The following is a 56746-nucleotide window of genomic DNA, read 5'->3' as shown; positions in this document are numbered from 1 at the left end:
CGCCGATGATCGCGCCGATGATCGCCAACGAGATCGCCACCTTCAGCCCGACGAAGATCTGCGGCAGCGCCCAGGAGAGTCGTACCTTGACGAAGGTCTGCCACCACGAGGCGGAGAGCGAGTGCACCAGTTCCCGCAGGTCGCTCGGGGTCGAGGTCAGCCCGGACATGGTGGCGACCACGATCGGGAAGAAGCAGACCAGGATCACCATGACGATCTTGGGTTCCGGTCCGAAGCCCATCCAGACCAGCAGCAGCGGCGCGAGCGCCACCTTCGGTACGGCGTTGACCGCCGCCATCAGCGGCATGGTCATCCGCTCGACCACCCGCGAGGCCGCCAGCAGCAACGCGACCAGCAGCCCGGCGCTGGCGGCGATGCCGAACCCGACCACCGTCTCCAGCAGGGTCACCCAGGTCTCCGCGAGGAGATAGCCGGGCAGCCGGAGGAACGCGTCGACCACGTCCGGCGGTGCCGGCAGGAAGAACGTCGAGATGTCGAAGAGTACGGTGGCCAGCCACCAGAGGCCGATCGCCAGCGCGCCACCCAGCGCGGGCAGCCCGGCGTCGGTCCAGAGTCGGGTCAGACGGGTCTTCGTCGGTGAACTGGTCATCACGGCCTCCGGGTGGGGTGACGCGGCGACGGCAGGGTGGCCGGCGGCGCCCGATCGGCGCGCGCGGCCCGGCGACGGTGCGGACGATACCGGGACGGCGGTCGATGCGACCGCCGTCCCGGTCCGGGTCCGCTACCCGGCCGACCTCTCGGATCTGCGGATCGTCAGGGCTTCGGTACGAACCCGAAGTCGACGACCTTCTCCGGGGTGAGCCCGGCGGGGATCAGACCGGCGCCCTGCATCACCGCGATGGTCCGCATCACCCGCTGCTCGTCCATGAAGCCGATCGGCGCACCACCGACCGGCGCCACGTACGGCGTCATCGCCTTGATCTCGCCGACCCCGGACGGCACCGCGTAGCTCGGCTCCGCCTTGTTGAGGATCTGCGCCGCCTCCTCGGGGTGGTCGATCGAGTACTGCAAGCCCTTCAGCAGCGCGCCCGTGAACCGGCGGACCAGCTCCGGGTTCTTCTCGATCAGGCCGGGGGTGGTGATGATGGCGTTGCCGAACAGGTCCCGCAGGTAGTCGCTGTACGGCAGCACCACCACGTCCTTCTTGGCGGCGTTGCCGAGCGCGGTGCGGCTGAGCAGGAAGGTACCGAGCGCGTCGACCTGCCGGGACGCCATCAGCCCGTTCAGCGCGGTGGCCTGCGCCGGCTGGATCTTCACCTTCCCCGAGTCGATGCCGGCCAGCCGGGCGTACGCCGGGAAGAGCAGTTCGGTGACCGAGCCCTTGCCGGTCGCCATGGTCTTGCCTTCCAGGTCCTTCGGGGTGCTGATGTTCGTGTCCTTCGTGGTCATCACCGCGACCAGCGTCTGCTGGTGTACGGCGGCGACGGCCCGCCAGTCGGTGAACTCGCCCTTCCCGGCCTGGATCACCGCACCGGTGAAGTCGAGCGCGGCGAACTGCACCTTGCCGGACTTCAGCGCCGTCAGGTTCGGGACGTTGCCCGCGCCCTTCTGGATGTCCACCTCGATGCCGGCCTCGGCGAAGTAGCCCTTCTCCTTGGCCACCCAGGCGAACGCGTCCCGGCCGACCGCTCCGAAGGCGGTGATGTACCCGACCTTGTCGGGGTCCTTCTTGGACGCTTCGGCCTCCGACCCGGAGTCGCCGCCGCACCCGCTCGTGACCGCCAGCGCCGCCGCCAGTAACGCCGCGGCGAGCAGGCGAGAACGTCTGATCATGTGTGCCTCCCGCTTGTGGAATGGACCCGAGGGCGGGCAATCGACGCCTCCCGCGCGAACAGCACGCCGCGACCCCTCGGCACGTGTCCGGCCTGCCGGCCCTCGTTCGGTCGAGAATCGTAAATGAGTCGTGTCCGAAATGTCATCGACAAGATCCGGTCAAGATTCAGGCAAGCTGCGGAGTAGACGTTTCCCGCACCTCGGATATCGGCAGGTCAGGATCATTGACATCCGGCATCGACAGCAGACAACCTGTCGGCAATATTGTTGATAATTCTGGAGACAACGTTGCGGTCAGCCGTACTGAGCTGGGAGTTGGCGGGGCGTCCGCGCCCGACCGACCGGCGCGACGCCGGCCGCGCCGAGCCGGCGTACCGCCCGGTGTGCGGGCGCACTCCGGCTAAGGTCCGACGCGTGCATATCCCCGTCGACACGGTGGACCCCGCGGACCCGACGTACCAGTCTCACCGGCCCGATCGATTCCGTCGCGACCGCCGCCGAAATCGCCCGAATGTTGACCGACGTTGGACGTCGGACAGATTTCCGCCCGGGTCGGCCCGACACGGATCGTTCCGGTGACCAGATCATGACCGAATCCGCGCAGCGACCACCGACCGCCGAACCAACGTCCTCGGCCGCCGAACCCACGTCCTCGGCCGCCGAACCCACGTCGTCGGCGGGCGGACCGCAGTCGTCGGCGGGCGGCCGGCGGGCTCCGGCCCGGTCCGCCGAGGAGGCGTACGACCAGCTCCGGCAGGAGATCTACCGGGGCGAGCTGATGCCCAACGAGCGACTGATCGAGATCGAACTGGCGACCCGGCTACAGGTCAGCCGGGCGGTGGTCCGGACCGTACTGGTCCGGCTCGGTCAGGACGGGCTGGTCGTGCTCACCCCGAACCGGGGCGCACACGTCCGGCTGGTCAGCGAGGAGGAGGCGGTGGAGATCCTCCAGGTGCGTGCCGTACTCGAGGCACTCACCGCCCGGCAGGCGGCGCAGCACGCCACCGCCCGGGAGATCGCCGCGATCCGCCGGCTGCTCGGCCGGATGGCCCGGAAACTGGACGCCGACGACCTGCTCGGCTACTCCGAGGGGAACGCCAAGCTGCACGCCGCGATCATCGCGGCGGCCCGGCACGAGACCGCGGCCCGGCTCATCACCGGGCTGCGGGCCCAACTCGTCCGCTTCCAGTACCGCACCATCCTGGTGCCCGGCCGGCCGGCCAAGTCCTTCGAGGAGCACACCGCGATCGTCGACGCGATCGCCGCCCGGGACCCGGACGCCGCCGAGGCGGCGATGCGCCGGCACCTCGGGTACGTCGAATCCACCCTGGCCTGGACCGCGACGGCGATCCGCCGCCGGGGCGGCCGACCCGACCCCACCCGTCCGGGCTGACCGGCGTACGGTCCGCCCCACCCCTGAGGAGCGTCATGTCCGAGCACCCCGTCCCGTCCGCCCGTGCCCGTGCCCTGGTCGCCGGGGCGTACGACACGCACGTGCACGTCGCCCCCGACGTGATGGAACGGCGGATCGACGACCTCGACCTGGCCGACCGGTTCGCCGAGGTCGGGCTCGCCGGCTTCGTACTCAAGTCGCACTACGTGGCGACCGCCGAGCGGGCGATGGTGGTCCGCAGGGTACGCCCCGAGGTCGACGTGCTCGGCGCGGTCACCCTGAACGGTGCGATGGGCGGGATGAACCCGGCGGCGGTCGAGATCGCCGGCCGGCAGCGGGCCCGGGTGGTCTGGATGCCCACCGTCGACTCCGGAAACCAGCGCCGGAGCAGCGCCACCGACCTGCCCGGGGCGAAGCCGGCGATGTGGGGGGCGCTCCAGGCGGACCTGCACGCCCAGGGCATCGTCCCGGACGTCGTCGAGGTGGTCGACGCCGACGGGCAGGTGCTGGAGCGGGTCCGCCAGGTGCTCCGGGTGATCGCCCGCTACGACATGGTGCTCGCCACCGGGCACCTCTCCGGCCCGGAGATCCTGGCCGTGGTCCGGGCGGCCGGCGCGGAGGGGGTACGCCGGATCGTCGTCACCCACCCCGAGTTCACCTCGCAGCGGCTGCCCGTCGCCCAGCAGCGGGAACTCGCCGAGGCGGGCGCGCTGCTGGAACGCTGCTTCACCACGCCGTACACCGGAAAGGTCTCCTGGCCGGACCTGTTCGGCAACATCCGGGCGGTCGGGGTCGCGCACTCGGTGCTCTCCAGCGACCTCGGGCAGCCGTTCAACCCGCCGGTCGAGGACGGGCTCGCGCTCTTCGCCGACCGGCTGCTGGAGGCCGGCTTCACCGAGCGGGAGATCCGGACGATGGCGGTGGAGAACTCCCGCCGGCTCGCCGTGACCTCCGGCGACCGGGTCCCGGCCTGACCCCGGCACCCCGGCTCAGGCGCCGGTCGCGACCTCGACGACGGGCTCGTGGCGTACCGGGAAGTTGACCGAACTGGCGATGAAGCAGAGCCGGTGCGCCTGCTCGTGCAGTTCGGTCGCCCGGTCCACCATCTCCGGCGCGGCCACGGTCACCCGGGGCCGGAGTACGACCTCGGTGAAGGCGCCGCCACCGTCCCCGCTCTCGACCATCGTCCCGACGGCGTCGTCGACGTACCCGGTGACCACCACCCGGCCCCGGGCGCAGAGGCTCAGGTACGAGAGCATGTGGCACTGGGCCAGCGCGGCGACCAGCAGTTGTTCCGGGTTCCACCGTGCCGGGTCGCCCCGGAAGGTCGGGTCGGCGGAGCCGAGCAGCGGTGCCGGGCCGTCGGCGGTGACCCGGTGGTCCCGGCCGTAGTCGCGGTAGTTGACCGTGCCGGCCTCGCCGGCGCCGGTCCAGGTGACGGTCAACTGGTAGTCGTGGGTCCTCGGCACTGGTCTCCTCCTCGGCTCGCTGCCGCGAGTATCGACCAGTCGAGCGGAGATCGGTTACCACCCGGCCCGGGAGTAACCGATTCCACAGTCGCGCCGCCACCCGGCGGCCACTCGGTGGCGGCGCGGCAGATGGCAGCGGCGGGGCGGGTTGACAGCGGCGGCTCGGCGGCGGGCCGGGTTCGGTGTCCGGCCCGCCGGAGGGAGGTCGAGCTAGAAGTCGTCGGGGGTGCGGATCCGGTCCCGGATCCAGAGCCCCGCCTCCTTGAGCCGGGCGGTGCCGCCGAAGGCGCCGGCCGCGCAGGTGCCTTCGGTGAAGACCGCGCCGGAGCGGAAGTCGTCGGAGAAGTTCCAGTTCACCCAACTGATCTTCCGGCTGGCGAAGAGGTCCAGGTAGCGCTGGGCCATCACGAAGTCGTTCGGGCCGTCGCCGGAGTAGTCCTGGGTGCCGAACTCGGTGACGAAGAGCGGCAGCAGCTCCGCCGCCCGGCTCACCGTGTCCAGGTAGTAGTCGTCGTGCGAGGCGGCGTAGAAGTGGAAGACGTACATGACGTTGCCGGCGCTGACCGGGTTGGCGGCGATGACGTCCGCGCCGCCGCCGCTGCCGGAGGCGCCCAGCGACGACCAGTCGGGGGTGCCGACCAACACCACCGCGTCGGCGTCCCGGGTACGGATCACCGGGATGATCTGGTCGGCGTAGCCCTTGATGGTGCTCCAGGTCACCCCGTCCCCGTTCGGCTCGTTCGCGATCTCGTAGATCACGTTGTTCTTCGCCCGGTGCCGGTCGGCGATCTCGGCGAAGAAGGTACGCGCCCGCTCAAGGTTGTGGTTCGGGTCGCCGGGGGTGAGCATGTGCCAGTCCACGATGGCGTACATGCCCCGGGCGGTGGCCAGCTCGATGTAGTCGTGCACCATGTCGGTGAAGCGACGCGGGTCGGTCTCGTAGCCACCCTCCTGGATGTACATCGAGATCCGCAGTACGTCGGCCTGCCACTCCCGGGCGAGTACGTCCAGCGAGGCCGGGGTGGCGCAGTCGGCGTACCACTGGATGCCGTGCGTGCTCATCCCGCGCAGCTGGATCGCCTTGCCGGCGGCGTTGCAGAGCTGCCGCCCGCAGACCCGGAGCTGCCCGTTCGCCGCCACCGGGGTGCGCCCGCCCGGCGGGACCGTCGGCGGGACGCCGGTCGGGGTCGCCGTCGGTGTCGGGGTGGGCCCGGTGCCGCCGCCGCAGGGCTGGCCGTTGAGCTGGCAGCCGTTGGGGGCGCCGGGGCCCGCGCCGATGAAGCCGAAGGTCACCGAGGCGCCGGGGGCGATCCGGCCGTTCCAGGAGAGGTTGCCGAAGGTGTGCCGCTGGCCGCTGCTGGTCAGCGTGGCGTTCCAGTGTGAGCCGACCGTCGTCCCGGCCGGCAGGTCGAACTGCACCCGCCACGAGGTGAGCGCCGTGCTGCCGCCGTTGGTGATGGTGTAGCGGCCCTCCCAGCCCGAACCCCAGTCGGAGACCTTGGCGAACGAGGCGGTCGGGGTGGCGGCGGCCGGGGCCACCGCCGCCTGGGCGACCACCGTCGCGGGTACGGCCGCGACCGCCGCGACGAGCCCGGCCAGCAGCAGCAGTCTGCGGGTACGCCTCACGATTCCTCCGGCATTCGACGGGGGCGGCCCGACCGGCACACGTCGAGCCATCAACTTCTGTCGAACTATAAGGAGAACTAACTATCCCCGCAACAGGACCCGGCAGCGACGCCCTGCCGGTCCAGGGCCGCCGGATCGCCCCGGTGCGGCCGACCCGGCCACCAGAACCGCTCCCCGAAGAGCGTCGCGATCGCCGGAACGAGCAGGGTACGCACCAGCAGCGTGTCCAGCAGTACGCCGACCCCGACGATGATGCCGATCTCGGTGAGGGTGACCAGGGGCAGCACGCCCAGCACCCCGAAGACCGCCGCGAGCAGGATCCCGGCGCTGGTGATCACCCCGCCGGTGGCCGCGAGCGCGGTCAGCACACCCCGGCGGGTCCCCTGGTCCACCGCCTCCTCCCGGGCCCGGGTGGAGAGGAAGATGTTGTAGTCCACCCCGAGCGCGACCAGGAAGAGGAAGGAGAGCAGCGGGACCTCGGTGTCCAGCGCCGCGTAGTCGAGCACGTGCACGAAGAGCAGGTTGCCGACGCCCAGCGCCGCGAAGTACGTCGCCACGACCGTGCCGACCAGCACGAGCGGCGCGACGAGGGCCCGCAGCAGCAGTACCAGGATCACCGAGACCACGCCGATGACGAGCGGTACGACCGTGCGCAGCCCGTCGATCGACGCCGTACGGGTGTCCAGGTTCGCCGCGACCGCCCCGCCGACCAGCGCGTCGGCGCCCGGTACGGCGTGCACCGCCGTACGCAGCGCCTCGATCGTGTCGTAGCTCGCCCGGCTGTCCGGCTCGGCGGCGAGTACGACGTCGATCGCGGCCAGTCCGTCCCCCTGTTCGGACGGGCGGGCCTGGGCCACCCCCGGGGTACCGGTGACGGCGGCGAGCACCTCCGCCTGCCGGTCGGCCCGGGCGACCACCACGGTCGGGTCGGCGGCACCGGCCGGGAAGTGCCGGCTCAGGGTCTCCAGCGCCTCGATCGACTCGGCCTGCACCCGGAACTGTTCGGACCGGCTGAGCCCGAGCCGCGCGTCCGCGATCCCGGCCGCCAGGACGGCGAGGAAGACCAGCGAGAGGGCGGTGATCGTCCGGGGCCGACGGGCGACCAGGGAGCCTGCGCGGGCCCAGATCCCCTGGTGCTTGACCGGTTGCCCGGGGCGCGGCACGAACGGCCAGAAGAGCCCGCGCCCGCAGACGACCAGGGCGGCGGGGAGCACGACCAGGCCGAAGAGGGCGGCGATGGAGATGCCGATCGCGCCGGCCACCCCGAGGCTGCGGTTGGTGGTCAGCGGCGCGGCGAGCAGGCAGAGCAGGCTCAGCACCACCGTCGTCGCGCTGGCGGCGATGGCCGGCCCGGCCGAGCGCAGACTCCGGCGCATCGCCTCGCGCCGGTCGTCGTGCCGGCGCAGCTCCTCCCGGTAGCGGGCGATGAGCAGCAGCGCGTAGTTGGTGCCGGCGCCGAAGACGAGGACGTCGACGATGCCGATCGTGGACGGGTCCAGCCGCAGTCCGGCTTCGCGGCTGAGCAGTGCGAGTACGGAGTTGGTCACCAGGTCGGCCAGCCCGACGACGCCGAGCGGGACGAGCCAGAGCCACGGGCTGCGGTACGTGACGAGCAGCAGCGCGGCCACCACCAGCACGGTGATCGCCAGCAGTGTGACGTTCGCCCCGGAGAAGGAGGAGGCGATGTCGGCCTGGAACCCGGCTCCGCCGGTGACCTGGGCGGTGAGCCCGGCGGGCAGCCCGTCGGCGGCGATGCTCCGTACCTCGGTGACCCGGTCGATGGTCTCCTCCACCGGCCGTTCGGCGGCCAGCGGTACGGCGACCAGCGCCGCCCGCCCGTCCGGGGCCGTCACCGGCGGTCCCACCCGGCCGCCCTCGGCGAGGGCCGCGAACCGGGTCGACTGGGTCGCGATCGCCTGCCGGTCCGCCTCGGTCAGCGCGGCGTCGTCGCGGGCGTAGACGACGAGGGCGGGGTTGAGCTGCCCGCTGGGCAGCCGCTCCCGCAGCGCCTCGACCCGTGCGGACTCGGCGTCGGCGGGCAACCCGCCGGCCGGATCGTCGTCGGTGCTGGCGCTGCCGCCGAGGCCGATCAGCACGGCCGAGGCGAGCACCGCCACGGGCAGCACCAGCCAGGCACCGAGCCGGCCGGTGATGGTCCTCAGGATCGTGCTGGTCAACCGCTCTGCGCCACCCACGAGGCCCCTCCCGACCGATAATCTCGCCAGGAAAGCATCTTGCCATAGAATTATCTCGGCTGCCGAGATACTCGGTGAGGGAGCTGATCGTCCGGCGGTATAGTGTCGACGGCCGGAGAGGGGGCAGGTGTTGGCGGACAGCGTCTTCCGGCGACCCGACGAGCCCCGTGCCCGGCTGATCAGCTCGATCGTGAGCCAACTGCGCCTCTACGTCGCGCACGCCCAGCACATCGGCGAATCCTTCGCCGCCCGCAACGCGCTGGGCCACGCCGACCTGCACGCCCTGCTGGTGGTCATGGAGGCCGAACTCGCCGGCCGGCCGCTCACCCCCAGCGACCTGCGCGCCGAACTCAACTTCTCCTCCGGCTCGGTGACCGGGGTCGTCGACCGCCTCGAAGCCGCCGGCCACGTCTACCGGGACCGCGACACCGCCGACCGCCGCAAGATCTTCCTCCGGTACGCCGAGCCGGGTGTCGCCGTCGCCCGGGAGTTCTTCGCCCCGCTCGCCCGGCGTACCGCCCAGGTGATGCGGGGCTTCGACGACGCGGAGCTGGAAATCGTGCAGCGCTTCCTGACCGCCATGGTGGAGAGCGCCCGGGAGCACCGGGACGAGTTGCGGGCCGAAGCGTCGACGGCACAGCGCAGCCGCGTACGTCGCCCGAAGGATGCCTCGGGGACCGGTTCGGGGCAAACGTGAACCCGTCGACACGGGGTATCCAGCTACCCGGCGATGTCCCCGAGGATGCTCGGCCCGGCTTGTCGGTGACCGAGCACACGGTGCGTCCGACGATCGGGAGGGGTGCAATCAGGTGTGTGAGCAAACGGTTCGGCGAGTGACGTCGTGATCTGCCTGCTGCCAACCCGTGCCCAGGATCTCGTCGCCGGCGACGCCGTGCCGTTGCCGGACACGTCGCCCGGGGTCCCGGCGGCGGCCTACCGGCAGCGGTGGGCGGTCCGGACGATGGGAGTGCTCCCGCACGACCGCCTGTTGGAGATCGGCTGCGGTCGCGGCGTGGCCGTCTCCCTCGTCGCCAGCCGGCTCCGTGGTGGGCGGATCGTCGCGATCGACCGGATGGCGTCGATGGCCCGACTCGCGGCCGAACGCAACGCGAGCCACGTCGACTCCGGCACGGCGGAGATCCGGCGTGCCGACTTCGGCTCGGTCGACCTCCCGACCCGATACTTCAGCAAGATCTTCGCCGTGAACGTCAACCTCTTCTGGCTCGGTGCCGCGACGCAGCAGATCGATCGGGTCCGGGACCTGCTCGCTCCGGGAGGGCGGCTCTACGTCTTCGGCGAGCGACCCACGTCCGTGCACGCCACGGCGAACCTCGTCTCGACCGAGCGGTTGCTCCGGGCCCACGGCTTCGCCACCACCAGGTCGATCGAGGTCCGCAGGCAGGGCCGGGTGCTCACCTGCGTCACCGCCCGGCCGACGCCCTGAGCCCGGAGGGTCGTGCGTACGACCTACGAGCGATCCGTCGGGATCCGCTCGGCATCCTGCACGAAGGTCTCCGCCCGCCGGGCACCGAAACGGTCGAGTTCGTCCAGGACGCCGTGCACCGCCTCGCCGCTGACCAGCACGCTGACGTGCAGCCGGGCCAGCAGGGACTGCTCCTGCCAGTAGCCGCGCGGCAGCGACTGGTGCACCGGTACGTCGGTGGCGGTGGCGGACTCCGAGACCATGATCGAGATGGCGCCGGCCCGCAGCATGGCGTCCCGCAGCTCGGCGCTGTTCGTCACCTCGGCCGGTTCGAGCAGCGCGCTGACCAGCCTGACCCGCGATCCTGACGGTGCCGGGGCCGGCAGGCCCGGTCCGCTCCGGTTCGCCACCGGCCGGCGCCGCGGCGCGCCGGGCGCCGACAGGCCCGTCACGCTGCCCAGGTGGTACGCGTCGGTGCCCTGCTGTACCTGGTCGAGGCGCTCCTGCACGTCGACCGGGGCGCGCAGCCCGACGAGCGCCTGCAACCCGGCGGCGATCAGCCAGGTCAGCACGAAGGAGAAGGCGACCACGGCGACCACCCCGACGAACTGGTGCCACAGCAGGCTTCCGCCGCCGCCGAAGAACAGTCCGTCCGCACCGAGCGGGTTGATGCTCCGGTTGCCGAAGAAGCCCAGCAGCAGCGAGCCGAGCATGCCGCCCACGAAGTGCACGGCGAGCACGTCCAGCGCGTCGTCGAGCCGCAGGAGATATTTCAGCCGGAGCGCGAGGTGGCAGACCAGCCCGGCGAGCGCGCCGATCGCGATCGCGGAGAGCGCGTTGACGTACCCGGCGGTCGGGGTGACCGTCGCGAGCCCCGCGACCGCGCCGGAGACGCCGCCCACCACCGTGCTGTGCCCGTCCTTGACCCGCTCCAGCGCCAGCCAGACGAGCATGGCGGCCGCCGCGGCGAGGTGGGTGTTGAGCACGGCCTGCGCCGCCACCCCGTTCGCCTGGAGACCGTCGCCGCCGTTGAACCCGAACCACCCGAACCAGAGAATGCCCGCCCCGAGGATCGTCAACGGGATCGAGTTGGGCGGCGCCGCGGTGTTCGGCCAGTCCCGGCGGCGGCCGACGACCAGCAGTACGGCCAGCACCGCCGCCCCGGCACTCGCGTGCACGACCATGCCGCCGGCCCAGTCCTGGGTGCCGAACTTCGCCAGCCAGCCGCCCGGGTGCCAGAGCCAGTGCGCGATCGGGGCGTAGACCACGATGGACCAGATCGCCAGGAAGAGCACCCAGCCGACGAACTTCAACCGCCCCGCGGTGGCACCGGTGACCAGCGCGGGCGTGATCACCGCGAACATCATCTGGTACGCCAGGAAGGCCAGCGTCGGGATGGTGACCCGGTTGTCCACCACGTGCAGGTGGGGCGCGGGTGGCACCTTCAGGTCGGAGAGCCCGAGCAGTTCCAGGTTGCCGAAGAGCCCGCTGCCGGCGTCGTCGCCGAACGCGATGGTGTAGCCGACCAGCACCCAGGTCAGGCTCACCACGCCCAGCGCGACCATGTTCTGTTGCAGCATCGCGAGGACGTTCCGGGCCCGGATCATGCCGCCGTAGAAGGCCGCGAGGCCGGGAGTCATGAACAGGACGAGGCCGGTGCAGACCAGTACCCAGGCGGTGTCACCCGCGTTGACCGCGCTCTCTGCCGGCACGGATCACTCCTCTCTTCCCGGGCTTCAGACGGAGCGCCGCAGCACGGAGACGACGGTGTCCCGGACCCGCTCGTGGTTCGGTACGGGCGCGAAGTGCCGCTCGGGCAGCAACAGCAGCCAGGTGGCGATGTTGAACGGCCCGGTCAGCACCGGGATGCCCAGCGGGGTGAGTACGGTGGTCAGCGCCATCTGGACGAAGAGCGTCAGAGCGATCCCGAACAGCGTGTACCCGGTCACCGCGACGCCCGGTCGATGCAGCACCGCGCCCACGGCGATCGCCGTCAGGACCGCGTTGAACCCGAAGAGTCCCTTCTCCAGCGAAGCACCGTCGGCGCCGAACCAGAGCGCCAGCAGCGTCGCACCGGCGCTGCCGACGACGGCGAAAAGGGCCGACCAGCGGGAGTTGACCAGCAGGCCGAGCACGATGATCAGGCCGCTGACCCAACTGTCGGTCAGGAAGACCTGCGAGATCCCGCGCAGGAAGGTCGGCACCAGGTCCCAGTCGAAGGAGCCGGTGGCGTGCCGGCCCTCGCCGGGGAACGTCGGCTGCAACCGGGTCAGCACGGTGAACCGGTCGAACTGGTACGCGGCCATCAGCAGGACCCAGGTGGTGAGCACGAACGGGAAGGTGAAGGCGGTGAGTCCCCAGCGCTTGAAGACGGCGTTCAGCGCCAGCGTGACCACCGTGGTCGCCGCCGCGCCGAGCACCAGATAGAGCCACATCAGCGGCCGGTGGTCGAGGAACGTCGGGATCGCGATGCCGGTCAGCACCGGGCTGAAGCCGTACAGTCCCTTGCGCCAGGAGGCGCGGTCGACCTGGAGCGCCAGCGCGGTCGCGGTGCCGACGACCAGTCCGACGACCGCGCCGCCGAGGATCCGGGGCTGCCCGTTCTCGACCGCTCCCCAGCCGACCGCGACGAGGATGAGCAGGCCGGTCAGCGGGTTGTTCTGGAGTACCACCTGGGCCACCCCGCGCAGGCAGGCGTCGACGAACTCGACCAGGCTGTTGTGGTCGCCCAGGTCGTCCCAGCGGCGCGCGATGTCGGGCACGTCAGAGTCCCGTCACGTCAGCGCCAGCTGAAGGCCGGCGGGAAGGTGCACCCGGTCACCTCTTCGCGGGCGGCGACGCAGAAGGCGCGTACCGCGGCCCGGACCGGTTCGGTCTCCTGGCCGAGGACCTTGCAGACCAGACCGGCGTCGTTGGGCAGCCGGTTGACGGCGCTGGCCAGCGGGGTCTCCTCGTCCCAGACCGGTGCGGCGGTCCGCGCGAGGACCCGGGCCGCCCGTTCGGGGCTGGTCAGCAGCACGACGTTGCCGAAGACGTGGAAGCGGTCCATCATCCCGAGCCGGGTGACCGGGAACCGGGCGGGGGTGATCACGAACTTCTCCACGAAGAGTTCGCGGCCGTCGAGCCGCTCCGCGCGCAGTGCGGCGGAGAAGAGGTCGTAGGCGAAGAGTTCCCCGTCGCGGTAGTACTTCCGGCCCGGCTGGAGGACCTCGGCGTAGAGCAGGGTCGCGCTCTCCGGCAGCCGTACCCGGGTGTCGGAGACGAATCGGCTGTGCCGGAACGGGATCACCGGTTCGGGGAGGAACTCCAGATAGGCGTTCTCGGCGAGGGTGAGGCGCTGGCTCTGGGTGCCGTAGTTGGCGTCCATCTCCTGGATCTTGGTGGCGGCCTGGGTGACGACGTGTGCCTGGGCGTCCGGACCCAGCTCGATGTCGAGGTGCAGCCGGTCGCCCTGGAGTACGCCTCCGGAGGTGGTGAGGATCATGACGCAGGGCAGGTCGGGCATCTCCTCGTCCCAGTACAGCGCCCGCTGCACCAGCAGCGGCGACTGCCGGTAGAGGTCGCCCAGCACGGTCCGGTCGCCGCGCCGGGTGAAGCCGAGCCGGAGTACCCCGACCTTGCCGTTCGACGCGGCCGGCAACTGGGCCGGCTGGTCCTGGTAGGGCCCCAGTTCGCGGGCGGTGTCCAGGCAGGTCATGTGAGTACTTCGGCATCGAAGAGCGCGTTGCGGCGGACCAGGGCGATCAGCTCGTCGATGCCCTCGCCGGTCTTGCAGTTGGTGAAGACGAAGGGCTTGCCGCCCCGCATCAGCTCCGCGTCCCGGGCCATCACGTCGAGGTCGGCGTCGACGTACGGGGCCAGGTCGGTCTTGTTGATCACCAGGATGTCGGACTTGGAGATCCCGGGCCCGTTCTTGCGCGGGATCTTGTCGCCGGCCGCGACGTCGATCACGTAGACGAAGTAGTCGACCAGGGCGGGGCTGAAGGTCAGCGTGAGGTTGTCGCCACCGCTCTCGATGAGCACGACGTCGCTGTCGGGGAACCGGGCCTCCATGTCCTCGACGGCCGCCAGGTTCATGCTCGGGTCCTCCCGCACCGCCGTGTGCGGGCAGGCGCCGGTCTCCACCCCGACGATCCGCTCCTCGACGAGTACTCCGGTCAACGCCCGCCGGACGTGCTTCGCGTCCTCGGTGGTGACCACGTCGTTCGTGATCACGAGTATCCGGAGGCCCTGCGCCACCAGGCGGGGCACGACCGCCTCGATGATCGCGGTCTTGCCGCTGCCCACCGGGCCACCCACACCGATACGACTTGCTGACTTCATCGTGGTCATTCCTCTCGAACCAGTGGCCGGGAAAGGCACGTCGGGGGCCGGCGTCGCCCCGCTCAGCTCATGAACATCCGTACGTGTGCGTGCTGGTGCGCGCCCGCCAGGATGTCGAGATGCGGGGTGAAGGCCTGCATGTCGTCGAGGGTCGCGCTCCGGCACTCCTGGTAGTCGTCGGCCACCTTCTCGTTGACCGCGAAGAGGATCGACTGGGCGTCGAGATGGTCCACCCGGATCAGCCGGACGGCCGCACCCAGCACCATCGACGCCACCCCGTACTGGTGGGCCGCGAAGGCCTCCTCCTCGCCGACGCCGAGGTCGGCGAAGAGCACACCGAGCGCCACCGGATAGGTCACCGGGATCCCGTTGCCGGCCTCCCCGGCCCGCTTCCTCAGCAGCGACTCGCCGACGATCCGGTTGGCGGCCTCGGCCAGCTTGCGCCCCATCCGGACCGTCATGGTCCGCATCTCTTCGTTGATCTTGCGTACGTGGACGGCCTCGTCCGCCCGCCGGATCCGGTCGAGGTCACCGGCGAGGGCACTCCGATGCCCGGCGAGCATCCCGACACCGTCGCTGGTGGCGGCCGCCCGGGTGACCGTCCGGACGAACTCCTGAAGGGTGCTCCGGTCGTGTACGACCTCGTGCTGGACGGCCATCTCCAGCCCGTTGGAGAACGCGAAGGCGCCGACCGGGAAGACCGAGTCGCCGAACTGCAACAACCGCAGCGCCTCGGCCATGCTGGGCATGCCGGCCGTCCTCAGTTCAGGCCGGCGGGCAGGTGCGAGTGCGGGGTCGACTCCGCCCCGCCGAACAGCCGCCGCGACTCGTGGGGGGCCAGATAGGCGATGATCTCGGTCCCGGGAATGAACTCGTGGGTGAGGCCGGTGAACGCGTGGGTCCGCATCACCGAGTCCATCACCTTGCGGTCGACGGTGAGCGGGACGTACATCCTGCTGCCCTTCACCACCGCCGGCCAGTGCTGGTTGCCGATCGCGTGACCGAGCTCGACGGCCGACCGGATCACCATCTCGGGCGACTCGCCGTGCAACGTGTCCAGGTGCACGACCATCACCTCACCGAGGGCGATCCGCGCCACCACCGCCGTCGCGGTGTGGTCGTCCCAGGCGAGGATGTCGCCGTCGCGCAGCCGTACGCCCCGGGCCAGCGACAGCGCCAGTTCGGTGCCGAGGCTGGTCGTCCGGCGCAGCCGGCTCTTCTGGGCGTCCCACTGGTCGAGGACGAGGTCGTCGACCCGGGCCCCGCGCAGCCGCTCGGTCCAGTCCGGCTCACCGACGTTGCCGAGCACGGTTTCGACGAGCATGTGTTCTCCTTTCCCGCGCGGTCCACCACGGTCGGGTCCGAGGCGGGTGCGCGGGGTCAGCTGAAGAAGTAGAGCTGGCCGAGGGGGAGGTTCCTGGCGGCCGGGACGGTCGCGTGCTCGCCGTCCATCTTCACCGCGAAGGTCTCCGGGTCGACCTCGAGCTTCGGGGTGCGGTCGTTGCGGACCATGTCCCGCTTGGTGAGGTTGCGGCAGCGGTAGACCGGCATCACCTGGCGGCGCAGGCCCAGTTGCTCGGCGATGCCGCAGTCGTGGGCGGCCTTCGACACGAACGTCACGCAGTTCTTCGCCACCTGCGAGCCGGAGGCGCCGAACGCCTCCCGGTAGTAGATCGGCTGCGGCGTGGGCAGCGACGCGTTCGGGTCACCCATGATCGACCACGCGATCATGCCGTTCTTGAGCACCAGCTTGGGCTTCGCGCCGAAGAAGGCGGGCTCCCAGAGTACGAGGTCGGCCAGCTTGCCCGGGGCGATCGACCCGATGACGTGCGACGCACCCTGGGTGATGGCCGGGTTGATGGTCATCTTGGCGACGTACCGGAGTACCCGGAAGTTGTCGTTGCCGGCGGAGTCCTCGGCGAGCTTGCCCCGGACGTTCTTCATCTGGCCGGCGAGCTGGATCGTGCGCAGCCAGGTCTCGCCGATCCGGCCCATCGCCTGCGAGTCGCTCTGCATCATCGAGATGACGCCCTCGTCCAGCAACACGTCCTCGGCGGCGATCGTCTCGGTGCGGATCCGGCTCTCGACGAAGGCCACGTCGGAGGGGACCTGGGGGTTGAAGTTGTGGCAGACCATGATCATGTCGTACAGCTCGGACTGGCTGTTGATGCCGTACGGCACGGTCGGCGTCGTCGAGGCGGGCAGCACGTTCATCATGCCGGCGAGCTTGATGATGTCCGGCGCGTGTCCGCCGCCGGCACCCTCGGTGTGGAAGCTGTGCACGGTCCGGCCCTCGAACGCGGCGATGCTGTCCTCGATGTAGCCGCTCTCGTTGAGGGTGTCGGTGTGCAGGCTGACCTGCACGTCGAACTCGTCGGCGACGGCCAGGCAGGTCCGGAGTACGGCCGGCGGCGCGCCCCAGTCCTCGTGGATTTTGAAGCTCGGGACTCCGGCGAGAATCTGCTCGACCAGCGGCAGCCGCCCGCTGCTGTTGCCCTTGCCCAGCAGACCGATGTTGATCGGCACGTTCTCGAAGGCCCGCATCATGTTGTGGATGTTCCACGGCCCGGGCGTGATGGTGACGCCGTTGCTGCTGTCGGTCGGACCGGTGCCGCCGCCCCACAGCGTGGTCACCCCGTTGCTGAGCGCCGCGTACGCCTGCGCCGGGGTGAGCAGGTGTACGTGCGCGTCGATGCCGCCCGCGGTCAGGATCAGGTGCTCGCCGGAGATCGCGTCGGTACCCGGTCCGGTCACCAGGCCCGGAGTGACGCCATCCATGATGTCCGGGTTGCCGGCCTTCCCGACCCCGGCGATCCTGCCGTCCTTGATCCCGACGTCCGCCTTGACGACCCCGAGCAGCGCGTCGAGCACGGTGACGTTGGTGATCACCAGGTCCACCACGCCCTCGGAGTTGGTGGCCTCGCTGCTGCTGCCCATGCCGTCCCGCAGGGTCTTGCCGCCGCCGTACATCACCTCGTCACCGAGGACCCGGAGGTCTTTCTCGATCTCGATGTAGAGGTCGGTGTCGCCCAGCCGGATCTGGTCGCCCGTCGTCGGGCCGTACATCCCGGAATATTCTTGTCGCGATATCTGACTCATCGTCGCCCGTCCAGCCCAGCGGCTCACGCCTGGAAAATGGTTGCTACTGCTTCTTGCCCTTGCCCTGTTCCTGCGGCGCGTTGGACTTGAAGCCGCGCGTCTCGGCGTTGTGGATCGCCTCGGCGCGATCCGGTCGGTAGCCCGGGATCGGGCCCTCTCCGGTCCATCCCTGGACCAGGCCGTTGAACCCGTACACCCGCTGGAGGCCACCGAAGGGGACCAACTGCACGGTCTTCCGGTCCCCCGGCTCGAACCGGACGGACGTCGTGGCCGGAATGTTCAGGCGCTTGCCGAAGGCCGCCGGCCGGTCGAACTCAAGGTGCCGGTTGACCTCGAAGAAGTGGAAGTGCGAACCCACCTGGATGGGCCGGTCACCGGTGTTGTGCACGGCAAGCTCGGTCACCGGCCGCCCGGCGTTGAGTTCCAGCGGCTGGTCGCTCAGCTTGTAGCCGCCGATGGGTCGAAGGTGCTTGGAATTCGGACCTGGGTGCTGCTTCGCCATCTCTCCCCCGCTCCGTTGGAGATCGATTTCCCGCTCGCTGCGCTACTGGATGGGTGAGTGGACCGTGATCAGCCGCGATCCGTCGGTGAAGACCGCCTCCACCTGGATCATCGCGATCATGTCCGCCACCCCGGGTATCACGTCGTCCGCCTTGAGCACCTTGCGGGCGTCGTTCATGACCTCCTCGACGGTCTTGCCCTCCCGGGCCCCCTCCAGGGCCGCCGCGGAGATGACCGCCACCGCCTCCGGGTGGTTGAGCTTCAGCCCTCTCGCCTTCCGGGCGTTGGCCACCATCGCCATCGAGTGGATCGTCAGCTTGTCGAATTCCCTCGGTGTGAGATGCACTTTCCAGTCCTTCGCAGGCTGTCGTCGTCACCGTCGATTAGACGATTTGTAGCGTAACCAGTGGTTCGTACGTTTCGGAGGGTTTATCGGTACTTGCCGGTTTCTCACCCACCTGGGGCATCCCGCCGGTAACCCGTCCTGCTGGGCGGGATGTGCCGGCTACGGTCGGTCGAAGGCGCTCACACCCACGGAGGAGACATGGCACGGCAGCCGCCCGGCGGCGGTCACGCGTCCGCTCGGCCCGCCCCGCATCCAGGCGTACTCCGCTGAGCCCTCCGTCACCCTCGGCCGGCCGGGACGACCCGGCGGACGCGTACCGGGAGTTCCGCCACCCACTCCTCGCCCTGATACTCGGCATCGGCATCGCCGGCGCCCTGGATGCCTTCGCCTTCCTCCGCTACGGCGCCTTCGTCGCCAACCAGTCCGGCAATGCCGTGTTCCTCGGGATCGGACCTGCCGGCGAGCACCCGCAGTGGCCGGCCGCGGCCGCCTCGCTCGCCGCCTTCGCCGCCGGGGCCGGGATCGTGAGCTGGCTGCGCGGGGCGACACGTCGATGGCCACCGCCGCTGACCGGGATCGTGGTCACCGAACTCGCCCTGGCACTCTGGACGGTCCTCAACCTGCTCCTCGGGTACGGCCGGGAGGCCGCGGCAGCCCGCATCGTGCTCACCGCAGTCGGGGCGTTCGCGATGGGAAGCCTGACGACGCTGTTCAGCCGCACCGCCGGGATCGCCACCACCATCACGTACCAGTCCGGCACGGCGGCGAAAACCGGTGAGCGCGCCGTCCGCTGGCTCACCGGCCGGGGCGCCGGTCGGACCCGGGCCAGGACCGGCACCCTGTTGGGGCTTCTCGCGATCTCCTGCTACGCCGCAGGAGGCGCCGTCGGCACCCTCGCCCAGCACCAACCCCGCTGGGTGCCGCTCTGGGGGGCGCTCGCCCTGGCCACGTTGATCCTGATGATCCGCCGCGACGGCGACCGGCGGTAGCCACCGCTGCCGCACGCCGAGGTCACGAGCCCGGTTCTACTGTGAAGCATGGCCAACCGACCAGCCCTCGGTATCGACTTCGGCACCTCGCACACCGTGGCGGTGCTGACCCGGCCGGACGGACAGGTCCTGCCGCTGCTCTTCGACGGCTGGCCGGTACTGGGCTCGGCCGTCTACGCCAATCCCGGCGGCGGCGAGCTGCTGGTCGGCAGGGACGCCGACCACGCGGCCCGGCAGGACCCGGCCGGGTACGAGCCGCACCCGAAACAGCGCATCGACGACGGCCACGTGCTGCTGGCCGGCCAGGAGATCCCGGTGGCCGCACTGATCGGGGCGGTGCTGGCCCGGGTGGCGCAGGAGGCGCAGCGGGTCGCGGGCGGCCCGGTCGGGACGGTCACCCTGACCCATCCCGCCTCCTGGGGAGCGCACCGCCGGCAGACGCTCGCCGAGGCCGCCCGCCGGGCCGGAATGGAACAGGTCAGGCTGGTATCCGAGCCGGTCGCAGCGGCGGCGTACTTCTCGCGGGCGGATCCGGGCTGGTCGGGCCCCGGTTCCGTCGCGGTCGTCTACGACCTCGGCGCGGGCACCTTCGACGCCTCGGTGGTGCGCCGCTCCGGCACCGGGGTCCGCCGCTCCGGTACCGGCTGGACGGTGCTCGCCTCGCACGGGCGGGGCGACGTCGGCGGGCTGGACGTCGACGCGGCGGTCGTCGCCTCCCTCGCCGACGTGTACGCCCCGGCGCATCCCGAGCTGTGGCAGCGGCTGACCCAGCCGAGCAGCGCGACCGATCGGCGGGCGAACCGGCAACTCTGGGACGACGTACGGGCAGCCAAGGAGATGCTCACCCGGCACCCGGTGGCCCCGATCCACATTCCGCTCCTCGACACCGACGCACCGCTCGGCCGGGAACAACTCGACGACCTGGCCCGACCGGTGCTGGATCGTACCGTCGCCACCACCCGCGCCGTGCTGGACGCCGCGCGGGTCTCCTCGATCGACCGCGTCTATCTGGTGGGTGGGGCCAGCCGGATGCCGCTGGTCGCCAGCCTGCTGCACCGGGCCCTCGGCGTCGCGCCGACCGTCATCGAGCAGCCGGAACTGGTCGTCGCCCTGGGCAGCGTGCACGCGCCGACGGGCAGCGGGCACACGCCGACCGGCAGCGAGGTGGCTCGACCACGGCCGCCGGCCGGGCCCCACCGGCCGGTCGAGACGTCGACGGCGGTGCCGGCCGTCCCTGTCACCGCCGTACCCGCCACGGCCACCCCCGTCACGGCCGTGCCGATCGCGCCCACGCCTGTCGCGGCCGTGCCGATCGCGGCCGTCCCGGCAGCGACCACGACCACGACCGCGCCGGGGACGCCGACCACGACGTCACCGGATCGGGTACGCCGGACCTGGCCACCCTGGCGTCGGCGGGTACGGTCCGCGCCGGCCGTCGACCGGGTCATGCTGCGCCGCATCCTCGGCGGAGCGGCGGCGACCGGCCTGCTCGCGCTGGCCAGTGGACCGGAGAGCATCCTGGCCGTGACGCCGCCTGTCACACCGGCTGTCCAAGCCGGCGGACTGCCCGCCGGTCCCACCCCGTCACCGTCCCCGACGGGTACGCCTGCGGCCAGCGGCATGCCCTTCACCGGCCCGCTCCTCGGCAGCCGACCCTTCGACTACCTCCGCGACATCACGTTCAGCCCGGACGGCCGGCTGGTCGCCGCGAATGGCGGCACCTCGCTGGTGCAGATCTGGGACAGCGGCACCGGCCAGCCGATCGGCGAACCGATCAGCGCGGGTGCCTTCGTGGGCGACCTGGTCTTCTCCGGCGACAGTCGGAGCCTGTTGATCCAGGACGAGAAGCACGGGATCCGCTGGTACGACCTTGCCAGCCGACGGTTCGCGGGAGCTGCCCTGCGCACACCCCGTACCTTCATGATCGAACTGTCGATGAGCCGGGACGGTCGGACCCTCGTCACCTCGGGCGACCGCAACGCCTTCACGGTGTGGAATCCGGCGACCCGAAAGCGGGTCGCGGAGGTGCAGACCACCCGGTACACCGTCTGGGGAACCGCGCTCAGGCCGGACGGCCGGCTCGTCGCCCTGGGTCACCAGAACAACGTCGTCGAGCTGTGGGACGTGGCACGCCGGAAGCAGTACGGTCGGGCGCTGATCGGGCACACCGAGGGACCCGGCAACGACGGGATGGGCGTGGAGGCGCTCGCGTTCAGCCCGGACGGCAGGACCCTGGTGACCGGCGGGCACGACCGTACGATCCGGTTCTGGGACGTCGGCTCCCAACGCCAGCTCGGTCCGCCGCTGACCGGAAACTCCGGCAGCATCCTGGAGGTCGTCTTCAGCCCGGACGGCTCGATGGTCGCGGCTGCGGTCGACAACAGGATCACCATCTGGGACGTGGCCACCCGCCGGCCCGTCGGGAACCCGTTGGTCGCCTCCGACGCCGCGTACTCGTTGGCGTTCAGTCCGGACGGGCGGCGACTCGCGGCGGGTCTGGACAACGGCTCGGGCCAGCTCTGGTGGGTCGACGGGACGCGATGAACGCCGCGCGGTGCGACCGGGTCAGCGGCGGGGTAGTACGCCCAGGAGGGTCGCGGTCAGGGCCAGCTTCAGGTAGTCCTTCAGCTCCAGGTGGTCGTTCGGTCCAGGCAGAACTCGTCTCCCTCCGGATCGGCCATCACGATCTAGCCCGCGCTGGTGGGAGGCGCCCGGCTCGTCACGGCGCAGGCGGGTGGCGCCGAGACCGACGAGCCGCTCGCACTCCGCGTCGAGGGCGGCCATCCGCTCGTCGCCGTGATGCCGCTGGAGCGGGCCCGGGTAGGCGGCGGTCCTGCCGTCAGAGGCAGAATGCTCGATGTGGATCTTCGAGATGACTTTCGTGAGGCTGCCCGGAAGCGGGATATCCCGGATGATGTCGTCGACTGGTGGCTGCAACTCGCCCGCCCGTGCCTTGAGTTGCACCGCAACTGTGACGGCCCGGTGGTCGGCTACTTCGGCGGTCAGCCTTCGCTGCCCGAGTCGATGGACTGGCCCGACGGCCTGGTGTTCCTGGCAACCATCGACCTGTCGATGATTCCGGCCGGCTCGCACGACATCGCTCTGCCCGCTGACGGTCACCTGCTCTTCTTCACCGAGGCGGACATCAGCCCCGAGGATGCCCGGGTGCTCTATGTCCCGGCCGGCACGCCGGTCGTTGAACGAACCTTCCCCGGCGACGCCCCGTGGGAGGGGTACGAAAGGTTCGCACTGCACGGCATCTGTGCGTGGAGCCTTCCGAGCAGCCGCACAGAAAGCGCGATCGACATCGGCGAGAGCCGGTACGACGAGCGCATCTTCGGCGAGATCGAGTGGGGCCTGCCCGGCCACGACGACTGCATCGGCGCGATCGGCGGGTACAGCGAATGTAGTACCGGTGGCGGTTTCGACATCGCGGGCTCGCCCAGTACCCGGAACGTGCTCGCCAATCTTTATCTGGACGAGGATTCGGTCGACCCGGAGGACTTCGGCCACGTCGGCGTCGTGCTCAACTACGTGATGGCTAATGAGGACCTGAAGGCGCGGCGCTTCGACCGTGCCTGGATCGTCTCCGACTTCAACGGCTGATCCTTCGGCAGGGTCTGGCCCAGGTGTTCTGATGGATTGATCGGGGCTGTCGTCTCGGTGGCGCTGCGTTTCACGGCCTGGCCGTGACAACGACGTCGGGGGTGGGGGTAGGTACACCTCTCCGGGTAGGAAACCTCATTCCGGCCGCCGCTGGTCGGATGACACCTTGAGCACATGCGAATCCTGACGACAATCGCGACCGTCGTCGCGCTCCTGGCCCTGCCGGCGCCCACGCCCGCGCTGGCGGCCGCCGGGCCCGGCAACGTGCGCACCGACGCGGGCTGGATAGCCGGTACGGTGCGTCATGATCATCGGCTCTTCCAGGGCATTCCCTACGCCGCGGCACCCGTCGGCGAGCTGCGCTGGCGCTCGCCGCAACCCGTCGAACGGTGGGCCGGCGTCCGTGCGGCGACACGGCCTGGCAACCGGTGCGCCCAGACGGCTGACAACTGGGGTCTGCCGGCCAGTGACAGCGAGGATTGTCTCTATCTCAACGTGACCGCTCCGCGTGGCGCCTCATCCCACCGCCGCAAGCCGGTGCTGGTCTGGCTGCATGGCGGCAGCCTGACGAAGGGTGCCGGCAGCGACTACGACGCCACCCGCCTCGCCACGCGCGGCGACGTCGTCGTGGTTACCCTCAACTACCGGCTCGGGATCTTCGGCTTCTTCGGTCACCCGGGGCTGTCGAACGGCGGCGCGTTCGGCCTGGAGGACCAGCAGGCGGCGCTGCGGTGGGTACGGCGCAACGTGTCCGCGTTCGGCGGTGATCCGAACAACGTCACGCTCGCTGGCGAGTCAGCGGGCGCGCACTCGGTATGCGCCCAGCTCACCTCCCCGGCCTCGGCCGGCCTGTTCCACCGCGCGATCACGCAGAGTACCCCGTGTTGGAGCCAGGGCGACCTGCCGCCGGTCCTGAACGTGCCACTCTGGGTCCCTACCTCGGCGCACGAGGGGCACGGGCAGATGATCGCCGACCAGGTCTCCTGCCCTGATGTCTCCTGCCTCAGGGGTAAGTCGGTGCTGGAACTCCTCGCCCAGCCCTCACTTCCGCTCCCCGGATACGGCAACACCGTGCTACCAGAAGACCCGGCAACAGTCTTCGCCGAGGGACGCTTCCACCGGGTGCCGATCCTGTCCGGCATCACCCGGGACGAGGGCACCATGTTCGCGTCGATGATGTTTCCGAACCTCACCGCCGCGCAGTACGTCGATGGCATCACCCAGATCTTCGGGGAACGGGCACCGGCCGTCCTGGCCGCCTACCCGCCCGGCGACGTACCCATCCAGAGCGCTGCCGCCGTGATGAGCGACCTCGACTGGGCGAGGCAGGCGCGGGACACCGACCGACTGCTGGCCCGGCACGTACCGGTCTACTCCTACGAGTTCCTCGACCGGACCGCGCCGCAACTGTTCCCGTACCCCGACGACCAGGTGGAGCCGATGGCTTCGCACGGCTCGGAGCTGCCGTTCCTCTTCGACCCGTCGTGGGATTCCGCCCCGCTCACCAAGAAGCAGCGTCGACTCGGCGACCGAATGATCGGCTACTGGGCACGGTTCGCCGCCACGGGCAACCCGAACGCCCACGGACTACCGGCATGGCGGCTTCACCCGTACGTCCAGGGCCTGGACCTCGACCGGGTAGGCCAGTTCGACCGGACCGCCGCGCACCGGTTGACCTTCTGGGATGGGCTCTGACCCGCATCAGCGGCCGTACGGATACCGCCCTGCGGCCCGCCCCCGCGCTGTCAGCGTCGTACGCGCCGACAGCGCGGCTGGCGGGCCGACCCAGGTTGTGAACGGCCGCGACTGCCGGTCGCCGGATTTCAGGGCACGAGCAGGCGTTCAAGACGCTCGACCGCACGCAGTGCCTCGCCCCGGTGCTTGGCCTGTTTGAGCCAGCCGGGCAGTCGGGACACCACCGAGGCGTTCGCCGTGCCGTGCCGTTCTCGGAGGCCGGCCTGCAGAAACTCCTTGAGGTAAGCGAGGTGGCGCGGATTGAAGGCCCACAACGTGTGACCGGCGCACGGGGTCTGTAGCCACAGTGGCAGACCGAAGCAGTTGTCCACCAGGGCTGCGGGCACCATCACCGGACGCAACTCATAGCTCACGTTGGTCGCCGTACCGCAGCCGTCGCAGTGCAGAGTGACGAAGCGGTGCTGCGGCGCCGCTTTCGCCCGGCGTTCGACGTACATCCGGCGGCCGCAGTGGCCGCACCGCTGCCGCACGCTGATGACCACCGGCCCCGCCCAACTGTGGGGGAGGTAACGTCGGCAACGGCCACATTCACAGCCGGCCGACCTGTGCTGTCGGCGGGAGAACCCACAGGTCACGCAGGCAACTGTCGCCGGCCTCCAGGTCCGTCCGGCACCGTCCCATTCCCGCGAGACCTTCGCCGCCGCGCCGCACCGGGCGCATCGCACGACGAACTCACCGGAGAAACCGGCCAGCCACCGTCCGTCGTCAACGAAGCGCCCCTTCATCACCGGCTGAGTGTAGGCAGCAGAATCTGGCAGAGCCTCGGGAATTTCCTCGCGAGGGTTCGTATCCAGCCGAACAGTGCCGGCGTCCTGACGCCCGCACCCTCTGGTGACGTGACGGTCGGCTGTGGTTGTCACTCCTCAGCTCAGCAGTGGGCCATCGCCATCCTCAGCGCGCTCGGCGGACTGCTCGCCAACGCCACCAGCCCGCGCAGGGCCATCACGGTCGCGGGACCGCTCATCCTCACTAGCCCGCTGCCGCTACCCCGCCGCCCGGGTCCCGGGGTTGACCAGGACGACGAAGTCCCGCTGCACGCAGTCGGCTTCGTCCTCGGGAAACCACGTGAACGCCAGCCGGCCCGGCGACATCGCTTCGGACCGTTGCGCCGTCGCCCGGTACCGACCGCCGGTAGCTGCGAGCACCGCCTCGTTCGTGGTCACGATCGAGGTATTCAGGTACTGGATGAGAGGCCCGACGGTGTCGCCGTCACGGCCGAGCAGCCGCAGGAACGCCTGCGTGCGGTTGTGCCGCAGCGCAGCCGGCAGCGAGTCGTGCAGCCTGACGGTCCGGGCTCGCTGGTCGTGGGTCTCCCATCGCCCGAGGTCGGCGATCGCGGGTGCCAGCGAGCACGGGTGCTTCTCGATCGCGGGCGCCGAGCGGCGGGAGTCTGGGAACGTTTACGGCAGGGTGTCGGATCTGCCGCAGGACGTTCGTAGAACAGGTGGGCGCAGTCGGTGTGGCCTCCCGGACAGGGGAGTCGTGAGACGGCCCGAAACTTGATTTGGTTCGATCGACCATCGAGAGGTAACGGCATGGGCAAGCTCATCTACGTGACGAACGTGTCGCTTGACGGCTACATCGAGGACGAGCGGGGTGTGTTCGCCTGGTTCCCCCTCGACGAGGAGGTGTTCGCGTTCACCACCGACCTCCTGCGGTCCGTGGGCACGTTCCTCTACGGCCGGCGCCTGTACGAGGCGATGGCCGTCTGGGAGACCGACGCCACTCTGGCCGCGCAGTCCGACCTCATGGCCGACTTCGCGAGCGCCTGGCAGGCGGCGAGCAAAGTCGTGTACTCCACGACCCTCACCACGGTGTCAACGGCCGACACCCGACTCGAACGCCGTTTCGACCCCGCCGCAGTACACGACCTGAAGGCCACGGCCAGCAGCGACCTCACCGTAGGAGGCGCCAACCTCGCGACGCAGGCTTTCCAGGCCGGGCTGGTCGACGAATGCCAGCTGTTCGTCCTGCCGATTGTCGTCGGCGGGGGTAAGCCAGGGCTGCCGACCGGCATGCGCGCAGACCTCGAACTCCTCGATGAGCGCCGATTCCGCAACGGCGTCGTACACCTCCGCTACCGCGTGCTCGGACAGCGACCGACAACCCCGTCCGATTCGCCGGCGCTTGGCTGACCCGCGCAGCGCTGACGACTGACTCGGCAGGACGAGCCCGCCCATCACGAACTCGGGTTGCGTCAAGGTCGCACTATGCGCGGGCGTCAACGGCCGGGTGCGGACGACGGTGGCGACAGCGAACCTCAGTCCGGGGAAGGCCCCGCTGCGGATCAGGGCTGGGACGCCACGGTGAGCTTTGCCATGTCGGGGGCATAGACGGTCATCCAGTGCGGATGCAACCGGTAGTAGACCACTTCGTTGTCCCAGTCGAAGAGGTCGTCGCCGTAGAAGTCCTTCAAGTAGGCGAGCACGTCCGGCCAGTCCGTGGCCCGATCGCCGTTCTGGGGGTTGAGGATCTCCACCTTGCCGTGCGTGAAGACACCGAGGTCCTCACCCCGCATATGCGCGGCGCTGACGGCGGGCCGCGCCGCGAGGTGGCGCGCCTTGGCCGCGTCGCGCGCCGTGCCGAAGTACCACTTGCCGCGCAGGAAGTGCCCGTCCACACCACTGATCCGCGGCTCGCCCTTCGCCGTCACGGTGGACAGAGCCAGGGTGCACATGCCGGTGAGGACCTGGGTGAGCTGTTCCGCGTTCAGTGTACGCGCGGTATTGATGATCGAGCGGAGGTGGGAGGTGGAGCGGGCGAGGGAGGCGTCAAGGAGGGCTTGAAGCTCTTCGAGATCTTCCGGGGTTTCGCGCATGGCGGTCCTTGTCTTTCCGTATCTATCCGTGCCGCTGCCCGCGCCTGTCACCGGCGCCGACCGATGAACCTATGCTCCACCCAAAACCTGACACCTTGCGTCATATTTCTTCAACTGGCTTGCGGATGCCAGCGGGCCGCCGGGCCGGCCAGCCCGACCACGCTCGACCGGGACGGCACGCCGGACGTCGCCGTACCGTAACCGCCACACCGGTCCCCCGCCGGCCGCCGGTCCGGACCTGTTCCGGACCGGCGGCCGCTCGCGATCGGAACGGGAGACCAGGCCGCCGGACAATCTCCGCCACGCCCCGACCCGGCCGGCTTCCCCATCATTCTGTGCGGCCCTGCCAGTGGTCGAGGGCGAGGAGCCCTGCGCCGAGACAGCCTGCTTCGTCACCGAATGACGCGCGCAGGATCTGCGGTTCGCGGTACAAGGTCAGCCGGTCGAGGACTTCGGCACGTACCGGTCCGAGCAGGGCGTCACCCGCGTGGGAAAGTCCGCCGCCCAGGACGATGACCTCCGGATCCAGCAGCGCCTGGGCGGTCAGCAATCCGTCGGCGAGGGCGCGGACGGCATCGCGCCAGATATCGGCTGCGGCAGGATCTCCGGCGACCGCCCGAGCCACGACCTCGGGTGCCGGCATCCCGGCCCGACGTGCGATCGCGGCGGCGGACGCGACCGCCTCCAGACAGCCGCGACCGCCACAAGCGCATCGTGGGCCATCGGGTCGGACGACCACATGCCCGAGTTCACCGGCCGCGCCGGCACCGGTCAGCACCGCGCCACCCGTCAGGTAGGCGGCGGCGATGCCGGTGCCGATCGGTACGAAGAGCATGTGCGTCGTGTGCTGCCCGGCGCCGAGGCGGGCCTCGGCGAGACCGCCGGCACGCACGTCGTGGCCGAGCACGGTGGGCAGCTCAACGTGTTCGGCGACCAGCTTCCGCAGGGGTACGTCGCGCAGCGGCAGGTTGGCGGCATGCTGCGCGACCCCTTCGACCTCGTCCACCACCCCGGGTACCGCGACACCGACCGCCTGGGGCACCAGTCCCTGCGCGCGGGCGCGGTCGGCAAGCGTACGCACGATGTCGAGGATCGTGGCGACGACGGCTTCCGGTCCCCGCTCGGCACCGGTCGGATGCCGCTCGCGGTGCCGCCGGTCGCCCCGGGTGTCGACGAGCGCGCACTTGACGTGGGTGCCACCGACGTCCACAGCCACGACCACGTCCCCGCTACCGGTCACCGCAGTACCACCGAGCGGGTCAGGTTGCGTGGCACGTCGGGGTCGAGGCCGTGGTGAGCGGCGGCCTCGACCGCGAAACGCTGCGCCACCACCAGGTCGGCGAACGGGTCGCGTCCGGTGTTCACGAACGTGGCGCCGGTCCGGCCGATCTGCTCGGCGAGGCCGGCGGGCGGATCCCCGAACATCCACACCGCCCGGCGGGGTGCGGCGATCGCGATCGGTCCGTGCCGGTACTCCATCGCGGGGTAGGACTCGGTCCACAACCCGGCCGCTTCCCGGCATTTGAGGGCCGCCTCGTGTGCCAGTCCCACCGTCCAGCCGGCGCCCAGAAACGTGACCTGCTCCACGGCGGACGGATCGAGTGGGAGCGGCGCGGCCACCACCTTCTCCGTCGCCGCCGGGTCGGGTGGTGCGCCGACATGCGCGCTGAGCAACGCGAGCGCGGTGGTCGCGAAGCGGGTCTGCACGACCGACCGCTCGTCGGCCCACGGGAGCGCGATCACGCCCACCGCCAGGTCGGCAGCCGGAGTGTGCGGATCGGCGAGGATCACGGTGGCCGTACGGCCCCGGACGGCGTCCAGCACCTCGGTGGTCGTACCCGAGCGGGTGATCGCGACGACGGCGTCGTAGCCGCGCTCGGCGGGAAACTCCGACGCGGTGAACGCGTCCGTCTCGCCGTGCCCGGCGGCTTCCCGCAGTCGGGCGTACGCCTGGGCGACGAACCAGGACGTGCCGCAACCGATGACGGCGCTCCGCTGGCCCGGTTCCGGGAGCAGGTGGCCGACCTCGGCGACGAGCCCGATGGCCCGCCGCCAACAATCGGGCTGGCTGACGATCTCCCGCGTGACGTGACTCATCGGACAACCACCGAGTGCAGCAGGTCGTTGTAGCCGGTGCTGGGCTCCCACACGTTGGTGTTGGCCAGCCGGATGGCGTACTCGGGCCGGGTGGCGAGCCCCGGACGCGGGTCGGGGAGGCTGAGCAGCAGCCGGTAACTGCCCGACGGCACGCCCGCCAGCGAGACGGACTGGTTGACCGTGGTGGACGTGCCCGCGGCCCAGCGGCGCGGATCGGCACTGAGCGCCCTCGAGTGGACGGCACCCGTCGCGGTGTTGCGCAGCACGAGGGTGAGACCGCGCGGGTTGAACGGCGCGGCCCAGCCCGCGTTCTGCACGGTGAACTGGACTGCCAGGCTGCCGCCGGCCGTCGCGGTGGCCGGGTACGTGCCCTGGGTGAGGGTGAACCGGTGGCCGAGGTTACGGCGCACGTTGGTCATGCAGCCACCGCTGGTCCAGCCGTTGAGCACCTCCGCGCGGTAGTCGGCGTTGAGGTAGTTCCAGTGGAACTGGCCGAGTTCCTGTAGCGCGGTCGGGCACTGTGAGCGCGGCGGGTTGGGCTGACAGGTCTCGCCGCCCATCGGCACGAACTGGGTCTCGGCCGCCAGGTACGGGTACTCGACCGCAATGTTCTCGTAGGTGCCGAGGTCGTCGGGGCTGGCGAGGAAGCAGTCGTTGTGGTGACCGAGGCGGGCGAGCGCGGTGCCGTTGTACGCCTGGCCGGGCGTCAGTGCGCCGGTGCCGTACATCGTGCGCTTGAACTTGGGGGTGCGCAGTTGGACCATGCGGTTCGCCGGCAGCACACTGAGGAGCTTGTCCACCACGGCCTTGCGGTTGGCCCAGTCGGCCTGGGTCACGTTGCCTTCGTTGCCGAAGTTCTGCGTGTACCACCACTCGCCCCACGCGCCGATGAAGCCGGCCTGCATGACGTGGATGACGTCGCTGTTGGCGCTGAGGTACGGCGCGAGCTGGTCGAGGTGTGACAGCACGCGGCTGAGCGGGGCGTCGTCGCCGCTGGTGGAGGTGGTGTACGCGAACCGCAGGATCATCTTCAGCCCGGCGGCGCGCACGGTGTCGGCCTGCTGCTGGAACTGGGCGAGTGCCGCCGCGCTGATCGGCGCGTTCTTGAACGCGGCGAGGTAGAACACGCACATCACGAGCGTGGTCTGCTGGCTGGTGCGGTAGCCCTGCAAGGTGGCGAGATTGAAGTCGTTGACGTCGCAGTCGCCGGTGTGGTGGTAGAAGCCGCGCTCCGGGTTGGCGATGTCGGCGGTGTCCGGCTGGTACGTCACCGTGCCGCCGCCGTTGCCGGAGCCGCTGTAGACGTGGGTGTACCGGGCCGAGGTGTCCAGCGGCGCCTCGGTCTGGAAGACCAGGTCGGCGTCGTTGGGTGTCGCGGTCTCGCCGAGGTCGGCGCGGTTGACGGTCCAGCTCGCGGTGCCGCCGCCGTTGGTGTGGGTGACGGCGGTGACCACGGCCCAGTTCCAGCCGCTGCCGGCGTGCCGGTACAGGGTGCCGTTCTCCAGCAGGTAGTCCGCTCCGATGCCGGCGGTGGCGAACCCGGTGGCCGCGTTGCGGTCGGTGTCCACGTAGACGCGGCGCCACGCGGGTGCGCCGGTGTACTGGTATCGGTAGGTGACGGTGGTGGCGGTGTTGGATGCCGTCTGGCCGCTGATCGTGGCGTGTGCTGGCGCCACGTTGAGGGTGACCGTGGCCAGCACGCCCACGAGGGCGGCGGCGATCATTCGGTTACGGGACATAGCTCTCTCTCTGACCGTGACGAGGGGCAGGGGTTCGGCTCGGCCGGGAGCCGTTCGTCGGTGGAGTTGTCCTTCAGGTGGCCGGCAGGTTCGTCGCCTGACCGTTGCCGATGACCGGCGACGGGATGGGCGCAGCGCCGGGCACGGAGAACCGCACGGCCTGGCCACCGAAGTTGGCGACCCGGAACCACGTCCAGATCTCCCGGCCCGCCGTCGAGGGCGGGAAGATGTAGCCGCGGTCGAATTCCAGCTCGGCGCGGGTGCCGGACTGCACGACCCGCACCGGCCAGCCCCGGTTGCCGGGCGCGCTGGGGCTGCTGAACCGGAACACGTCGGCTTGACCGGCCACGTGTGGCAGCAGGTACGCCTGGTTGAGGTTCTCCAGGTAGACCCGGGCGTCGGGTGAGGTCGGCCAGAAGGGCTGCCAGCCGGAGGGGCCGTCCCGGTCGTAGTCGAAGTAGATCATCTCCTGGGCCAGGCTGATCGTCTGCTTCGCCTCGATCATCATGAAGAACCGGTCCCCGACGAACCGGGCGTACACCTTGGTGATGCCCTTGGCGTTGGCGCCGGCAGGATGGTGGTAGATCGGTGTCTGGGACGTCCACTCCCCGGTGTCGCCGTCGGCGACGAACCCGCCGAACAGGTTGGTCGGGTGGGCGCCGGCCTGGCTGGGTGCGGCGCGTCCGTTGGCGTCGAGCCAGTTCTTCGCGTCGTCGTAGATCGCCGAGTTGAAGTGGTTGGCGCCGGAGACCGAGTAGCCGAGGTAGCCGGAGTTGACCACCACCTCGTTCATCCACTTCTGGGTGCCGCTGGCTGGCACCCGGAAGTCGATGATCGCGATGTTGAAGCCGTCGGCCCGGTTGGCCTGGGCGTTCATGTAGGACTTCCAGAAGCCGCCGAAGTTGTCGCGGTGGCGGTAGCCGGCCGAGGCGGGATCGGTGTTCCAGTTGCTCTCGTAACCGGGGCTGCTGTCGTAGAAGCCGGGAATGTAGGTGTTGTAGTACCAGGACTCGGTGACGAATACGTTGATGGCGCGGCGATAGCGGTCAGCGAACCGCGAGGTGCCCTCGTCCGGGTTGAAGTACCAGTAGCCGCGGTTGGCGGCGACGACCTTGCTCGGGTCGACGGCCTTGATCTTCTCGACGAGGTCGATCATGCCGCCGGCGGTGAAGCCGAAGTTGCCGCGTGGGCCCCACGAGACACCCGGTCCGGCCCCTCCGACCGGGTCGGGCGTGTCGACGGTGTCGAGGAAGACGCCGTCGTAGTCACCGTCGTGGACGATCTTGTCGACCTGGTACGTGACGAACCGCTGCCAGGCCGGGTCACCGGCGTTGATGTAGCCGCCGCCGTAGTTGCGGTTGACGTCGACGGTGCCGTCCCCGTCCCGCCAGTAGCCGCCGTAGAGGTACCGGCTGTCGCTGACCCAGGTGCCCTGCTGGTCGAGGTACCAGGGCATGACGCCGCGGTTGCGCCAGGTGAGCCGGTTGCCCCAGGAGGAGTAGCCGGCGGCGATGTTCAGACCGGTGTAGCCGGCATAGCCGTCGTCGTACGTGCCGTCCGGGGTCGCGCCACCCTCCACGTTCAGGTAGCCGCCCGCGGCGTTGTAGTTCCACGGGTTGGGCCCGTGCAGCGGACCCGACGGTCCGGTGTAGCCGGCCGGAAGGAGGCCGAGTTCGATGCCCTTCTGGGTGGTCATGTGCCCGCTGTGCCCGGGAATGATGGTGGGCAGCATCTCCCCGACCGAGAGGTAGCCCAACACGATGACGTCGTCGGCGCTGCCGAGCACACCGTCCAGCCCGCGCTTGATCTCCTGCACCTGTGCACTGGTGACGGACTCGAAGTAGAAGTGGTCGGCGGTCAGGTTGAGCACCCGCAGGGTGGGTTCGAGCACGACCAGGTCGTACGCCTTGAGCTGGTTGGTCTTGGCCTGGTCGAGTTGCCCGTACCAGAACGCGGTGCGGCTGTTCTGGTTGAGCGTGGGCACCTTGCCGTAGAAGGGGGTGCGGCCGATCTCGAACGCGGCCGCGTTCGCGGGCTGCGCGTGGGGCAGGACGATGGCGGCGGCGGTCAGGACGACCACGCCGCAGAGCAGGCGGATGGCTTTACCGAACACGGCTTCTCCCCTTCAGTCAGGTGACCGTGGTGGTGTACTCGGGTGCACTGCCTGCGCCGGGTAACACCACCCGGGTGTGGTGCCGGCGCGAGCGACCGCTGCCAGGTCGGTCAGACCGGTCGCTCCGTTCCTCGCCCGCGGCTGTGGGCTGTCAGCCCTTGTTGCCGGTGAGGGCGATGCCTTCGATGAAGTGCCGCTGCATCACGACGAAGACCGCGATGACCGGCAGGGAGGCGAGTAGCGATCCGGCCATGAGCACCGGGTAGTCGGTCTGGAACTGGCCCTGCAGGGAAGCCAGCCCTGCGGACAGGGTCATCTTGTCCGGGTCGGTGTTGACCACCAGCGGCCAGAAGAGGTCGTTCCAGGACCAGAGCAGCGCCAGGATGGCGAGCGCCAGCAGACCCGGCTTGGCCAGTGGGAGCATCACGGACCAGTAGATGCGCAGCGGTGAGGCACCGTCCAGCCGCGCCGCCTCGTCGAGTTCCTTGGGCAGGCCGAGAAAGAACTGCCGCAGCAGGAACACCCCGAATGCGCTGAACAGGCCGGGCACGATCAGCGCCTGGAGCGAGTTGAGCCAGCCGAGCTTCGCCATGATCTCGTACTGGGGGATGACGAACAGCGGCGGCGGCACCATGAGCACGGACAGGAAGACGCCGAAGAGCAGGTTCCGGCCGGGAAACCGCAGTCGGGCGAAGGCGTACGCCGCCATCGAGCAGAACAGCAGCTGCCCGGCGGTACGCCCGACCGCCACGAGCACGGTGTTGAGGAACTGGTCGCCGAAGGGCAGCAGTTCGAAGACCCGCCTGTAGTTGGACCAGTGCCAATCCGGCTGGATCGTCGGTGGTACCCGGGTCGCACTGGAGAGCGACTTCAGCGACGTGAGGAACTGCCAGGCGAACGGGACGACCATCAACATCGTGCCGACGGCGAGGGCCGCGTGGGTCCCGAGGTGCCCGCGGCGTGTGGTGATCCTAGCCATAGTGGACCCACCTCCGTTGGAGCCGGAACTGCACGGCCGTCAGCGCGACGATCAACAGGAGCAGGGCCATCACGATCGCCGCCGCGTAGCCGCGGTCGTTGCTGGAAAACGCCTTCTCGTAGAAGAGCGCCACCACCGTCTGGATGCGCGGGTACGCCGGGTTGTTGCGCGCGGACTGGCCACTGCCGCCGATCACGTACACCAGGTCGAACAGTTGCAGCGAGCCGATGACCGACAGCACCGAGACGAAGAAGATGGACGGCGACAGCAGCGGCAGCGTAATCCTGCGGAACTGGACGAGCGGCCCCGCACCGTCGATCGAAGCGGCCTCGTACAGCTCCCTCGGGATCGCCTGCATGCCGGCCAGGAAGATCACCAGGTTGTAGCCGAGGGTGGTCCAGATGCCGACGGCAGCCAGGGCGTAGAGAGCGGTGGCCGGATCGGCGATCCAATGCGGACCGTCGATTCCCACGCGCGACAGGACGTGGTTGATCAGCCCGTACTCGCCGTTGTAGAGCCACCGCCACACCATCGCGACCGCGACCGGCATCGTCACCATCGGCAGGAAGAACAGCATCCGGTAGACGGACACCGCCCGCAGTTGGCGCCGGTTGAGCAGTGCGGCGAAGACGATGGCCACCGGAATACCCGCCAGACCCAGCACCGTGTACAGCGTCGTGTTGCCCAGCGCCCGCAGCGCCTCCGCGTCGCCGACGAGAGTCCGGTAGTTGTCCAGGCCGATCCACTCGTGCCCGCCGAACGGCCCCCACTCGCTGAACGAGAAGTACGCCGTCTGTAGCACCGGCCAGAGGTAGAAGACGGCCAGGCCCAACCCCGTAGGGGCGATGAGCAGGTACGCCCAGAGCGCCTCGCTGCGCTGGTGCCGCCAGGACCGGCGGCGCCGGGTCGGACCGGGGGGTACGGGCGGGACGACCGATCCGGCCCGCACGACGCCCGACTCGGTGACCACCATGGCCGGCTACTCCTTCGCCAGCAGGGCGTTCATGTCCTTGGCGAGCGCCGTGGCCGCGGTCGCCACGTCGACCTCACCGCTGTACGCCCGGCTCAGGTGCTTGGCCTCGGCCTCGTTCCAGGCGGCGGTGTTGCGGGAGACCGGGTACGGCACCGCGTACGTCACCGCGTCGAGGAAGTACTGCACCTTGAACCGGGCGTTGGCGCTCGCCCACCCCGTCTGCGTACCCGTGTACGCCGGGATCGGTCCGCTGCGACCGAGGATCTCGGCTGCCGGCCGGGAGCCGAGGAACCGCACGAACTCCCAGGCCTGCTCCGGGTGGCTGGTCTTCGAGGAGACCACGTTGGCGACGCCGTGGATGATCGTGGCCTTCCTGACACCGGTCGGCAGCGGGCCCACGTCGACCCGCGTCCTCGTGTACTCGTTCTTGGAGAACTCCGACACGTTCCACGATCCGCCCCAGTACATGGCGAGCTTGCCGGACTCGAAGAGTTGCAGCGGCTGGGTGTCGGTCATCGTCTTCAGGTCAGGCGACTGCCCGGCCTTGATCAGGTCGGTCCAGAAGCGCAGACCCTCGATGGTGGCCGGCTGGTCGTAGCCGGAGGTCTTGCCGTCGGCCGAGATGACCTGGCCGCCGGCCTGGTAGATGGTGTTGTAGAAGTACTCCTGCCCGGAGGAGACGCTGGCACCGATCGCGTACACGCCCTTGGCGGGATTGGTGAGCTTCGCGGCCGCCGCCTTGAAATCGGCCCAGGTCCAGCCGTCGGTGGGGTAGGCGACCTTGGCCGCGTCGAAGAGTTCCTTGTTGTACCAGACACCCACGGTGTCGAAGTCCTTGGGCAGGCCGTAGACCTTGCCCTCGAAGGTGTAGAGGTCGACGAGGGCCTTGGGGTAGACACCCAGGTCGATCCCGGCGTCGCTGATCCTGTCCGACAGCGGCACGATGACCTTGTTGTCGGCGTAGAGCTGGATGTTCGGACCGTTCATCCAGAACACGTCCGGGGCCGCTCCCCCGCTCACCGCGGCTCGCAGCTTGGTCCAGTAGTCGGTCCAGGGGGTCATCTGCACGTCGACCGTGACGGTGGGGTGCTCCTTGGTGAACGCCGCGGCGAGTTCCTTCATCACCGGCACCTGATTGGTGTCCCACACCATGTAGGAGAGCGTCACCGGGCCGTCCGCAGGATGTTCGTCGCTGCCGCAGGCCGCGGCGGAGAAGGTGAGCGCGGCAGCCAGCATCGCTGCCAGTCCTAACCGCAGGGGTCTCAACATGGGCGTCCCTTCAGACAGGAGACTCAGGTCACAGCACGCCCACTATTAATACTGTCCCTCATAAGTCTGTCAAGACTGGCGCAACAATGTGAAGACATGGCACGGAAGCCGGGGGTGTCGGTGCGGTCAGCGCTTCGGGGCGGCTGGCGCGGCCAGGCCGCTGCCCGGGTCGAAGATGTGCCGCTCCAGGTGGTCGAGGGCGTGCCGGACCGCACCGAGCGCGACGGCATCGTCGGCGAGAGCCGACTGGAGCACCTCCGGGGTCCGGATGCACCGCTTGTCGAACTCCCGCCGGAGCGGTTCCAGCAGCACATCAGCCGAGCGGGAGAAGCCGCCGCCGAGGACCACCATCTGCGGGTCGAGGGCGAGGACCAGCGCCGAGGCGCCAAGCGCCAGGTCCTTCACGTACCGCCGGACCATGGTGAGCGCCCGGCGGTCACCCTCCCGCGCGGCGGCGAAGACGAGCGCGGCCACGTCTTCCGGGTCGGTCCCGGCCGGCGCGTCGGGCCAGGTGCGCAGGTGTTCCTGGGCTCGGATCCAGCCCATCTCCGGCAGCGCCCCGATCTCCCCCGCCGCACCCGCGAACCCCTGGTGCAGCTGGCCGTTGATGATCAGGCCGGTGCCCGTGCGCAGGCCGGCGAGGAGGTAGACGACGTTCTGCGCGTACCGGGCTACACCCCGCCAGGTCTCCGCCAGGGCGGCGAGGCGGCTGTCGTTCTCCACCATCACCGGTCCCGAGACCAGGCGGCTGAGGTGCTCGGCCAGGTGCACACCGGTCCACTCGGGCAGCGCGACCGAGAGCACCACCCGGCCCGCCGCATCGGTCAGACCGCTCGTGGCGACCGTCGTCGCCCACATCTCCGCCCCGGTTCGTCCGGAGCCGGCCAGGCATTCGGCGACCACCTTGTCCACCACCGCCAGCCGTTCGGCCCGCCCGGCGGCGGGTGAGACCGGTTGGCGCAACGCGTGTCGGATCTCGCCGTCGAGGTCGGCGACCATCGCCCGGACCGTGTGTCCGCCGACGTCGACGCCGAGCACCCAGCCGGCATCCGCGCGGAACCGGTACCGCCGGGCCGGCCGCCCCATCGTGCCCGCGGCCGGGTCGACCTGCTCGACCCACCCCTGCGCTTCGAGTTCGCGGAGGACCTCCTCGCTGGCCGCGCGGGACAGACCGGCAGCCCGCGACACCTCCCGCAAGGTACGCGGGGCCTGCTGGCGCAGCGCGTGCACCACCGTGAGGGTGTTGAGCTGCCGCAACCTCGACAGGTCTCCGCCGGCGAGTTGTCCGGTCACGCGCCCACCCCTTGACGTCCGCCGCTGAGGCACCTACTAATGATGGAGAGTCTAATAAGTAGCTCCAGGGAAGGCACCTACATGACTGTAAACCCGGTACGACTGGTCGTGGCGGGCGCCGGGCTGCGAGGACTCGGGTACGCCCGGCACGCGGCCGCGTCCGGACGGGCTCGGGTGACGGCCGTGGCCGAACCGGACCCGAGCCGCCGCGCCCGGTTCGCCGCCGAGTTCGGCGTGCCGCCGGAGCACGTCTACGCGGACTGGCGCGACCTCGCCGCGGCCGGCCGGGTGGGCGACGCGGTCGTGGTCGCCACCCAGGACCAGATGCACACCGAACCGACCATCGCCTTCGCCGAACTCGGATACCACATCCTGCTGGAAAAGCCGATGGCAACCACCGAGGCGGACGCCGTACGCATCGCCGCCGCGGTGCAGAAGGCCGATGTCATCTTCGCGGTCTGCCACGTCATGCGGTACACGCCCTACTCCAAGGCGCTCAAGGAAGTGCTCGACGACGGGGTGATCGGCCGGCTCGTCAGTGTGCAGCACCTCGAGCCGATCGGCTGGTGGCACTACGCGCACTCCTTCGTCCGCGGCAACTGGCGCAACAGCCACACCTCCGGCCCGCTGCTGCTCACCAAGTCCTGCCACGACATCGACTGGCTGCTCCACCTCTTCGGATCCGCACCGACCCAGGTCAGCTCGTTCGGCGGACTCAGCCACTTCCGTCCCGACCAACGACCCGAGGGCGCCACGAACACCTGCCTCAGCTGCCCGGTCGAGCCGTCCTGCCCGTACTCCGCCCCCCGGCTCTACCTCGCCTGCCTCGGCGACCCGGAGCGCGAGTTCTGGCCGCTCTCCGCAGTCACCACCGACCACACCCCGGCCGGCGTCGAGGCGGCACTGCGGACCGGCCCGTACGGCCGCTGTGTCTACGCCAGCGCCAACGACGTCGTCGACCACCAGGTGGTCACCATGTCCTTCGCGGACGGCGCGACCTGCTCGTTCACCCTCACCGCCTTCACCCCGATGAGCGGTCGCCGCACCCGCCTGTTCGGCACCCACGGCTCCATCGAAGGCGACAACAGCACGCTGCACATCACCGACTTCCGCACCGACCGTCGGTGGACCCTCGAGACCGGGGCCGGCGCCGGCAGCACTGCCGCCGAGGGCCACCACGGTGGCGACGCCGCCATGACGGACACTTTCCTGGCGGCCGTCGCCGAGGGCAACCCCTCCCTCATCCCCTCCGACGCAGCCTCCAGCCTGCTCAGCCACCGTGTCGTCTGGGCCGCCGAACACGCCCGTAACACCGGCACCGTGGTCCACCTACCGGGGTAGCCGAGGTACGCACGGGTGTCGGTCCGACGTGCGCCGAGCGACGGCCGAGATGGAAGACGGTACGCAGATCGATGACGACCCGAAGTCGGAGGCGGGTAAGATGATCTATCAGTACGCGACTCGTGACCGCTATCACACCATCGCGGCGGCGCTGGACGCTCTGATCGAGGAGGCGAGAGGCACGATCGCCACCTGATCTGGCACAGATCTGGCACGTAGCAGAATTCGACGCCCTAAGACAGTGATAGCCCTGGTTCCCCGGGATCACTCCCGACCAGGGCTATCGCCATCTCTCACGCAAGGGTGGAGCCGAGGGGACTCGAACCCCTGACCCCCACACTGCCAGTCTGGTAACGATTCTGTCACGCCGTACCGCCGGATGCCGACAGGTGCTTTGAGCAGGGAAAATTCTCTACGTCAAATCACACCCCCTGCCGCCACATGTCGCGCAATGATGGCTATTTGATCTTGGGCTGTGACCACCAATGTGACCACGCTAAGTGTGGGAGGCTTCGTGCCACCCCGTCCGCCCGCCACTGCCCGCACCAGATTGACCAACCCAGGTTTCGTTTACAGTCCACCGGCGTCCGTAGCCTCGGCTGGTAGCCGAGGCTACGGACGGTGACCAAGTGGAGTGGGCCGAGACATGCCTCTCTTGGAATGAGGCGAGTGATCCGGTCACCCGCTGGTGCAGGATCTGATCTACGGTCGGGCGCCGAAGTTGCCGTTCGTCATGGTGGTGAAGCCGAAGGAGTTGCCGCTGCCGTTGGAGCGCATTGTCAGCACGGTGTTGTTACTGCTGAGGGTGGCGCTGCCACTCCAGGTCGTGGTGATGCCCTGTGGGGCGGTGACGGCCACCGTCACGGTCCAGCCGGTGGCGCCGCTGACCGTGACCGAGGTGTTGTAGCGGTCGCCCCAGACCGCGCCGGAGGTCATCGTCGCGGTGCAGCCACCACTGTTGAATGACGGGTCTGTTCTGGCCTCCCCTGTTTGAGATCGTCGCCAGGGCGAGCAGGTACGGAACGCCGACCGCGAACTCAATCACTTCCAAGCTGCGGGTACGACGAGTAGCCATCAGGACCTATCCCACATCGTGGGATACTGGGTGGGGCCGGGAACTAAACGCCGGGCAGTGACGGACTACTGGATCGCGGTGTGCTGCGGCGTCGGCCGTGGCACTGTCTCCGGAGGGGTTGTTCAGCTATGGGTGTCACAGGTCGCCAGGTCGTGAGGATCGGCGCGCTCGGGCTCTTCGTCGTTGCCGCGGTGGCGCTCACCGGGTCACCGGCTGCCGCGCATGTCACGGTGAGCCCGTCGGTCACCATCGCCGACTCGTACACCGTGCTGACGTTCGGCGTGCCACACGGCTGCGACGGCTCCGCCACGACGAAGGTCTCCATCAAGATCCCCGAGAAGATCGTCTCGGTCACCCCGACGGTGAACCCGAACTGGGCAGTGCAGAAGGTCATGGCGGACCTGAACCCGCCGGTGAAGGACAGCCACGGCAACGAGCTCACCCAGCGGGTCGCCGAAGTCGTCTACACCGCGAAGACGCCGCTGCCGGACGACCTGCGGGACACGTTCGAGCTGTCGCTGAAGCTGCCGAACGCCCCCGGCGAGACGCTGGCGTTCCCTGCCGTGCAGAGCTGCCAGCAGGGTGAGACGCCGTGGGTGGAGATGCCCGCCGCCGGTCAGGACGCCGACGAGTTGGAGCACCCGGCGCCGAGTTTCGTGCTGACCGCGAAGGCCGACACCGGTGACGCTGACGCCGCCGTGCAGCCGGTGGCCCGGTCCAGCGACGAGTCCGGCAGCGGTGGCAATGGTGTGGTCGGCTGGATCGGCCTGGTGCTCGGCGCGCTGGGTCTGGTGGCCGGCGGGCTGGCGCTGCTGCGTACCCGCAAGTCCGCCTGACAGGCCGGCGGTGCAGATGGGGGCGTCCGACACGGCGGCGGCGCGGGGCTCGAAGCCCGGTCGGTGGACGCGGTGGACGGCGTCCACCGCGCTCGCCAGCCTGCTCGGTCTGCTGGCAGCTGCCGTCCCGGCGGCGCCGGCAGCCGCCCACGCGGTCCTGCTCGGCACCGACCCGGCGGACGGGGCCGTGCTGACGAGCGCCCCGGCCGAGGTCACGCTGACCTTCAACGAACCGGTGACGGTACGCCCGGGCGGAGTCCGGCTGCTCGACGCGGCCGGTGACGAGATCTCCAGCGACAGCCGGTCAGTGGACACGAAGGTGCTCCTGGCCGTGCCGCCGGACCTTCCCGGCGGCACCTACATCGTGGCGTTCCGGGTGGTTTCGGCCGACAGTCACCCCATCTCCGGCGGGTTCACCTTCGCCGTCGGCGCGCCGAGCGCCTCGGCCGTGCAGTTGCCGGAAGGCCGTCCGGGTCCCGCGCTGAACGTGCTGCGTCAGGCGGCCGAGGGTGCCGCCTACCTCGGCCTGCTCGTCAGCGCGGGACTGCTGGTCTTCCTGCTCGTCCTGCTGCGCGCCGACGCGCCGGTCCTGCGGCGCCGGCTGCTGCGGTTCGCCGCCTGGTCGGCGGCCGTGACCGTGCTGGCGCGGCTGGTTCTGGTGCCGACCGTCCCCGCCTGGCAGGACGGCCGGGACCTGACCGGCCTGGCCGACACCTCCCTGTGGGCGGCCGGCCTCACCTCGACGGAGGGACTGAGCTCCCTGCTGGTCGTCCTCGGCCTGAGCGCCGGACTGTGGGCAACCTCGGCCGCCGCCGGGCCCCCGGCATCCGGCGATGCCGCCGAGGCTGTCCGCACCAGCCGACGCGCGGCGCTGACCGCCGTGGCGTTCGCCGGCGTCGCCCTCGCCTGGGGGGCGATCGCCCTGGTCGGACACACCCGCACGTACGGCCCGGCGTGGCTGGTCGTCCCGGCCGACATCCTGCACGTGGCCACCGCCGGCGTGTGGCTGGGCGGGCTGGCCGCGCTGCCCTGGACACTCACCCGATCGGCCGACCTGCCCGCCGACGCGGCGGCGCGGACTGTTTCGGCGTTCTCCCGCTCCGCCGCCGTCCTCGTCGGTCTGCTCGGCGTCGCTGGCCTGCTGACCGGCTGGCGGATCCTGCGGTCGTGGGAAGCCCTGTGGAGCACCTCGTACGGCCTGGCCCTACTCACCAAGGTCGGACTGACCGCGGTGGTCCTCGCCATCGCCGCACACAACCGGTTCCGCCTGGTGCCCCGCGTCACGGCCGCCGACCACGACGACGGTCCGCCGGCCGCGTGGCGCCTGCTGCGCCGCGCCGTCCGGCTCGAGGCGTCACTGCTCATCGTCGTCGTCGCCGCGACCGGATTCCTGGTCACGCAGAGCCCCACCCCCGACACCGCCCCCCGGCCCGCAGCAACGGACACCGGGGACAGCCCACCCGTGCTGGAGGCGCCGCTGGGGCCCGGACGGGCGGTCGCCCGGCTCACCCCGGGCACGGTAGGAGTGAACTCGATGGAACTCGACCTCTTCGACGCCGCCGGTCAGCCCGTCGTCCCGGTCGCCGATCCGAAGCTGACGGTCCTGCTTCCCGCGATGAACGTCGGCCCGCTGGAACGGAAACTGGCGCGCACCGGCCCCGGCCGATACCAGGCGGTCGTCGACCTGCCCCTGGCCGGCTCCTGGGTGATGCAGGTCAGCGTACGCACCTCCAAGTACGACAATCCGGTCGCCCAGTTCACCGTGGAGGTCGGATGAACGCGCGACGGTGGACCCGGACGGTCGGCGCGGCGGCGGCAGCCACGGTCGCATACCTGGCACTGGGTGCCGCGCCCGCCGCCGCCCACGTCGAGATCGCCGAGGCGCAGCCGAACGGCGACGGCACCACCACCCTCACCTTCAGCTTCGACCACAGCTGCGACAACTCCCCCACCACCGAACTGGTCGTCGCCCTGCCGGACGGAGTCACCGCGACCACCACCGCCACGCCGAACCGCTGGTCCGCCGCAGTCGCCGACGACCGGGTCACGTTCACCGGCCCCGGCCTGGAAACCGCTCAGGTTGGCCTGACCACCCGGATCATCGCCCGAGCGGGCGACACCCTGCACTTCCCCGTCCTACAGCGGTGCGCCGACGGCGGCTCGTACGACTGGATCGACATCACCGCCGACAGCGAACACCCCGCCCCACGGCTGATCGCCACCAACGCCGTCCTGGCGAACCCACCCGACCCGACCACCGCCCCCACACCGGCCGCCGCCGCCGGCGCGGCGCAGCAACAGGGCGGCGGCGCCACCCTGGGCCAGGCGCTGGCCGTACTCGCCGCCTTTGTCCTCGCCGCTGCGGCAGCCGGGTTCGGGCTCGCCCGGCGGGTGTAGCAGGCCGTCATCCGCTCCGGGCCGTGGGCCAGCGGCGCCGTCGGCCGAATTCGGCAACAGCCCACCCTGCTGCCGCCAGACTCGCTGCCCATCGCCGAGGATCAGCTTCGTCGGCGTTCACGTCCGGTAACGGCACTTCACTCCGCTATGCCGGGTCTGGCCCCGTCCCCAGATGCGGCGGACCGTCGAGTTTCTCAACGACGCATAATGGATGCGCCCGCCATTCGGCGTCATCGACGGGGTGCCAGGCGGCCAGGGTTGGCGGCACGGCCAGTGGAGACATTCGCGGAGACGGCGGTACAGTGAACCAGACGATGCCAAATGTGACCCGGAACACTCGGCAGCGGGCCGAGGTGCTGGCCCTGCTGCGTGAGGTCGAGGGCTTCCACACCGCGCAGCAGTTGCACCAGATGCTGATCGCCCGTGAGGCGCGGGTCGGGCTCACCACCGTCTACCGGACGCTCCAACTGCTGGTCGACGCCGGGGAGATCGACTCCACCCGGCTACCAGGCGGCGAGCAGCTGTTCCGTCGATGCAGCCAGGGCAGGCACCACCACCACCTCGTCTGCCGCAACTGCGGACGCACGGTGGAGGTGGCCGGCCCGGCGGTCGAGCGTTGGGCCGACCAGGTGGCCAGCCAGCACGGCTTCACCGACGTCGGTCACACCCTCGAAATCTTCGGCACCTGCGCCACCTGCGCGCGCTGATCCCACCGCCTGCCCGGACCCAGCCGGCCACTGGCACGGAGGACACAGCATCGCAGGACGCAGCTACGGGATCTGACAGTCTCCCGACCTCCGGACGGCGTCACTCCGCAGCCGCGGTCAGACGGTGCGCAGGTCCAGGCTGTGCCGTAGGAACAGCTCCTGGTTACCGGTCGACCACCACAGCACCCCGCCGCGATAGACGACGTCGGCGGCGGCGGGACTGACCTCGACCGGTCTCCGCCGGGCGATGTCGTAGACCAAGAGCCGCACACTGCCGGTCAGGTCCGCATTGCCGCCGAGTTCCGCGTACACGTCGAAGCGGTCGAGCGCGCCGACGTCGGTGACGGCGGTCTCCACCGAGCCCTCGGCGACTCTACGGCGGTCCGTGCCGTCAGGGTTCATCAGATCGATGCGGTAGCCGTCTCCGGTCAACGAGACGACCCGACACCAGCGTGGACTGCAGTTTGTCACCGCCCTGCGGCTCGGCGACACCGCGACGTCGCGGCGGGTGACGACGTTTCTCAGTCTGGTCGAGCCGGAAACGGAAGTAGCGCCGTCGACCAGCCACGGCCACGCCGACAGTTGCCACGTACCCGTCTCCACCGTGATCTGCACCCGGCCGCCGGTCAGCGCCACCGACCGCACCTCGGTCACGTCGTTGTCGGCGGTGGCTACCCAGCGCACCCGGCCGTCCGCGATCACCAGGTCGTACTCCGACTGGTAGAAGCGGGCCTCGCCGGTGTCGACGGTCACCAGCCACGGCGGTCGTCCGTCGCGGAGGTTGACCGCCCACAGTTGCGGACTGCGGTTCCCGTGGCCTTCGGCCCAGACCACCACCTCACCGCTGACCGTGACCGCCGCGATCGACGGGGCGTCGCCGGTCGGCAGACGTCGCAGCTGCCGCAGCGACCCGTCAGCCTGGTGAACCACCAGCCGCAGGAAGGCGCCGTCACGACTCCGAGCGGTGCCGATCGACGTTCGGGCGTCGAGAAACCAGGCTGGGGTGTAGGCGGTGCCGTCGGGCAGGTCGGCGGGAACGCTTCCGCGCTGCGCGCCCGGCCAGGCGAGCACCGCCGACACCGGCGCTAAGGCGGATTGTCGGTCACTGGGCGGAACCAGCAGCAGCACACAGCTCGCCGCCACGGCGACGGTCAGGCTCAGCAGCGTTCTCGCCCGTCGGGGCGCGCCGATGACCGGCCTGCTCGACAAGCCCACCTCCCGGCGACGGGCACGGGGCCGCACCGGGCCATCCGGTACGGGTGACCGACACTGTAAACGGCCCCGCTGATGCCGCATCCCGGTGGTCCGTCGTCCCAGACTCACCTGGTGTCGGCCCGGCTACCAGCGTCCTCGTGCTGCGACCGCTCTCCGCCGCCATCGTGCCCGATCGGAGAACTCGATCGCGATACTGTACGGGTGGACGGCCAGATGGGATGTTCGAGATGAGCCGTGTCGCTGCCCGGCCCAGCACGCTCGCCGGACGGCGGGTGGGCAGCCGCCGGGTCAGCGGGTCGGCCGCCCTGGTCGTCGCGGTCGCGGCTGCCGGCGTGCTGCTCTGGCGACCGCCACCGCCCGAGGCCGGGCCCACCGCCACGCTGCCGCCCCACGCGGCAGAGGTCTGGCCGAACGCCCAGCGCGCCAGCATCAACGCCAGTTTGCCTGATGGCACGGTGTACCATCCGACGCTTTTTCTCGACGCGACGGCCTCGATCGGCACGGCGCCCGAGCCAGGCGCCGCCCACTTGCGGCTGCTCTACCGCGCCCCGGGTGGACAACTGCGCGAACTGCGCCGCCTCCCGAACGTCGACGAGCCGGAGTTCGCCGCCATCGCCGTCGAGAAGGGCACGATCGTCTGGGCCGAGTCGACCATCGACACCAACGGCCGTGCGCATACCGAGCTGTGGAGCGCCGACCTCGCCGGAGATCGGCCGGCCCGGCGGTTGACCGCTGACACCGGCCAGTTCCTGTACCTCGGATCCGAGTACGACCTCGCCATCACCGACGGGTGGCTGCACTGGGCCGCTGCCTCACCTGACCAGGGCACCGACACGGAACTACGTGCGGTGTCCCTCGACGGTGGCCCGGTGACCGTCAAGGCGCAGCCCGGCGACTGGGAACTCTCCCGCTGGCCCTACCTGATCAGCATCGGCAGCGGTGGGCCGATCCGGTTGCACAACGTGGTCGAGCGACAGACGACGCAGGTCGCCGCCATCCCGGACGAGGTGGTCACCTGTAGCCCGAGCTGGTGCCGGTTGCTCGTCGTTCCGCTGGAAGGGCAGCCGCAGAGTGTCCTGGTACGGCCGGACGGCGGCGACCGTCAGGTCGTTCCACCGGACACCGCGCTGCCGTCCGTCGTCGACGTGGCCGCACTCGATCGCTTCGAGGTGCTGACCGAGGGCAACGCCGACAATCCCGAGCAGAGCAGTCGCGTCCTCTACCTCTATGACATCACCCAGCGGCGCACTGTCGAGATCGCGCGCGGCGTCGGCACGGTACAGTCCCGCGGCGGCTATCTCTGGTGGTCGACCGGCGTCGGCAAGGAGACCGTCTGGCACACCCTCGACATGAGGTCGATCTAGGTCCGGTGCCGGTCCATCTTGACGAGGACCAACCCCGGGAATGCCCGAACAAACCTCACTGCTCGTACGGTTGCTTCGGCGGGTCGATCCGCTGCCACGACTCGACCTGGACGTAGGGGATCTCCACCTCGTTCACCGGATCCTTGCCGAGCTGCGTGGTGTACCGCCCGATCACCTCGACCCAACTGTCCGGCGGTAACCCGGCGGGCACGTCCCCGGACATGCCGAGCTTGATCGGCCGGCCGTCGGCAGCGCAGCAGGACAGCATCATCCGAGCCAGGATCGGTTCGCCGTTCGGTCCGGGGGCGATGAAGCCGGTGAGCTGCACCCGCCGGTCGCGGAGCGTGTCGCCCTCGTCGAAGATGGCCCGTCCGGCGTAGTCGAGCAGTCCGATCTGGACCGGGTCACCCGCCGGCAACGGTGGATAGATCTCGACTTCCTGATTGGCCAGCACCGTCCCGGACTGCCCGGCCGCATACGATCCGAGTGCCGGTGGCGACAGCAGCAGCAGCCCGAGTGCGGGCAGGATCAGCAGCCAGCCCACCCGGGGTTCGTGGTGCCCGTGCCCGTCGTCGGCCGGTCCGTCCCCATCTCCGTCTCCACCGCCAGCCTGTCCATGGTCGTGGCCGCCCGCCCCGCCTGCCACGCCAGGACGCCGCAGCAGATCGTGCAGCAGCGTCATCACCGCGGCGACCACCAGTACCGCACCGGCGGCGATCAGGAATGGCCGCAGCCCCTCCTTGACGTACCGCAGGTAGACGTCGGTGAGGCTGGCCTTGAGCACCGACCCGCCGAGCAGCAGCAGGACGACCGCCTGCGCCTGCCGGTTCACCGGAAACCTCCGGCCCGACCAGTGCTCCGCACGCGAATTCCGGTCACAGCAGCACCGCCCCCACTCCCACCGCGACCAGCACGGCGACGACGAACGTCGTCGGCGCGAACCGGGCCGCGAACCGGCGACCGAAGACGCCGGTCTGCATCGAGATCAACTTCAGGTCGACCATCGGACCGACCACCAGGAAGGCCAGCCGGGCCGTAAGCGAGAACTGCGACAGCGAGGCGGCCACGAAGGCGTCGGCCTCGGAACAGATCGACAGCAGCACCGCCAGTATCGCGAGCGCGAGCACCGACAGCACCGGATTGTCGGCCAGGGTTTGCAGCCAGCGTTCGGGCACCAGCACGTTGATGCTGGCAGCGGCCATCGCGCCGAGAACCAGGAAGCCGCCGGCGTGGACGATGTCGTGCCGTACCGCCGCCCAGAACGCCCTGGCCTTCGACAGGTCGTCCAGTTCGGGCCGGTGCGGCAGCCGGATCCAGTCGGTCCGGCCCAGCCGCAGCCAGAGCCACCCCATGATCATCGCGACGGCCAGGCTGGCCACCGCCCGGCCGACCACCATCTCCGGATTGTTCGGAAAGGCGACCGCGGTGGCGGCCAGCACGATCGGGTTGATCGCCGGAGCGGCGAGCAGGAACGCCAGTGCGGCGGCCGGAGTCACGCCCCGCCGGATCAGTGAACCGGCGATCGGCACCGCACCACACTCGCAACCGGGCAGCACCACCCCGGCCGCGCTCGCCACCGGTACGGCCAGCGCGGGATGTCGGGGCAGCGCTCGCGCCCAGAACGACCGGGGCACGAAGACGGCGATCACCGCGGAGAGCGCCACCCCGAAGACCAGGAACGGCACCGCCTGCACCATCACCGAGACGAAGACCGTGGTCCAGGTCTGCATCCGGGGGGTGGAGATCAGCGATGCCACCGGTCCCCGGAACATGATCAGCAGGATCAGCAACAGCGCGAGTACCTCGACCGAGCCGACCCGATCCCCGAACGGACGCCGCCAGGAGCGGGCCGGCTGGCCGGACTCAGCCGGCTGGTCATCATGGTCGGCGTCGACACGCTGGTCGCGCTCGCCCACCGGGGCCCCGCCCGGATCCGGTTCGCTCACGGGCACGACCGGGTCGGCGTCGTCCCCCGACCCGGCAAGCCGAGCGTCTACTCGGTCCGGTACGACCACGGTGCCGACCTGCCTCTCACCGGAGAAACTGGGTCAGTCACTCTAACCCGAGGCACAGCACCCCTCACCACACCTGGCAGCCGCAGTTTCCAGGCGGCATCCGACGCCGTAGCCCGATCAGCGCGGCGGCGTTCTACTTGCCTTCCGGCGCGCCGTCGGACGTCAACGCGCCCTGCCCCGGCACCGCGGGCAGGAAGACATGGGCGTGTCCGTTCCCGGCATCGACGTTGAGTACATCGAGCTGGGTCGCCGCCGTCGACCAGGTGGCGACCGCCACGTCCCGCTGACGCCCGGCCAGATCCAACAGCGGCGGTCGTCCGGCGTCCGGCGCGGCCAGCGCGGCCGCGTACGTGTCGACGGCAAGGTCGAGGGCCCGCACGGCCGCTGCCAGGCCGGAACGAGCAATGTTGACACCCGTGCCGGCGGACGGTGGGTCGGCGAAACCCTCGACCGCCGTGCCGGTCGCCGTCTGCCAGTCGGTCACGACGGTCCGGGCCGCGAGCGGACCGGGCGCCGCGCCCGCCACCGGCACCGCCACGGCCAACCCGTCGAGAACAGGTACGAGGCTTTGCTGCACCTGCCTGGCCTGGGCAGTGAGGTCGACGATCTGCGCGGCGTCTCGCCGTGCCTCTTCCGCGCGTAGCCGCGCCACCTCGTCGGCCATCGGCGCCTCGTCGCCGCCCGCCGTCACGGCACCGATCGGGCCGGCGAGTAGTGCCCCGAGCGCGAAAGCCAAGGCGAGCATGGCCAGCCGGCGACCGGCGGATGTCGGAACGGCCGGCGTGGACCCGCGCGGCCCGGAGCGCAGCTTGGTTCGGTTGCTCATCCCTCTCCTTCGAGTCTGGCGGGGCGGCCACCGCCGCTGGCCGGGCCCCCGCAGATGGGGTTAGAGCATGTCACCCCCGGATACGCCGCCGATACGGCTGGATCCCGGGTGCCGTCGCGACCGGGTCAGCGCTCCTCACGGAAGTCGACGTGCCGGCGGACGATCGGGTCGTACTTGCGCAGGACCAGCCGGTCGGGGTCGTTGCGGCGGTTCTTGCGGGTGACGTACGTGTAGCCGGTGCCGGCGGTGCTGCGCAGCTTGACCACCGGTCGGATGTCGGTCTGCCGGGCCATCAGAGCTTCGCTCCCCGGACGCGCAGCTCGGCCACGACCTTCTCGATGCCCTTGCGGTCGACGGTGCGCAGCGCCTTGGCGGTGAGCCTGAGGGTGATCCAGCGCTTCTCCGAGGGCAGCCAGTAGCGGTGCCGCTGGAGGTTCGGGTTCCACCGGCGGCGGGTGCGCCGGTGGGAGTGGGACACGGCGTTGCCGAAGCTGGGCTCGGCGCCGGTGACCTCACATCGTCGGGACATGGCATCTCCTCTGCTACGGATGGACGACTTCTGCGGCTCGACGACTCTGTCGCGGATCGACCGCGACGACCCGGGGCCCGGATCGCCGCCGGCCGCCATACTATAATGGCAATCGTTTTCGTTTACCTGTGAGGATCGTGATGTCGACGTCACCACTCGCCCCGGCCGACACCAGCACACCGGCGGCCGGCAGCCGCCCGTCGTTGACCGTGCTCAGCGGCTTCTGGCCGTCCGCGACGTACGCGGTCGCCCGGACACTGCTCGCGGCGGACCCCTCGCTGCTGCTGGTCCGGCACGACCTGACGGCCGTACGCGACGGCGTGGTACGCCGGACGGTCCGCGACGGCACGGGTGTGTTGGAGGACGAGCGGATCACGCTGGCCCACGGCTGCGTCTCCTGCACGCTGCGCGAGGACGTGCTGCCCACCCTGGCCCGCCTGGTCCACACCCATCCCGGCCGCGACCTGGTGCTGATGCTGCCCGAGGTGGTCGAGCCGGAGGCGGTCGCCGCCGCCTGCCAGCACTGCCTGGTCGACGGCGCCCCGATCACCGACCTGCTCCGGATCGACTCGTACGTCACCGTGGCCGACGCCGAGCACCTGCTCGACGGACTGGCCAGCACCGACGACCTCAGGACCCTCGACATCCACGCCGCCGACAACGACGACCGAGGGCTCGCCGACGTGATCGTCCGTCAACTCGAGTACGCCGACACCGTCGTCCTGTGGGGACAGTCACCGGAGGGGGCGTACGACACCGATCGCCTCTCGGTACTGCTGGCGCGGATGGTGCCGTGGGCGACGCAGGTGCGCGTCGACGGCGACCTCGTCGACGCGTACACCCTGAACCGGCAGCTGCGCGGCACCGGCCGGCACCACCCGGAGACTCCGGGCGTGCTGACTCGCGGCCTGCAGGGCCACCTCCTCGGCGTACACGAGCCGCACCCGGACTGCGGCGTGGTGTCGGTGGTCTACCGGGCCCGCCGCCCGTTCCACCCGGAGCGGCTGCACGACGCGCTGGAAGACCTCGGGGCCGAGGCGATCCGCTCCCGTGGCCACCTCTGGCTGGCCAGCCAGCCCCACACCGCCGTCGCCTGGGACTTCGCGGGCGGCGGGCTCGGCCTCGGCAGCCTCGGGCACTGGCTGACCGCCCTGCCCGAGGAGCACTGGGAGCACCAGCCGGTTCACCGGCAGCTCGCCGCCACCCTCGACTGGGACCCCTACTACGGCGACCGCCACCAGCACCTGGTCTTCATCGGCCTGGACCTCGACCCGGCCGACCTGCACCGCACCCTCAACCGCTGCCTGCTCAGCGACGCCGAACTCGCCGACGGCGAGGAAACCTGGCGCCGCTACCCCGATCCGTTCGCCGGCTGCTTTCCCCTCCCCGACCTTGACCCAGCCGACCAGAACCCGACCGACACCGAAGGAGAACCCGCATGAAGCCCGGCATCCACCCGGAGTACCGGCCCGTCGTCTACCGCGACCGCGCCGCCGACTTCGCCTTCCTCACCCGCTCCACCGCCACCAGCGACCAGACGGTCGAGTGGACCGACGGCAACACCTACCCCGTCATCGACGTGCAGATCTCCTCCGCCAGCCACCCGTTCTGGACCGGCCGGCAGCGCTTTGTCGACACCGAGGGCCGGGTGGAGAAGTTCCGCGCCAAGTACGCCCGACACGGCGCCAAGCAGCACTGACGACCAGCACGGTACGCATCGACCGGGCGGCGCGGGTAGGCCACCTGCTGGTCGGTGCGGCCGAGAACGATCGCATCTGGTACCTGGCTGGGCCGTCGAATCGACCTGGAATCACTCGAGGCACGAAGCGTGTACGGCGGCCATCGTCGCTGACCGGTGGTCGCCACCGGCCCGCGGTCCCTCTCGCGACCGCGGGCTGGTGTCGTCAGTCCGGCCGCCGGTCAGCCTGCCGGACCAGGTTGACAACCTCGGTTACCTGCTCCGCGCGCTCCACCGGACCGACGAGCGAGCCGCGCCTGCCCCTGCCGTCCGGGCGGCTCCCGTTGTGCACCAAGAGAACCAGCGGCGCTCGGTGGCAGGCTCCCAGGCACTGCCCCCGGACGAGGACGGCACCTCTGCTGCCCCGGACCACCTCGCGGAGCACGTCGAGCAGGTCAGCGCCGCCGGCAACGACCGATCCCACCGCCGCGCGGGAGCGTAATGCCCGGCACCGCTGCCCGTCGCAGAGCACCACCACGACGCCCCCGGGACCCGACGGAGAGGTGGTCACGGCGCCTCCCCGGCGACCCGGAAGGCCAGCAGCGCCCGGTTGCCGTTCCGCCGGAGCGTCCCGCCGGGCATGGTCAGTGAGGGCCGGCGGCGCCGACCGGCGCCGGGTGCTCGTGATGGTCGAGGTCGGCGAGTTCCCAGGCCGGGAAAGGGTCGGGTAGGTCTCGCCAGGCGTCCTCGCCGGCCGCGATCTCGGCCTCGGTGAGCAGGCAGCCCTCCAGCGCCGTACGCAGCCCGTCGGCGTCCAGCCCGACGCCGATCAGGACGAGTTCCTGTTGCCGGTCGCCGAAGACCGGATGCCAGCGGGCTTCGAGGCCGGCCCGTTCTGCCGGATCCTCCGGCCACTCTGCGGAGACCACGACCGGCACGCCGGCCGGGTCGCAGCGCCCGGACGGGCCGGCCTGGGACCAGAGCGCCTGCACGTCCGGGCGGCTGGCCAACCACAGGAAGCCCTTGGACCGCAGTACGCCGAACCGGTCGAGCCCGTCGCCGAGCAGGTCCCACAGCCGCTGCGGATGCAACGGCCGGTGGTCGCGGAACACGATGCTGGAGATGCCGTACTCCTCGGTCTCCGGGACGTGGCCGCCGTTGAGTTCGGCCACCCAGCCGGGTGCGGTTTCCGCCCGCTCCAGGTCGAAGCGGTTGGTGTGCAGGATCTCCGCCGGGGGCACCCGTCCGTGTACGGCGCGGACCTGCCGGGCCGCCGGGTTGAGCCGGGTCAACAACGCCTCCACCACCGCGAGGTCGTCCGCCGTGACCAGGTCGGTCTTGTTCACCACCAGGACGTCAGCGAACTCGATCTGGTCGACCAGCAGGTCGGAGACGCTGCGGTCGTCGCCGTCGTACGCGGCCAGCCCGCGCTGCTCCAGCGTCTCTCCCGCCTCGATCCGATCGAACAGACTGGCCGCGTCGACGACGGTGACCGTGGTGTCCAGCCGGGCGATGTCGTCGAGCACCTGCCCGTCCTCGACCCCGAAGGCGAAGGTCGCCGCGACCGGCATCGGCTCGGAGATGCCGCTGGACTCGATGAGCAGATAGTCGAAGCGATCCTGCCGGGCCAGCCGGGCCACCTCGTCGAGCAGATCGTCGCGGAGGGTACAGCAGATGCAGCCGTTGGTCAGTTCGACCAGCCGCTCCTCGGTCCGCGACAGCGCACCGCCGTCGCGGACCAGCGCGGCGTCGATGTTGACCTCGCTCATGTCGTTGACGATGACGGCGACCCGCAGTCCCTCCCGGTTCGCCAGCACATGGTTGAGCAGGCTGGTCTTGCCGGCACCGAGGAAACCGGAGAGCACCGTCACCGGCAGCCGAGCGGTCACGGCTGCTCCACCACCTGGCGCCCCCGGTAGAGCCCGCAGTGCACGCAGGCGTGGTGCGGCAGCACCATCTCCTTGCGCGGGCAGGGGCACGGGGTCAACGGCGGCAGGCTCGCCTTCCACTGCGCCCGTCGGTGCCGGGTGTTCGACCGGGACATCCTCCGCTTTGGTACAGCCACTGGCGATCCTCTCATCGTGAAAGCCCAGGCTATCCGATTTGATTTTCGTTGTCATTACGGGCCGGATGACGGTGAGGGTGAGAGTTGGCGAAACGCCGGGCGCTGGGGACGGTCGCGGCGAGTGCGGGGGCAAGGAAGCAGACGAGCGCGGTGGTGCCGAGTACGGCGGTCGCGCCGAAGGTGTGGATCGCGGGGGCGATAAGGGCGAGCCCGAGCGGGGCGAGTCCGTAGGAGGTGAGGAAGTCCAGCGAGGAAACCCGGGCTAGTTTGCGGGGTTCCACTTCACGTTGGGTGGCGGTGAACCACGGCACGTTGAACAGTTCGATCCCGATGCCGGCGAGTACGTACGCGGCGATCACGAGGAGGGGGTGCACGGGCAGCATGAGGCTGAGTGGGGCGAAGCCGTAGCAGGCCAGGCCGGCGAGCGCGGCCCAGCCCTGGCTTCGCGGGCGCCACCGTGCGATCAACAGCGCACCGGCGAGCGCGCCGATGGTGTACGCGGTGGCCGCCCCAGCCAGGACGGCCTCGGTGCCGTACCGGTCTCGGCTGATCAGCGGTAGGGCGACCCCGGTGGCGGAGTAGCCGGTGGCGATGACGGCGGTCAGCGCGCCCAGACCGGCGAGAAACCAGGGGTGTCGGCGGGCTTCGCGCACTCCGTCGGCGAACTCGGCGAAGAAGGTGCCATGGTCCTGTCCGGTGGGTGGTGCGGGTGCCCCCGCCGGCGGTAGCAGGGCCGTGGCCAGCCAGAGAAGGGCGATCCCGAGTAGCAGGGCATTGGTGTCGAGGACGGTGGCCAGCAGCGCGGTCAGGGCGGGTGCGACCAGCGTGGTGACCCGGACGGAGAGGGTCATGGCGGCGTTGGCCTGCTGGCGTCGTCTTTCGTCGACGACCTCGGCGGTCAGTGCCTGGAACGCCGGCCGACATGCGCCCTGTCCGGCCCCGGCGACCGCTGCCGCGACGGCTGTCAACGGCATCGACCAGCCCGTTCCTGCCGCGATCACCGGCGTCGCGGCAGCGGCGGCCAGCCCGGAGAACAGCACCACCCTGCGGCGGGAGTAGCGGTCGGCGATCACCCCGCCGACGGCGACCGCGGCGAGGAATCCCACCGTGCGGGCGGCCAGCAGCAGCCCGAGCCCGGCCGGGGAGAGTTCATGGTCGAGTACCGCGAGGCCGAGCACGAACGGCAGTGCCCAGGTCGCCAACCCGGAGGCGGTGGTGCCCGACCACAGCCGGAGAAACGCCTGATCCCGCAGGATGGACGGCTGACTGACGGCGTTCTCGGGAAGGCGGGGCGCTGCGGTCACGGGCGGGTTTCCTCCTCTGCCGATTCGTCGCCGAGGTCAGGGCTGGAGGTTTCGGAGGTATGCAGCGAACTTCTCGAGACCGTCGACGTTGCGTGGTCCGCTGATTCCCTCGTTGTAGTCGAGGACGAAGAACCGGTTGTTGACCACGGCGGGCAGGTTCCTGGTGGTGGGGAAGGTCTTCAGGAAGTTGATCTTCTCCTGGGCCGGCTTGTCTCCGTAGTCGAGGATGACGATGATCTCCGGCTGGCCCTGGACGACGGCTTCCCAGCTCACCTGGGTCCAGCGCGCGTCGAGTTGCTCGAAGATGTTCCGGGCGCCGGCGAACGAGATGATGTCGGTCGGTGGCACCTGACGGCCGGCGGTGAAGGGCTGGTCGGTGCCCGAGTCGTACAGGAACACCGGCGTCCGGTCCGTGCCGGTCGTCTGTGCCTTCACCGCCTCGACGCGCTGCCGCAAGCCTTGGACGGTCTCGGTTGCCCGTGCCTCGACCCCGAAGATCCGGCCGAGGCGCTCGAGGTCGGTGTAGAGGCCGTCGAACGGGGTCGTCCGCTGCGGGAAGCCCGGGTAGTTGAAGCAGGATTCGGTGTGCATGAAGCTCTGGATGCCGAGGCCGTCGAGAATCTCCGGGGTGATTCCCCGCTTGTCGCTGAATCCGGAACCCCAACCGGCGACCACGAAGTCGGCCTTGGCGTCCACGACCAGCTCCCGGTTGAGTAGGTCGTCGCTGAGGAATTCCACCTTCGCGTACTCCTGTGCCCAGGGTGACTCGGTGACGGGTGGATTGGCCGGCGGCATGACGTACCCGTGGACATGGTCGGTGAGGCCGAGCGCGAACATCTTGTCGGCACTGCCGCCCTCGTAGACGACGGCCCGGCGGGGGGTGGTGTATTCGACCTCCTCGCCGCAGCGTTGCACGACCACCTTCCGGTCGGGGGCGGCGGAGTCGTCGACGGTGGCTCCGCAGGCGGACAACAACGCGACGACGACAAGGGCAGTCGCGGTACCGCGGATGGTCGCGGAGCGCTGGTGAGGGATGGACATCGATGGACCTACTTACCTGTCGGAGTTGACTACGTGGTGTGGGGCGGCGCGAGGGAGTACAGCAGTTGCGGGTCGCCGGTCAGGGGATGGGTGACGACGGTGGCGGCCACCCCGAAGACGTTCCGCACGAGGTCGGCGGTGAGGACCTCCGCGGGCGTGCCGGCGGCGACGAGCCGCCCGCCGGAGAGCACGCCGATCCGGTCACAGGTCGCGGCGGCGAGGTTCAGGTCGTGCAGGACCACCAGGACCGTCAGCGAGACGCCCTTGAGCAGGGAGAGCAGCTCGACCTGGTGTCGGATGTCCAGATGGTTGGTCGGTTCGTCGAGGACCAGGATCTCGGGCTCCTGCACCAGCGCCCGGGCCACGAGCACCCGTTGACGCTCGCCGCCGGAGAGGCTGAGGACGCCCCGGTCGGCGAGATGGGCGATATCAAGCCGCGCCATCGCCTGCTCGCACAGTTCCCGCTCCCGGCCACTGAGCGGCCGATTACCGCGCAGGTGCGGGGTACGGCCCAGCGCGACGACCTCCGCGACGGTGAAGTCTAGGTCGCTAC

55 protein-coding genes and 1 pseudogene (2 of these 56 only partly in view) are annotated in these 56746 nt (G+C 70.3%); 18 read left to right on the top strand and 38 right to left on the bottom strand.

From position 1 onward, the window contains the following. Window positions 1-610 carry the 5' portion of an ABC transporter permease gene (locus C6W10_RS11940; protein ID WP_107258123.1) on the bottom strand. It extends 179 nt beyond the left edge of the window, so only the first 610 of its 789 coding nucleotides appear in the window; the start codon lies at window positions 608-610; the stop codon falls past the left edge of the window. Between the two features lie 164 nt (window positions 611-774). Next, window positions 775-1794, bottom strand: coding sequence for an ABC transporter substrate-binding protein (locus C6W10_RS11935; protein WP_107258122.1), 1020 nt, complete (start codon window positions 1792-1794; stop codon window positions 775-777). A 586-nt stretch (window positions 1795-2380) separates the two neighbouring features. On the opposite strand from C6W10_RS11935, the gene C6W10_RS11930 reads away from it, so the two are divergent. Next, the gene (locus C6W10_RS11930) at window positions 2381-3187 is read left to right on the top strand and encodes a GntR family transcriptional regulator (RefSeq protein ID WP_107258121.1); all 807 of its coding nucleotides are present in this window, start codon (window positions 2381-2383) and stop codon (window positions 3185-3187) included. 35 nt (window positions 3188-3222) lie between these two features. After that, window positions 3223-4161, top strand: coding sequence for a DUF6282 family protein (locus tag C6W10_RS11925; RefSeq protein ID WP_107258120.1), 939 nt, complete (start codon window positions 3223-3225; stop codon window positions 4159-4161). Window positions 4162-4176: 15 nt separating this feature from the next. Here the strand turns inward: C6W10_RS11925 and C6W10_RS11920 are convergent, their stop codons facing one another. The 3 genes from C6W10_RS11920 to C6W10_RS11910 all read right to left on the bottom strand — a co-directional run bounded on the left by C6W10_RS11920 (window position 4177) and on the right by C6W10_RS11910 (window position 8477). After that, window positions 4177-4656, bottom strand: coding sequence for an OsmC family protein (locus C6W10_RS11920; RefSeq protein ID WP_107258119.1), 480 nt, complete (start codon window positions 4654-4656; stop codon window positions 4177-4179). A gap of 210 nt (window positions 4657-4866) precedes the next feature. Next, the gene (locus C6W10_RS11915) at window positions 4867-6261 is read right to left on the bottom strand and encodes a cellulase family glycosylhydrolase (RefSeq protein ID WP_234361896.1); all 1395 of its coding nucleotides are present in this window, start codon (window positions 6259-6261) and stop codon (window positions 4867-4869) included. A gap of 98 nt (window positions 6262-6359) precedes the next feature. Beyond that, window positions 6360-8477, bottom strand: a complete 2118-nt coding sequence (locus C6W10_RS11910; protein WP_234361718.1) for an MMPL family transporter — start codon at window positions 8475-8477, stop codon at window positions 6360-6362. Window positions 8478-8604: 127 nt separating this feature from the next. On the opposite strand from C6W10_RS11910, the gene C6W10_RS11905 reads away from it, so the two are divergent. After that, the gene (locus C6W10_RS11905) at window positions 8605-9174 is read left to right on the top strand and encodes a MarR family winged helix-turn-helix transcriptional regulator (RefSeq protein WP_107258117.1); all 570 of its coding nucleotides are present in this window, start codon (window positions 8605-8607) and stop codon (window positions 9172-9174) included. Between the two features lie 144 nt (window positions 9175-9318). After that, window positions 9319-9921, top strand: a complete 603-nt coding sequence (locus tag C6W10_RS11900) for a cyclopropane-fatty-acyl-phospholipid synthase family protein (RefSeq protein ID WP_107258116.1) — start codon at window positions 9319-9321, stop codon at window positions 9919-9921. Window positions 9922-9944: 23 nt separating this feature from the next. Here the strand turns inward: C6W10_RS11900 and C6W10_RS11895 are convergent, their stop codons facing one another. From C6W10_RS11895 to C6W10_RS11855, 9 genes and pseudogenes are all read right to left on the bottom strand, one after another. Further along, window positions 9945-11612, bottom strand: coding sequence for an ammonium transporter (locus C6W10_RS11895; RefSeq protein WP_234361717.1), 1668 nt, complete (start codon window positions 11610-11612; stop codon window positions 9945-9947). A 24-nt stretch (window positions 11613-11636) separates the two neighbouring features. Next, window positions 11637-12662, bottom strand: coding sequence for an urea transporter (gene yut / locus C6W10_RS11890; RefSeq protein ID WP_107258115.1), 1026 nt, complete (start codon window positions 12660-12662; stop codon window positions 11637-11639). A 17-nt stretch (window positions 12663-12679) separates the two neighbouring features. Then, complete coding sequence (locus C6W10_RS11885; protein ID WP_107258114.1) at window positions 12680-13597, bottom strand: urease accessory protein UreD; 918 nt, start codon at window positions 13595-13597, stop codon at window positions 12680-12682. Next, complete coding sequence (gene ureG / locus C6W10_RS11880; RefSeq protein WP_107263875.1) at window positions 13594-14223, bottom strand: urease accessory protein UreG; 630 nt, start codon at window positions 14221-14223, stop codon at window positions 13594-13596. The genes C6W10_RS11885 and ureG overlap by 4 nt, the downstream gene beginning before the upstream one ends. 62 nt (window positions 14224-14285) lie before the next feature. Then, window positions 14286-14972 (bottom strand): urease accessory protein UreF, encoded by a 687-nt coding sequence (locus C6W10_RS11875; RefSeq protein ID WP_107258113.1) that lies wholly within the window; start codon window positions 14970-14972, stop codon window positions 14286-14288. An 11-nt stretch (window positions 14973-14983) separates the two neighbouring features. Beyond that, window positions 14984-15547, bottom strand: a complete 564-nt coding sequence (gene ureE / locus C6W10_RS11870) for an urease accessory protein UreE (protein WP_107258112.1) — start codon at window positions 15545-15547, stop codon at window positions 14984-14986. Between the two features lie 56 nt (window positions 15548-15603). Continuing rightward, window positions 15604-17322 carry an urease subunit alpha gene (locus C6W10_RS11865; protein WP_107258111.1) on the bottom strand — a complete coding sequence of 573 codons (1719 nt, stop codon included), beginning with the start codon at window positions 17320-17322 and terminating at the stop codon, window positions 15604-15606. A gap of 166 nt (window positions 17323-17488) precedes the next feature. Continuing rightward, window positions 17489-17824: pseudogene (locus C6W10_RS11860) on the bottom strand (urease subunit beta); the annotation flags it as partial. A gap of 42 nt (window positions 17825-17866) precedes the next feature. Then, window positions 17867-18169 (bottom strand): urease subunit gamma, encoded by a 303-nt coding sequence (locus C6W10_RS11855; RefSeq protein WP_107258109.1) that lies wholly within the window; start codon window positions 18167-18169, stop codon window positions 17867-17869. A gap of 152 nt (window positions 18170-18321) precedes the next feature. Between C6W10_RS11855 and C6W10_RS11850 the strand changes: the two genes are divergently transcribed. From C6W10_RS11850 to C6W10_RS11825, 4 genes are all read left to right on the top strand, one after another. Next, window positions 18322-19158: a YoaK family protein gene (locus C6W10_RS11850; protein ID WP_234361715.1), complete on the top strand. Its 837-nt coding sequence runs from the start codon at window positions 18322-18324 to the stop codon at window positions 19156-19158. Between the two features lie 48 nt (window positions 19159-19206). Next, window positions 19207-21702: an Hsp70 family protein gene (locus C6W10_RS11845; protein ID WP_107258108.1), complete on the top strand. Its 2496-nt coding sequence runs from the start codon at window positions 19207-19209 to the stop codon at window positions 21700-21702. A 156-nt stretch (window positions 21703-21858) separates the two neighbouring features. Continuing rightward, the gene (locus C6W10_RS11830; protein WP_199853914.1) at window positions 21859-22764 is read left to right on the top strand and encodes a YwqG family protein; all 906 of its coding nucleotides are present in this window, start codon (window positions 21859-21861) and stop codon (window positions 22762-22764) included. Window positions 22765-22938: 174 nt separating this feature from the next. Further along, window positions 22939-24459 (top strand): carboxylesterase/lipase family protein, encoded by a 1521-nt coding sequence (locus C6W10_RS11825; protein ID WP_107258106.1) that lies wholly within the window; start codon window positions 22939-22941, stop codon window positions 24457-24459. Window positions 24460-24587: 128 nt separating this feature from the next. On the opposite strand, the gene C6W10_RS11820 is transcribed toward C6W10_RS11825, so the two are convergent. Beyond that, window positions 24588-25001 carry a hypothetical protein gene (locus C6W10_RS11820; protein WP_107258105.1) on the bottom strand — a complete coding sequence of 138 codons (414 nt, stop codon included), beginning with the start codon at window positions 24999-25001 and terminating at the stop codon, window positions 24588-24590. Window positions 25002-25502: 501 nt separating this feature from the next. After that, window positions 25503-25682, bottom strand: a complete 180-nt coding sequence (locus C6W10_RS37240; RefSeq protein ID WP_159104550.1) for a hypothetical protein — start codon at window positions 25680-25682, stop codon at window positions 25503-25505. Between the two features lie 372 nt (window positions 25683-26054). On the opposite strand from C6W10_RS37240, the gene C6W10_RS11810 reads away from it, so the two are divergent. Continuing rightward, window positions 26055-26654 carry a dihydrofolate reductase family protein gene (locus tag C6W10_RS11810; RefSeq protein WP_107258103.1) on the top strand — a complete coding sequence of 200 codons (600 nt, stop codon included), beginning with the start codon at window positions 26055-26057 and terminating at the stop codon, window positions 26652-26654. Window positions 26655-26806: 152 nt separating this feature from the next. Here the strand turns inward: C6W10_RS11810 and C6W10_RS11805 are convergent, their stop codons facing one another. The 9 genes from C6W10_RS11805 to C6W10_RS11770 all read right to left on the bottom strand — a co-directional run bounded on the left by C6W10_RS11805 (window position 26807) and on the right by C6W10_RS11770 (window position 37800). After that, window positions 26807-27337 carry a pyridoxamine 5'-phosphate oxidase family protein gene (locus tag C6W10_RS11805; RefSeq protein WP_107258102.1) on the bottom strand — a complete coding sequence of 177 codons (531 nt, stop codon included), beginning with the start codon at window positions 27335-27337 and terminating at the stop codon, window positions 26807-26809. 328 nt (window positions 27338-27665) lie between these two features. Beyond that, a complete protein-coding gene (locus C6W10_RS11800) occupies window positions 27666-28577 on the bottom strand; it encodes an ROK family protein (RefSeq protein WP_234361714.1) in 912 nt (303 codons plus the stop codon). Next, window positions 28574-29434 carry an SIS domain-containing protein gene (locus C6W10_RS38480; RefSeq protein WP_234361713.1) on the bottom strand — a complete coding sequence of 287 codons (861 nt, stop codon included), beginning with the start codon at window positions 29432-29434 and terminating at the stop codon, window positions 28574-28576. Before C6W10_RS38480 ends, C6W10_RS11800 begins: the two co-directional genes overlap by 4 nt. Further along, the gene (locus C6W10_RS11795) at window positions 29431-31173 is read right to left on the bottom strand and encodes a DUF4832 domain-containing protein (RefSeq protein ID WP_107258101.1); all 1743 of its coding nucleotides are present in this window, start codon (window positions 31171-31173) and stop codon (window positions 29431-29433) included. The genes C6W10_RS38480 and C6W10_RS11795 overlap by 4 nt, the downstream gene beginning before the upstream one ends. Before the next feature lie 73 nt (window positions 31174-31246). After that, a complete protein-coding gene (locus tag C6W10_RS11790) occupies window positions 31247-33286 on the bottom strand; it encodes a hypothetical protein (RefSeq protein ID WP_107258100.1) in 2040 nt (679 codons plus the stop codon). Window positions 33287-33437: 151 nt separating this feature from the next. Continuing rightward, window positions 33438-34265 carry a carbohydrate ABC transporter permease gene (locus C6W10_RS11785; RefSeq protein WP_107258099.1) on the bottom strand — a complete coding sequence of 276 codons (828 nt, stop codon included), beginning with the start codon at window positions 34263-34265 and terminating at the stop codon, window positions 33438-33440. Continuing rightward, window positions 34258-35238: a carbohydrate ABC transporter permease gene (locus C6W10_RS11780; RefSeq protein ID WP_107258098.1), complete on the bottom strand. Its 981-nt coding sequence runs from the start codon at window positions 35236-35238 to the stop codon at window positions 34258-34260. The genes C6W10_RS11785 and C6W10_RS11780 overlap by 8 nt, the downstream gene beginning before the upstream one ends. A gap of 6 nt (window positions 35239-35244) precedes the next feature. Then, window positions 35245-36507, bottom strand: a complete 1263-nt coding sequence (locus C6W10_RS11775; RefSeq protein ID WP_107258097.1) for a sugar ABC transporter substrate-binding protein — start codon at window positions 36505-36507, stop codon at window positions 35245-35247. Window positions 36508-36633: 126 nt separating this feature from the next. Further along, complete coding sequence (locus C6W10_RS11770) at window positions 36634-37800, bottom strand: ROK family transcriptional regulator (protein ID WP_107258096.1); 1167 nt, start codon at window positions 37798-37800, stop codon at window positions 36634-36636. Window positions 37801-37881: 81 nt separating this feature from the next. Between C6W10_RS11770 and C6W10_RS11765 the strand changes: the two genes are divergently transcribed. Further along, entirely contained in the window at window positions 37882-39141 is a 1260-nt protein-coding gene (locus C6W10_RS11765) for a Gfo/Idh/MocA family protein (protein ID WP_107258095.1), read from the top strand. A 49-nt stretch (window positions 39142-39190) separates the two neighbouring features. Then, window positions 39191-39337 carry an integrase gene (locus C6W10_RS11760; protein ID WP_107258094.1) on the top strand — a complete coding sequence of 49 codons (147 nt, stop codon included), beginning with the start codon at window positions 39191-39193 and terminating at the stop codon, window positions 39335-39337. Between the two features lie 506 nt (window positions 39338-39843). Here the strand turns inward: C6W10_RS11760 and C6W10_RS11755 are convergent. Then, complete coding sequence (locus tag C6W10_RS11755) at window positions 39844-40077, bottom strand: hypothetical protein (RefSeq protein ID WP_234361712.1); 234 nt, start codon at window positions 40075-40077, stop codon at window positions 39844-39846. 291 nt (window positions 40078-40368) lie between these two features. Here C6W10_RS11755 and C6W10_RS11750 point away from each other — a divergent pair, with 291 nt between their 5' ends. The 4 genes from C6W10_RS11750 to C6W10_RS11735 all read left to right on the top strand — a co-directional run bounded on the left by C6W10_RS11750 (window position 40369) and on the right by C6W10_RS11735 (window position 44156). Continuing rightward, on the top strand, window positions 40369-41052 hold the full coding sequence (locus C6W10_RS11750) for a YcnI family protein (protein ID WP_159104549.1): 684 nt from the start codon (window positions 40369-40371) through the stop codon (window positions 41050-41052). Between the two features lie 16 nt (window positions 41053-41068). Further along, the gene (locus C6W10_RS11745) at window positions 41069-42829 is read left to right on the top strand and encodes a copper resistance protein CopC (protein WP_159104548.1); all 1761 of its coding nucleotides are present in this window, start codon (window positions 41069-41071) and stop codon (window positions 42827-42829) included. Beyond that, window positions 42826-43449, top strand: coding sequence for a DUF1775 domain-containing protein (locus C6W10_RS11740; RefSeq protein WP_107258091.1), 624 nt, complete (start codon window positions 42826-42828; stop codon window positions 43447-43449). The genes C6W10_RS11745 and C6W10_RS11740 overlap by 4 nt, the downstream gene beginning before the upstream one ends. A 314-nt stretch (window positions 43450-43763) precedes the next feature. Then, window positions 43764-44156 carry a Fur family transcriptional regulator gene (locus tag C6W10_RS11735; RefSeq protein ID WP_107263872.1) on the top strand — a complete coding sequence of 131 codons (393 nt, stop codon included), beginning with the start codon at window positions 43764-43766 and terminating at the stop codon, window positions 44154-44156. Between the two features lie 117 nt (window positions 44157-44273). On the opposite strand, the gene C6W10_RS11730 is transcribed toward C6W10_RS11735, so the two are convergent. After that, window positions 44274-45365: a hypothetical protein gene (locus C6W10_RS11730; RefSeq protein ID WP_234361711.1), complete on the bottom strand. Its 1092-nt coding sequence runs from the start codon at window positions 45363-45365 to the stop codon at window positions 44274-44276. A 233-nt stretch (window positions 45366-45598) separates the two neighbouring features. Between C6W10_RS11730 and C6W10_RS11725 the strand changes: the two genes are divergently transcribed. Next, window positions 45599-46735, top strand: coding sequence for a hypothetical protein (locus C6W10_RS11725; protein ID WP_159104547.1), 1137 nt, complete (start codon window positions 45599-45601; stop codon window positions 46733-46735). Between the two features lie 55 nt (window positions 46736-46790). Here the strand turns inward: C6W10_RS11725 and C6W10_RS11720 are convergent, their stop codons facing one another. From C6W10_RS11720 to rpmB, 5 genes are all read right to left on the bottom strand, one after another. Continuing rightward, the gene (locus C6W10_RS11720; protein WP_107258089.1) at window positions 46791-47567 is read right to left on the bottom strand and encodes a TIGR03943 family protein; all 777 of its coding nucleotides are present in this window, start codon (window positions 47565-47567) and stop codon (window positions 46791-46793) included. A gap of 43 nt (window positions 47568-47610) precedes the next feature. Next, a complete protein-coding gene (locus C6W10_RS11715; RefSeq protein ID WP_234361710.1) occupies window positions 47611-48681 on the bottom strand; it encodes a permease in 1071 nt (356 codons plus the stop codon). 202 nt (window positions 48682-48883) lie between these two features. Continuing rightward, the gene (locus C6W10_RS11710; RefSeq protein WP_159104546.1) at window positions 48884-49414 is read right to left on the bottom strand and encodes a hypothetical protein; all 531 of its coding nucleotides are present in this window, start codon (window positions 49412-49414) and stop codon (window positions 48884-48886) included. 287 nt (window positions 49415-49701) lie between these two features. Continuing rightward, window positions 49702-49869, bottom strand: coding sequence for a 50S ribosomal protein L33 (rpmG, locus tag C6W10_RS11705; protein WP_107258087.1), 168 nt, complete (start codon window positions 49867-49869; stop codon window positions 49702-49704). Next, a complete protein-coding gene (gene rpmB, locus C6W10_RS11700; RefSeq protein WP_107258086.1) occupies window positions 49869-50105 on the bottom strand; it encodes a 50S ribosomal protein L28 in 237 nt (78 codons plus the stop codon). The genes rpmG and rpmB overlap by 1 nt, the downstream gene beginning before the upstream one ends. A gap of 137 nt (window positions 50106-50242) precedes the next feature. On the opposite strand from rpmB, the gene C6W10_RS11695 reads away from it, so the two are divergent. Then, the gene (locus C6W10_RS11695) at window positions 50243-51547 is read left to right on the top strand and encodes a GTP-binding protein (RefSeq protein ID WP_199854015.1); all 1305 of its coding nucleotides are present in this window, start codon (window positions 50243-50245) and stop codon (window positions 51545-51547) included. Next, window positions 51544-51804 (top strand): type B 50S ribosomal protein L31, encoded by a 261-nt coding sequence (locus C6W10_RS11690; RefSeq protein ID WP_107258084.1) that lies wholly within the window; start codon window positions 51544-51546, stop codon window positions 51802-51804. The genes C6W10_RS11695 and C6W10_RS11690 overlap by 4 nt, the downstream gene beginning before the upstream one ends. A 205-nt stretch (window positions 51805-52009) precedes the next feature. Here the strand turns inward: C6W10_RS11690 and C6W10_RS11685 are convergent, their stop codons facing one another. The 6 genes from C6W10_RS11685 to C6W10_RS11660 all read right to left on the bottom strand — a co-directional run. After that, the gene (locus tag C6W10_RS11685) at window positions 52010-52267 is read right to left on the bottom strand and encodes a hypothetical protein (RefSeq protein ID WP_159104545.1); all 258 of its coding nucleotides are present in this window, start codon (window positions 52265-52267) and stop codon (window positions 52010-52012) included. A gap of 160 nt (window positions 52268-52427) precedes the next feature. Next, window positions 52428-53672 carry a GTP-binding protein gene (locus C6W10_RS11680; protein ID WP_107258082.1) on the bottom strand — a complete coding sequence of 415 codons (1245 nt, stop codon included), beginning with the start codon at window positions 53670-53672 and terminating at the stop codon, window positions 52428-52430. Next, window positions 53669-53848, bottom strand: coding sequence for a 50S ribosomal protein L32 (gene rpmF / locus C6W10_RS11675; RefSeq protein WP_107258081.1), 180 nt, complete (start codon window positions 53846-53848; stop codon window positions 53669-53671). The genes C6W10_RS11680 and rpmF overlap by 4 nt, the downstream gene beginning before the upstream one ends. A 29-nt stretch (window positions 53849-53877) precedes the next feature. Further along, complete coding sequence (locus C6W10_RS11670) at window positions 53878-55152, bottom strand: MFS transporter (protein ID WP_234361709.1); 1275 nt, start codon at window positions 55150-55152, stop codon at window positions 53878-53880. 36 nt (window positions 55153-55188) lie between these two features. Next, window positions 55189-56193, bottom strand: a complete 1005-nt coding sequence (locus C6W10_RS11665) for an ABC transporter substrate-binding protein (RefSeq protein ID WP_107258080.1) — start codon at window positions 56191-56193, stop codon at window positions 55189-55191. A 29-nt stretch (window positions 56194-56222) separates the two neighbouring features. Continuing rightward, window positions 56223-56746, bottom strand: the 3' portion of a protein-coding gene (locus C6W10_RS11660; protein WP_107258079.1) for an ABC transporter ATP-binding protein. 256 nt of this gene lie beyond the right edge of the window; the window shows 524 of its 780 coding nt (coding positions 257-780); its start codon lies beyond the right edge, outside the window — the gene reads right to left on this strand; the stop codon is at window positions 56223-56225.

It is taken from the genome of Plantactinospora sp. BB1, assembly GCF_003030385.1.
GTDB lineage: Bacteria > Actinomycetota > Actinomycetes > Mycobacteriales > Micromonosporaceae > Plantactinospora.
This window is presented reverse-complemented; position numbering and strand designations above follow the sequence as displayed.

Bases quoted from the DNA above. Each gene is read 5' to 3' on its own strand.
- C6W10_RS11780 (WP_107258098.1), bottom strand. From the start codon at position 35,238: ATGGTGGTCACCGAGTCGGGCGTCGTGCGGGCCGGATCGGTCGTCCCG.
- C6W10_RS11845 (WP_107258108.1), top strand. From the start codon at position 19,207: ATGGCCAACCGACCAGCCCTCGGTATCGACTTCGGCACCTCGCACACC.
- C6W10_RS11710 (WP_159104546.1), bottom strand. From the start codon at position 49,414: ATGGCCGACGAGGTGGCGCGGCTACGCGCGGAAGAGGCACGGCGAGAC.
- C6W10_RS11665 (WP_107258080.1), bottom strand. From the start codon at position 56,193: ATGTCCATCCCTCACCAGCGCTCCGCGACCATCCGCGGTACCGCGACT.
- rpmB (WP_107258086.1), bottom strand. From the start codon at position 50,105: ATGTCCCGACGATGTGAGGTCACCGGCGCCGAGCCCAGCTTCGGCAAC.
- C6W10_RS11785 (WP_107258099.1), bottom strand. From the start codon at position 34,265: ATGGCTAGGATCACCACACGCCGCGGGCACCTCGGGACCCACGCGGCC.
- C6W10_RS11795 (WP_107258101.1), bottom strand. From the start codon at position 31,173: ATGTCCCGTAACCGAATGATCGCCGCCGCCCTCGTGGGCGTGCTGGCC.
- C6W10_RS11690 (WP_107258084.1), top strand. From the start codon at position 51,544: ATGAAGCCCGGCATCCACCCGGAGTACCGGCCCGTCGTCTACCGCGAC.
- C6W10_RS11725 (WP_159104547.1), top strand. From the start codon at position 45,599: ATGAGCCGTGTCGCTGCCCGGCCCAGCACGCTCGCCGGACGGCGGGTG.
- C6W10_RS11805 (WP_107258102.1), bottom strand. From the start codon at position 27,337: ATGCGCGAAACCCCGGAAGATCTCGAAGAGCTTCAAGCCCTCCTTGAC.
- C6W10_RS11865 (WP_107258111.1), bottom strand. From the start codon at position 17,322: ATGAGTCAGATATCGCGACAAGAATATTCCGGGATGTACGGCCCGACG.
- rpmG (WP_107258087.1), bottom strand. From the start codon at position 49,869: ATGGCCCGGCAGACCGACATCCGACCGGTGGTCAAGCTGCGCAGCACC.
- C6W10_RS11825 (WP_107258106.1), top strand. From the start codon at position 22,939: ATGCGAATCCTGACGACAATCGCGACCGTCGTCGCGCTCCTGGCCCTG.
- C6W10_RS11810 (WP_107258103.1), top strand. From the start codon at position 26,055: ATGGGCAAGCTCATCTACGTGACGAACGTGTCGCTTGACGGCTACATC.
- C6W10_RS11775 (WP_107258097.1), bottom strand. From the start codon at position 36,507: ATGTTGAGACCCCTGCGGTTAGGACTGGCAGCGATGCTGGCTGCCGCG.
- C6W10_RS11760 (WP_107258094.1), top strand. From the start codon at position 39,191: ATGGAAGACGGTACGCAGATCGATGACGACCCGAAGTCGGAGGCGGGT.
- C6W10_RS11925 (WP_107258120.1), top strand. From the start codon at position 3,223: ATGTCCGAGCACCCCGTCCCGTCCGCCCGTGCCCGTGCCCTGGTCGCC.
- C6W10_RS11935 (WP_107258122.1), bottom strand. From the start codon at position 1,794: ATGATCAGACGTTCTCGCCTGCTCGCCGCGGCGTTACTGGCGGCGGCG.
- C6W10_RS11745 (WP_159104548.1), top strand. From the start codon at position 41,069: ATGGGGGCGTCCGACACGGCGGCGGCGCGGGGCTCGAAGCCCGGTCGG.
- C6W10_RS11885 (WP_107258114.1), bottom strand. From the start codon at position 13,597: ATGACCTGCCTGGACACCGCCCGCGAACTGGGGCCCTACCAGGACCAG.
- C6W10_RS11735 (WP_107263872.1), top strand. From the start codon at position 43,764: ATGCCAAATGTGACCCGGAACACTCGGCAGCGGGCCGAGGTGCTGGCC.
- C6W10_RS11740 (WP_107258091.1), top strand. From the start codon at position 42,826: ATGAACGCGCGACGGTGGACCCGGACGGTCGGCGCGGCGGCGGCAGCC.
- C6W10_RS38480 (WP_234361713.1), bottom strand. From the start codon at position 29,434: ATGAGTCACGTCACGCGGGAGATCGTCAGCCAGCCCGATTGTTGGCGG.
- C6W10_RS11875 (WP_107258113.1), bottom strand. From the start codon at position 14,972: ATGCCCAGCATGGCCGAGGCGCTGCGGTTGTTGCAGTTCGGCGACTCG.
- C6W10_RS11765 (WP_107258095.1), top strand. From the start codon at position 37,882: ATGACTGTAAACCCGGTACGACTGGTCGTGGCGGGCGCCGGGCTGCGA.
- ureE (WP_107258112.1), bottom strand. From the start codon at position 15,547: ATGCTCGTCGAAACCGTGCTCGGCAACGTCGGTGAGCCGGACTGGACC.
- ureG (WP_107263875.1), bottom strand. From the start codon at position 14,223: ATGAAGTCAGCAAGTCGTATCGGTGTGGGTGGCCCGGTGGGCAGCGGC.
- C6W10_RS11930 (WP_107258121.1), top strand. From the start codon at position 2,381: ATGACCGAATCCGCGCAGCGACCACCGACCGCCGAACCAACGTCCTCG.
- C6W10_RS11755 (WP_234361712.1), bottom strand. From the start codon at position 40,077: ATGACCTCCGGCGCGGTCTGGGGCGACCGCTACAACACCTCGGTCACG.